Origin of the sequence: Staphylococcus sp. HMSC062H10 (genome assembly GCF_001836945.1) — a bacterium.
GTDB classification, from domain to species: Bacteria; Bacillota; Bacilli; order Staphylococcales; family Staphylococcaceae; genus Staphylococcus; species Staphylococcus aureus.
On the sequence record NZ_KV830972.1, the window covers coordinates 715,929 to 773,599 of the forward strand.

Annotated in this window: 49 protein-coding genes, 2 pseudogenes and 2 riboswitches (1 of these 53 only partly in view); of the genes and pseudogenes, 15 read left to right on the forward strand and 36 right to left on the reverse strand. The window is 32.6% G+C overall.

Going from position 1 to position 57,671, the window contains the following annotated elements; genetic code table 11:
- The 8 genes and pseudogenes from HMPREF2658_RS06130 to HMPREF2658_RS06165 form a co-directional block, all read right to left on the reverse strand.
- Positions 1-352, reverse strand: a pseudogene (locus HMPREF2658_RS06130) (YtxH domain-containing protein); the annotation flags it as partial.
- A gap of 73 nt (positions 353-425) precedes the next feature.
- Positions 426-917, reverse strand: coding sequence for a DUF948 domain-containing protein (locus tag HMPREF2658_RS06135; RefSeq protein ID WP_000383815.1), 492 nt, complete (start codon positions 915-917; stop codon positions 426-428).
- A gap of 73 nt (positions 918-990) precedes the next feature.
- The gene (gene murC, locus HMPREF2658_RS06140) at positions 991-2,304 is read right to left on the reverse strand and encodes a UDP-N-acetylmuramate--L-alanine ligase (RefSeq protein WP_070854253.1); all 1,314 of its coding nucleotides are present in this window, start codon (positions 2,302-2,304) and stop codon (positions 991-993) included.
- Positions 2,305-2,327: 23 nt separating this feature from the next.
- Complete coding sequence (locus HMPREF2658_RS06145) at positions 2,328-6,152, reverse strand: DNA translocase FtsK (protein ID WP_070854256.1); 3,825 nt, start codon at positions 6,150-6,152, stop codon at positions 2,328-2,330.
- A 20-nt stretch (positions 6,153-6,172) separates the two neighbouring features.
- Positions 6,173-6,769 carry a YtpR family tRNA-binding protein gene (gene ytpR, locus HMPREF2658_RS06150; protein WP_001048366.1) on the reverse strand — a complete coding sequence of 199 codons (597 nt, stop codon included), beginning with the start codon at positions 6,767-6,769 and terminating at the stop codon, positions 6,173-6,175.
- Between the two features lie 28 nt (positions 6,770-6,797).
- The gene (locus tag HMPREF2658_RS06155; protein WP_001091394.1) at positions 6,798-7,655 is read right to left on the reverse strand and encodes a DUF1444 domain-containing protein; all 858 of its coding nucleotides are present in this window, start codon (positions 7,653-7,655) and stop codon (positions 6,798-6,800) included.
- A gap of 99 nt (positions 7,656-7,754) precedes the next feature.
- Positions 7,755-8,066: a thioredoxin family protein gene (locus tag HMPREF2658_RS06160; protein WP_000811163.1), complete on the reverse strand. Its 312-nt coding sequence runs from the start codon at positions 8,064-8,066 to the stop codon at positions 7,755-7,757.
- 64 nt (positions 8,067-8,130) lie between these two features.
- On the reverse strand, positions 8,131-9,207 hold the full coding sequence (locus HMPREF2658_RS06165; RefSeq protein WP_001024573.1) for a M42 family metallopeptidase: 1,077 nt from the start codon (positions 9,205-9,207) through the stop codon (positions 8,131-8,133).
- Positions 9,208-9,293: 86 nt separating this feature from the next.
- Between HMPREF2658_RS06165 and HMPREF2658_RS06170 the strand changes: the two genes are divergently transcribed.
- Positions 9,294-9,605, forward strand: a complete 312-nt coding sequence (locus HMPREF2658_RS06170) for a PepSY domain-containing protein (protein ID WP_000163826.1) — start codon at positions 9,294-9,296, stop codon at positions 9,603-9,605.
- Between the two features lie 124 nt (positions 9,606-9,729).
- Here the strand turns inward: HMPREF2658_RS06170 and HMPREF2658_RS06175 are convergent, their stop codons facing one another.
- From HMPREF2658_RS06175 to HMPREF2658_RS06210, 8 genes are all read right to left on the reverse strand, one after another.
- Positions 9,730-10,572, reverse strand: a complete 843-nt coding sequence (locus HMPREF2658_RS06175) for a YtnP family quorum-quenching lactonase (RefSeq protein ID WP_001622208.1) — start codon at positions 10,570-10,572, stop codon at positions 9,730-9,732.
- 532 nt (positions 10,573-11,104) lie between these two features.
- Positions 11,105-11,749, reverse strand: coding sequence for a tRNA (guanosine(46)-N7)-methyltransferase TrmB (gene trmB, locus HMPREF2658_RS06180; protein ID WP_001266159.1), 645 nt, complete (start codon positions 11,747-11,749; stop codon positions 11,105-11,107).
- A 14-nt stretch (positions 11,750-11,763) separates the two neighbouring features.
- Positions 11,764-12,555: a phosphotransferase family protein gene (locus tag HMPREF2658_RS06185; RefSeq protein ID WP_000434765.1), complete on the reverse strand. Its 792-nt coding sequence runs from the start codon at positions 12,553-12,555 to the stop codon at positions 11,764-11,766.
- A gap of 550 nt (positions 12,556-13,105) precedes the next feature.
- Positions 13,106-13,954, reverse strand: coding sequence for a D-amino-acid transaminase (dat, locus tag HMPREF2658_RS06190; protein WP_000411087.1), 849 nt, complete (start codon positions 13,952-13,954; stop codon positions 13,106-13,108).
- Between the two features lie 3 nt (positions 13,955-13,957).
- Positions 13,958-15,367, reverse strand: coding sequence for an Mn(2+)-dependent dipeptidase Sapep (sapep, locus tag HMPREF2658_RS06195; protein WP_000265417.1), 1,410 nt, complete (start codon positions 15,365-15,367; stop codon positions 13,958-13,960).
- A 205-nt stretch (positions 15,368-15,572) separates the two neighbouring features.
- Complete coding sequence (locus tag HMPREF2658_RS06200; protein WP_001051862.1) at positions 15,573-15,995, reverse strand: YtxH domain-containing protein; 423 nt, start codon at positions 15,993-15,995, stop codon at positions 15,573-15,575.
- A 16-nt stretch (positions 15,996-16,011) separates the two neighbouring features.
- Complete coding sequence (locus HMPREF2658_RS06205; protein WP_001217114.1) at positions 16,012-16,707, reverse strand: pseudouridine synthase; 696 nt, start codon at positions 16,705-16,707, stop codon at positions 16,012-16,014.
- Positions 16,704-18,365: a putative polysaccharide biosynthesis protein gene (locus HMPREF2658_RS06210; protein WP_000004341.1), complete on the reverse strand. Its 1,662-nt coding sequence runs from the start codon at positions 18,363-18,365 to the stop codon at positions 16,704-16,706. Before HMPREF2658_RS06210 ends, HMPREF2658_RS06205 begins: the two co-directional genes overlap by 4 nt.
- A 406-nt stretch (positions 18,366-18,771) precedes the next feature.
- On the opposite strand from HMPREF2658_RS06210, the gene HMPREF2658_RS06215 reads away from it, so the two are divergent.
- Positions 18,772-20,040 carry a BaiN/RdsA family NAD(P)/FAD-dependent oxidoreductase gene (locus tag HMPREF2658_RS06215; protein ID WP_000284998.1) on the forward strand — a complete coding sequence of 423 codons (1,269 nt, stop codon included), beginning with the start codon at positions 18,772-18,774 and terminating at the stop codon, positions 20,038-20,040.
- 116 nt (positions 20,041-20,156) lie between these two features.
- Here the strand turns inward: HMPREF2658_RS06215 and sasC are convergent, their stop codons facing one another.
- The 4 genes from sasC to HMPREF2658_RS06235 all read right to left on the reverse strand — a co-directional run bounded on the left by sasC (position 20,157) and on the right by HMPREF2658_RS06235 (position 31,250).
- The gene (sasC, locus tag HMPREF2658_RS06220; protein ID WP_064135570.1) at positions 20,157-26,705 is read right to left on the reverse strand and encodes an LPXTG-anchored aggregation protein SasC; all 6,549 of its coding nucleotides are present in this window, start codon (positions 26,703-26,705) and stop codon (positions 20,157-20,159) included.
- A 324-nt stretch (positions 26,706-27,029) separates the two neighbouring features.
- Complete coding sequence (locus tag HMPREF2658_RS06225) at positions 27,030-27,341, reverse strand: rhodanese-like domain-containing protein (RefSeq protein WP_000836464.1); 312 nt, start codon at positions 27,339-27,341, stop codon at positions 27,030-27,032.
- 21 nt (positions 27,342-27,362) lie between these two features.
- Positions 27,363-29,780, reverse strand: coding sequence for a leucine--tRNA ligase (gene leuS / locus HMPREF2658_RS06230; protein WP_001622206.1), 2,418 nt, complete (start codon positions 29,778-29,780; stop codon positions 27,363-27,365).
- Between the two features lie 288 nt (positions 29,781-30,068).
- A complete protein-coding gene (locus tag HMPREF2658_RS06235) occupies positions 30,069-31,250 on the reverse strand; it encodes an MDR family MFS transporter (protein WP_001025064.1) in 1,182 nt (393 codons plus the stop codon).
- A gap of 108 nt (positions 31,251-31,358) precedes the next feature.
- Here HMPREF2658_RS06235 and HMPREF2658_RS06240 point away from each other — a divergent pair, with 108 nt between their 5' ends.
- Positions 31,359-32,312, forward strand: a complete 954-nt coding sequence (locus tag HMPREF2658_RS06240; RefSeq protein WP_000526542.1) for a tRNA modification radical SAM protein MnmL/YtqA — start codon at positions 31,359-31,361, stop codon at positions 32,310-32,312.
- Entirely contained in the window at positions 32,309-32,872 is a 564-nt protein-coding gene (locus HMPREF2658_RS06245) for a tRNA 5-(aminomethyl)-2-thiouridylate-methyltransferase MnmM (RefSeq protein WP_000764418.1), read from the forward strand. The genes HMPREF2658_RS06240 and HMPREF2658_RS06245 overlap by 4 nt, the downstream gene beginning before the upstream one ends.
- Positions 32,873-32,988: 116 nt before the next feature.
- Here the strand turns inward: HMPREF2658_RS06245 and HMPREF2658_RS06250 are convergent, their stop codons facing one another.
- The 3 genes from HMPREF2658_RS06250 to HMPREF2658_RS06260 form a co-directional block, all read right to left on the reverse strand.
- The gene (locus tag HMPREF2658_RS06250; RefSeq protein ID WP_000757543.1) at positions 32,989-33,390 is read right to left on the reverse strand and encodes a transcriptional regulator, SarA/Rot family; all 402 of its coding nucleotides are present in this window, start codon (positions 33,388-33,390) and stop codon (positions 32,989-32,991) included.
- 570 nt (positions 33,391-33,960) lie between these two features.
- Complete coding sequence (locus HMPREF2658_RS06255) at positions 33,961-34,788, reverse strand: alpha/beta fold hydrolase (protein ID WP_000266096.1); 828 nt, start codon at positions 34,786-34,788, stop codon at positions 33,961-33,963.
- 2 nt (positions 34,789-34,790) lie between these two features.
- Complete coding sequence (locus HMPREF2658_RS06260) at positions 34,791-34,910, reverse strand: hypothetical protein (RefSeq protein ID WP_014937042.1); 120 nt, start codon at positions 34,908-34,910, stop codon at positions 34,791-34,793.
- A 111-nt stretch (positions 34,911-35,021) separates the two neighbouring features.
- Between HMPREF2658_RS06260 and HMPREF2658_RS06265 the strand changes: the two are divergent.
- A pseudogene (locus HMPREF2658_RS06265) lies at positions 35,022-36,024 on the forward strand (proline dehydrogenase family protein).
- A gap of 121 nt (positions 36,025-36,145) precedes the next feature.
- Here HMPREF2658_RS06265 and ribE (HMPREF2658_RS06270) read toward each other — a convergent pair.
- From ribE (HMPREF2658_RS06270) to HMPREF2658_RS06290, 5 genes are all read right to left on the reverse strand, one after another.
- Entirely contained in the window at positions 36,146-36,610 is a 465-nt protein-coding gene (gene ribE / locus HMPREF2658_RS06270; RefSeq protein WP_001008551.1) for a 6,7-dimethyl-8-ribityllumazine synthase, read from the reverse strand.
- Positions 36,611-36,622: 12 nt separating this feature from the next.
- Positions 36,623-37,804 carry a bifunctional 3,4-dihydroxy-2-butanone-4-phosphate synthase/GTP cyclohydrolase II gene (locus HMPREF2658_RS06275; protein WP_001159030.1) on the reverse strand — a complete coding sequence of 394 codons (1,182 nt, stop codon included), beginning with the start codon at positions 37,802-37,804 and terminating at the stop codon, positions 36,623-36,625.
- Positions 37,805-37,814: 10 nt separating this feature from the next.
- Positions 37,815-38,447, reverse strand: a complete 633-nt coding sequence (gene ribE, locus HMPREF2658_RS06280; protein ID WP_000493880.1) for a riboflavin synthase — start codon at positions 38,445-38,447, stop codon at positions 37,815-37,817.
- A 6-nt stretch (positions 38,448-38,453) separates the two neighbouring features.
- A complete protein-coding gene (gene ribD, locus HMPREF2658_RS06285) occupies positions 38,454-39,497 on the reverse strand; it encodes a bifunctional diaminohydroxyphosphoribosylaminopyrimidine deaminase/5-amino-6-(5-phosphoribosylamino)uracil reductase RibD (RefSeq protein ID WP_000077348.1) in 1,044 nt (347 codons plus the stop codon).
- A gap of 127 nt (positions 39,498-39,624) precedes the next feature.
- Positions 39,625-39,760, reverse strand: a riboswitch (FMN riboswitch).
- Between the two features lie 218 nt (positions 39,761-39,978).
- Positions 39,979-41,481 carry an FAD/NAD(P)-binding protein gene (locus HMPREF2658_RS06290; protein ID WP_001261660.1) on the reverse strand — a complete coding sequence of 501 codons (1,503 nt, stop codon included), beginning with the start codon at positions 41,479-41,481 and terminating at the stop codon, positions 39,979-39,981.
- A gap of 642 nt (positions 41,482-42,123) precedes the next feature.
- On the opposite strand from HMPREF2658_RS06290, the gene HMPREF2658_RS06295 reads away from it, so the two are divergent.
- Together HMPREF2658_RS06295 and arsB are read left to right on the forward strand one after the other, a co-directional pair.
- Positions 42,124-42,438, forward strand: a complete 315-nt coding sequence (locus HMPREF2658_RS06295; RefSeq protein ID WP_000221174.1) for an ArsR/SmtB family transcription factor — start codon at positions 42,124-42,126, stop codon at positions 42,436-42,438.
- Complete coding sequence (gene arsB / locus HMPREF2658_RS06300) at positions 42,438-43,730, forward strand: arsenite efflux transporter membrane subunit ArsB (RefSeq protein ID WP_000989113.1); 1,293 nt, start codon at positions 42,438-42,440, stop codon at positions 43,728-43,730. Before HMPREF2658_RS06295 ends, arsB begins: the two co-directional genes overlap by 1 nt.
- An 86-nt stretch (positions 43,731-43,816) precedes the next feature.
- Here arsB and HMPREF2658_RS06305 read toward each other — a convergent pair whose 3' ends face one another.
- Together HMPREF2658_RS06305 and HMPREF2658_RS06310 are read right to left on the reverse strand one after the other, a co-directional pair.
- Positions 43,817-44,671 carry a peptidoglycan release complex glucosaminidase SagB gene (locus HMPREF2658_RS06305; protein ID WP_001032834.1) on the reverse strand — a complete coding sequence of 285 codons (855 nt, stop codon included), beginning with the start codon at positions 44,669-44,671 and terminating at the stop codon, positions 43,817-43,819.
- Positions 44,672-44,945: 274 nt separating this feature from the next.
- Complete coding sequence (locus HMPREF2658_RS06310; protein WP_000384171.1) at positions 44,946-45,170, reverse strand: hypothetical protein; 225 nt, start codon at positions 45,168-45,170, stop codon at positions 44,946-44,948.
- 198 nt (positions 45,171-45,368) lie between these two features.
- On the opposite strand from HMPREF2658_RS06310, the gene HMPREF2658_RS06315 reads away from it, so the two are divergent.
- A complete protein-coding gene (locus HMPREF2658_RS06315; RefSeq protein WP_000671060.1) occupies positions 45,369-45,839 on the forward strand; it encodes a sigma-70 family RNA polymerase sigma factor in 471 nt (156 codons plus the stop codon).
- A gap of 112 nt (positions 45,840-45,951) precedes the next feature.
- Entirely contained in the window at positions 45,952-46,395 is a 444-nt protein-coding gene (locus tag HMPREF2658_RS06320) for a competence protein ComK (RefSeq protein ID WP_001152694.1), read from the forward strand.
- Here the strand turns inward: HMPREF2658_RS06320 and HMPREF2658_RS06325 are convergent.
- The gene (locus HMPREF2658_RS06325; RefSeq protein ID WP_001030473.1) at positions 46,382-46,825 is read right to left on the reverse strand and encodes a hypothetical protein; all 444 of its coding nucleotides are present in this window, start codon (positions 46,823-46,825) and stop codon (positions 46,382-46,384) included. The two genes, HMPREF2658_RS06320 and HMPREF2658_RS06325, sit on opposite strands and share 14 nt — an antisense overlap.
- 296 nt (positions 46,826-47,121) lie before the next feature.
- Between HMPREF2658_RS06325 and HMPREF2658_RS06330 the strand changes: the two genes are divergently transcribed.
- Together HMPREF2658_RS06330 and HMPREF2658_RS06335 are read left to right on the forward strand one after the other, a co-directional pair.
- Entirely contained in the window at positions 47,122-47,757 is a 636-nt protein-coding gene (locus HMPREF2658_RS06330; protein WP_001168913.1) for a CPBP family intramembrane glutamic endopeptidase, read from the forward strand.
- A gap of 166 nt (positions 47,758-47,923) precedes the next feature.
- Positions 47,924-48,544, forward strand: coding sequence for a CPBP family intramembrane glutamic endopeptidase (locus tag HMPREF2658_RS06335; protein ID WP_000492904.1), 621 nt, complete (start codon positions 47,924-47,926; stop codon positions 48,542-48,544).
- A 499-nt stretch (positions 48,545-49,043) separates the two neighbouring features.
- Here HMPREF2658_RS06335 and HMPREF2658_RS06340 read toward each other — a convergent pair whose 3' ends face one another.
- Positions 49,044-49,757 carry a transaldolase gene (locus HMPREF2658_RS06340; RefSeq protein ID WP_001096494.1) on the reverse strand — a complete coding sequence of 238 codons (714 nt, stop codon included), beginning with the start codon at positions 49,755-49,757 and terminating at the stop codon, positions 49,044-49,046.
- A gap of 258 nt (positions 49,758-50,015) precedes the next feature.
- Between HMPREF2658_RS06340 and HMPREF2658_RS06345 the strand changes: the two genes are divergently transcribed.
- From HMPREF2658_RS06345 to HMPREF2658_RS06355, 3 genes are all read left to right on the forward strand, one after another.
- The gene (locus tag HMPREF2658_RS06345; protein ID WP_000091443.1) at positions 50,016-50,318 is read left to right on the forward strand and encodes a hypothetical protein; all 303 of its coding nucleotides are present in this window, start codon (positions 50,016-50,018) and stop codon (positions 50,316-50,318) included.
- A 255-nt stretch (positions 50,319-50,573) separates the two neighbouring features.
- Positions 50,574-50,939: a fluoride efflux transporter CrcB gene (gene crcB, locus HMPREF2658_RS06350; RefSeq protein ID WP_001200545.1), complete on the forward strand. Its 366-nt coding sequence runs from the start codon at positions 50,574-50,576 to the stop codon at positions 50,937-50,939.
- Positions 50,936-51,289: a fluoride efflux transporter FluC gene (locus HMPREF2658_RS06355; RefSeq protein ID WP_000623468.1), complete on the forward strand. Its 354-nt coding sequence runs from the start codon at positions 50,936-50,938 to the stop codon at positions 51,287-51,289. Before crcB ends, HMPREF2658_RS06355 begins: the two co-directional genes overlap by 4 nt.
- A gap of 249 nt (positions 51,290-51,538) precedes the next feature.
- On the opposite strand, the gene HMPREF2658_RS06360 is transcribed toward HMPREF2658_RS06355, so the two are convergent.
- The 3 genes from HMPREF2658_RS06360 to metK all read right to left on the reverse strand — a co-directional run bounded on the left by HMPREF2658_RS06360 (position 51,539) and on the right by metK (position 54,810).
- A complete protein-coding gene (locus HMPREF2658_RS06360) occupies positions 51,539-52,372 on the reverse strand; it encodes an aldo/keto reductase (protein WP_000453324.1) in 834 nt (277 codons plus the stop codon).
- A gap of 211 nt (positions 52,373-52,583) precedes the next feature.
- Complete coding sequence (locus tag HMPREF2658_RS06365; RefSeq protein WP_000366165.1) at positions 52,584-53,492, reverse strand: nuclease-related domain-containing protein; 909 nt, start codon at positions 53,490-53,492, stop codon at positions 52,584-52,586.
- Positions 53,493-53,616: 124 nt separating this feature from the next.
- On the reverse strand, positions 53,617-54,810 hold the full coding sequence (gene metK, locus HMPREF2658_RS06370) for a methionine adenosyltransferase (RefSeq protein ID WP_000933821.1): 1,194 nt from the start codon (positions 54,808-54,810) through the stop codon (positions 53,617-53,619).
- Positions 54,811-54,915: 105 nt separating this feature from the next.
- Positions 54,916-55,027: riboswitch (SAM riboswitch) on the reverse strand.
- 154 nt (positions 55,028-55,181) lie between these two features.
- On the opposite strand from metK, the gene pckA reads away from it, so the two are divergent.
- On the forward strand, positions 55,182-56,774 hold the full coding sequence (gene pckA / locus HMPREF2658_RS06375) for a phosphoenolpyruvate carboxykinase (ATP) (RefSeq protein ID WP_000109912.1): 1,593 nt from the start codon (positions 55,182-55,184) through the stop codon (positions 56,772-56,774).
- A 379-nt stretch (positions 56,775-57,153) separates the two neighbouring features.
- Here the strand turns inward: pckA and HMPREF2658_RS06380 are convergent, their stop codons facing one another.
- Positions 57,154-57,671: the 3' portion of an alpha/beta hydrolase family protein gene (locus tag HMPREF2658_RS06380; RefSeq protein WP_001827685.1), read on the reverse strand. The gene runs 229 nt beyond the window's last position; 518 of the gene's 747 nt are visible here — the last part of the coding sequence; its start codon lies off the right edge, out of view — the gene reads right to left on this strand; it ends in the stop codon at positions 57,154-57,156.

Consider the following 57,671-nt stretch of genomic DNA (forward strand, 5'->3'; position numbering starts at 1 on the left):
CACTTAAATTATTTGCACTTGCTTCTTCTTTTATTGCTGCTTGTTGTGCCTTCAATGCCGCTTGTTCATTTTTAGATTTGTTTAAAAATCCTTCAACACGTTCTTTTGTAAAGGCAACCGTTTCTTCAAGTTGCGTTTTTCTTTCTTCAAACTTTTGCGACAGTTCTTGTTCTTTGACTTTTAAATCATCTGCTTTTTGATAAACTTTATTTTTAAAATATAAGCCTAAAGCTGAACCAACAAGCGCGCCAGTTATAAAACTAACAACAAAATCTTTACGGTTTGGTAATGGTTCATTTTGATAAGTGTGTTTATTTTTTAATGTTCTTTTATTATTTTGTTGTTGCGTCATTTGTATATCCTCCTATAACAAATGCACTTAAATAAGTAACAACCTCATTTAAGTGCATTTGTTTAATTATTAATTATTTATCTACTCGAGAAGTATAGCTATGATTTGCATCAGTTGCTACATTATTAGCTTTGTAATTTGCACTTCCACGACGGTAGTGTCTATTTTGCCATTTGTCTGCAATTTCCATTGCAACATTTGACCATTGAACAACTTGTGAGATTTTATCTTCATTTTGAGAAATATTATGTGTAATTGAATTTGTTACACGATCTACAGAGCTGTTTAACGTTTGTACTGAGTCACCGATACCTTTAACAGCATCTACAACTGAGTTTAAACGATCTACTTTGCCTTGGATATCCTCAGTTAAACGGTTTACTTTATGAAGTAAATCTGTTGTTTCACGAGTAATACCTTGAACTTGACCTTCTACACCGTCAAGTGTTTTTGCAACATAATTTAAGTTTTTCTTAACAGAATTTAATACAGCTACGATACCGATACATAAAATTAAGAATGCAATCGCAGCGATAATTCCAGCAATTGGTAAAATCCAATCCATTAAAAACGCCTCCTAATTAACATGTAATAATGTCATTAATAATAAATACCCATACTACTCTATTATAAACATATTAAAACGCATTTTTCATGCCTAATTTATCTAAATATGCATTTTGTAATTTTTGAATATCACCTGCACCCATAAATAAAATAACAGCATTATCAAATTGTTCTAATACATTAATAGAATCTTCATTAATTAACGATGCACCTTCAATTTTATCAATTAAATCTTGTATCGTTAATGCGCCAGTATTTTCTCTAATCGATCCAAAAATTTCACATAAGAATACACGATCTGCTTTACTTAAACTTTCTGCAAATTCATTTAAAAATGCTTGTGTTCTAGAGAAAGTGTGCGGTTGAAATACTGCAACAACTTCTTTATGTGGATATTTCTTTCGTGCTGTTTCAATTGTAGCACTAATTTCTCTTGGATGGTGTGCATAATCATCTACAATAACTTGATTTGCAATTGTAGTTTCATTGAAACGACGTTTAACACCACCAAACGTTTCTAATGCTTCTTTAATATTTGTAACATCTAGCTTCTCTAAATAACTAATCGCAATTACAGCTAATGCATTTAAAACTGTATGGTCACCATATTGTGGAGACAGGAAGTAATCATAAAACTCACCATCCACATACACATCAAAAGCAGTACCTTTATCCGTAATTTGAATATTTTGAGCATAAATGTCATCCGAATCTTTAAATCCATAGTAATAAATTGGAACATCTGCTTCAATTTTACGTAGATGTTCATCATCACCCCAAGCAATAATACCTTTTTTAACATTATGTGCCATTTCTTGGAATGCATCAAAGACATCATTAATATCTTTAAAATAATCAGGATGATCGAAATCAATATTTGTCATTATTGCGTAATCAGGTTTATAACTTAAAAAGTGACGTCTATATTCACATGCCTCAAAAGCGAAATAATCACTTTCAGGCAATCCCATACCTGTGCCATCACCAATTAAAAATGAAGTCTTTTTATCACCATTCATAACATGTGATAATAAACCTGTTGTAGAAGTTTTACCATGTGCACCAGTTACAGCTACTGAAGTATATTGATCAATAATCTGTCCTAAAAAATCATTATAACTTACAACATCTAATTTAAATTGATGTGCACGTACTATTTCTTCATGGCTACTCGCGAATGCATTACCTTGTATAACTACCATATCTTCTTTTATGTTATTAGCATCAAATGGTAATATTTTTATCCCCTTATTTCTAAGAGCAACTTCTGTAAATACGTAGTTCTCAATATCCGATCCTTGAACTTCATGTCCTAAATCATGCATGATTTGTGCTAATGAACTCATGCCAGAACCTTTAATTCCGACAAAATGATAGTGTGTCATTATATAAAACTCCTTACTCATAATTATTCTTTATTTAAATCTGCTTCCGTAACATAAACATCCCTTGGTTTTGAACCATTAGCACTCGAAACATAACCGAGTTGCTCTAATTGATCGATAATTCTTGCTGCTCTATTATAGCCAATTTGGAAATGTCTTTGGATTAATGATGTTGAAATATGTCCTTCATTAACCATAAATGCACAAACATCATCAAATAATTCATCTTGTGATTGTGTTTGTGTTTTTTTCAACAATTCTTTTTCTTCAAATAGATAGTCCGGTTCTCTTTGTTGTTTGATAAATTCAACAACATCATCAATTTCGTCATCAGAAACAAATGTACCTTGAACTCTAATCGGTTTATTCATACCGCTACCAAGATATAACATATCACCATATCCTAACAAGCGTTCTGCTCCACCACTGTCTAATATCGTTCTCGAATCTACACTTGATGATACCATAAATGCAATTCTTGTTGGTATATTGGCTTTAATTAAACCTGTAATTACATTGACAGATGGTCTTTGCGTAGCTACTAACATATGAATACCACATGCTCTCGCTTTTTGAGCAATTCTAGCAATAGACTGCTCAACTTCTTGCGGAGCCATCATCATTAAATCAGCCAACTCATCAATTACAATGACAATTTTTGGCATTCTTTCATCATATGGTGCTTTTTTGTTAAATGCTGTTATATTACGTACATGGTAATGTGCAAATAACTTATAACGTCTTTCCATTTCTTCTACAGCCCATTTTAAACTCTGTGTAGCTGCTTTGACATCTGTAATTACCGGTGCAACTAAATGTGGCAAACCATTATAAGGAGCTAATTCAACCATTTTTGGATCGATAAGTAATAATCTTAATTCCTCAGGGTGATTTTTATATAGTAAAGACATCAAAATACTATTGATACAAACTGATTTCCCTGATCCAGTTGCACCTGCAATTAGTGCGTGTGGCGTTTTAGCAATATCCATAAGTAATGGTTCATTATTAATTCTATACCCCATTGCAACTGTTAATTTAGATTCAGCATTTTTAAAACTTGGAGATTCAATAATAGAACGTAAGTTGACCGTCGTTGGATTTTGGTTCGGAACTTCAATACCAACACGACTAGTTCCTGGAATTGGCGCTTCTATACGAATATCTTTCGCTGCCAATGCCATTTTAATGTCATCTTGTAATGCCGTAATTCTTGAAACTTTAACACCTTTTTCAACTGATAATTCAAATCTTGTAACACTTGGACCTTCAGTTACATCTTGTACTTCTGCAGGTACATTAAAGTAAAATAATGCGTCATTAAGTTCTTTCTTTTTATCTGTAATCCAGTCCTCGTCCGGCTCAATAACTTGTGGTTCTTCTAGTAATGAAACACTTGGCAATTTAATATTTGGGCCTTTACGAATCATCGGCTTAGATGTTTGTACAGCTTGATTTGTTCCAACATCTGGTTGGTTTGTCCGAGGTCTATTTTCATTAGCTGTATCTTCATTTTGGTTTGAAAATGAAGGCTGTAAATCTTTTTGTTGATCATCATTATCTTGTTGTTCACTAGTATTGTTTGTATGTGTTGTTTCTTCGCTTTCTTCAGTTATGTCGCTTACTTCTGAAACTGAAGACGAAGTTGATTGATCAACTTGCTCATTTTCCAATTGATTATCATCTTGACTTTCTTCAAATATTTCCGTTTGAGTTGAATCAACAGAAGGTTTCTGCTCTGAATATGGTTGTGCATTTTGATATTCATTTTCTGTTTCTGCATGACTAATAAGTTGATTGTTCTCAACATTGTTTGATGTTATATTATTTATTTTATATGCATTTGTATTTGACTCTTGTGATTCAGAGCTTGATGATGGTGTGGCTTCACTCGCAGTCTTGCTTTCACTCACAGCTTGCTTACTTTGTACAGGCTTTAATTCAGGCACATTGACTTTTGAATGCTTTTTACGATCCATCATACGCTTTTTATCAGAAGGCGTCATGACAACATTAAATGGCCTTTTACTTAAAGTTGAAACCTTTTCAGTCTGTTTCTTTAGATTTACGTTTTCAATAGTTTTCTCTTCGACATTTTGTTCACTTTCAGCTGCTTCGTTTTGCACACTTTCTGTAACTTCTGCGTTTTGCTTTTCTATTTCATTCATGTTTGAATCTTCAACAACATGACCATCATTCATATCATTCGTTTTCAATGAGTTGACACTTAAGTTTGTTTGGTCATCTTTTTTATGACGCGGCGCTAATTCAATTTCATTATCAACCGTTTTATCGATATTATTAACTTGAGATTCAGTTACTGCGTGCACTTGCGTTTTAGGAGCGTCTACATGCATTTCAGAGGCGTTTCTATTGGTATTATCTTCGCTATTTGAAGTAGTATCCTCATCTACTTCTGTATCATTTAATTCATAAAATTCTGCATCATCGATTTGACTTCCTGAATATTCTTCTTTATTCGTTGCTCCATCTTCTTCTGAATCAGCAATTAATCTGGATTGATTTTTTAGTTCATCTTGTTCATTTACTTCAACGTTATGTTGTAGTACTGATTGACGTTGAGACGTTACATCCGAAACCGTAACTTCATCATCTGACAATTGTTGTGTTGTCGATACTTGATTCAAACTAACTTCCTCATAATTGTATGGACTTTCATCTACATGAGCGTCATTAGTGTCTTCATTTTGTATCGACGCTTGTTTATTTTCATCAATTGATACAGCTTCATTCTCTATTCCATTTGTATGATGCTGACTAGCCTCTGTACTATTATCTGTTAAGTCACTATCATCATTTAATGAACTATCACCAACATAGCGTTCCGCTTGTTTAGCATACATTTCATCAATTGCACGTTGTATTGCATCTTGCTCTTCGTTTTTATGTTCTTCACGCTTTTGTTGCAACGCTTTTTTAAATCGACGCTTTTGAAGCACTTTACGTTCTCGTTCACGTCTAATTTCTTCAACAATTTGTGAAGCATAGATGTTTTCAATTTTGATAGTATTATCAACTTTTGAATAATTAGGCGTTGATTTTGTTGTTGATGATACATTTTCATCAGATGATTTAGATGCAGTTCCTTGTTTGACAACACTATCATCTTGTTTCTCGTGTTCTAATTGTTTATTTTGAGACGTTTGCGTCTTAGCTACATATTTATCATATTTTTGTTTATTTGACTCAACTTTTTCTGAAGGTTTACTTACAGGGATACGACCATTTTCTAACTTTTTAGGTTTCATTGTGCCAAAAATAGCTGACGGTACCTCTGAAGTCTTGAAACTTTCTTTGTGATAATCTGGAGTTGAATCTTTAGCACGATGATTTGTAGTATTAGAATACATATTGTGTGTTTTTGACTTGTGCGTTTCCTTCTCAATACCATTAATTGCAGAAACATATGTACCTGGCTTATTCGTATGGTAATGTGAATGATCTTTATATTTTATACTTTGCTGTGATATTTTAGAATTCCCACGTTGTTCACTATAATTTTGTTCTTCAGTTGTTTGATTTCTTCTACGGCGATGTCGTTTTTGTGAACGAGAATCGTGGCTTTGTTTGCGATAGTCTCGATGGTATTGTTCTTTTTCATCTGAAATAGTATCTGCAGATTGTTCAACATTTTCATTTTCATAAGCTACGCTCATAGGAAAACGGAATTTCCCCCTCGGACGACTATAAATATCATTATTTTGAGGCAGTAATGAGTCATGATCGTTATCTATATTTTGTGATTCTTGACGTCTTTTTTTCTTTCTATGAATCGAGTCATCATTTGAATCATTATCTTCGCCGAATAATTTATCAAACCAGCTCATATTTTCACTACCTTCCTTAATTATTCAAAAAATGCTTGTCCAATTTCATAGCTGTCATTTAATACCATAATACCTTTTTCTTCAGGTGCATTAGGTAAATTCAATTCTTTCATTGAACAAATCATACCGCTTGAGGCAACACCACGTAATTCAGCATCTTTAATTACCATACCGCTAGGCATCACTGCACCTACTTTAGCAACAACAACTTTCTGTCCAGCTTCAACGTTAGGCGCGCCACATACAATTTGTAATGTGTCATTTCCAACATTTACATTTAGTACACTTAATTTATCTGCATCAGGATGTTTGTCTTTAGTTTCAACGTAGCCAACTACAAATTTCGGTGATAGATCAGCATTTAATTTATAATCAAAACCAGCTTCTGAAATACGCTTTTGGAATACATTTACAAGCTCATCAGTTAATTTAATATGACCTATTTCTTCAATTGATATATCTTTTGAAATTTCAAAAATATTATAACCTACAACATTACCTTCATTAGTAATTTCAACAACATTACCTTTTTTATTGTAGTTTAATTCACCTTCAACTGGTTCAATTTGTAAAAATGCGACATCTCCTACATATTTAGGATTGTAAAATAAATTCATTATGACAAAACTCCTTATCCAATTATTTCTATTTATCTTTATTAAATTTACGACGATTTGCTTCTAAACGCTGAATCACGTTTGGATCTCTTTTTTGTTTATTATTTTTACCTAAAATAAATATCGGTTCAAGATGACCCTGTTTATATCCAAAGGATAATGATGTAATTGGAACTAGACCTTTAGTGAAAAATTCCATTGTTAAATGTGCCATCACATCATATCCTGTTTTATTGCGTATGTCTGCAATAATTAACACATCTTGGTGTGGCACTGCTACGAGCATTTCGCCTTGACATTGCGCCTCAATTTCATTTAAAAATGCAGTATTTAGTATCCTACTTGCATCATACCCGTCATTTGAGTTAATAAAGTAAAAAATATTACCTTTTACTTCATCAGTCGTATATGAATTAGACAATTTTCTAACATTAAACAGAGACATTTCTCTTATTTGTTGTTCAGTTAACTTCAAATCCACTAACATGCTTTCATCAATTAGACGATATGATTTTCCTAAATCGACTGCATAATAAACCGCTGTTTCTGCAGTATGCTCATCATAGATAAAAGGAACACCTTGTTTAGTTTTTTTATCAAAGCTAGTCGCTCTAATGACAGGCATAATTTGACTAGATGATATACTCTCAAGGGTTTTATCTGCCATTTGTGCAATAGCTTCATCAACGTAATAAACAATTTCATCTACAATTTTTTCTTTTTTATCTTCATATTTTGCGACTATAGCGTTAAGTTTAATCGTGATACCTTTGTTATTATCTGTTCGATAAATACGCAAAGTTTCTTCTTCACGATTAAATTTAAATTCAACGTCTAAATGGCTTAAACGTTCCTTTAATTTATCTCTCATTTGAAAGGTATTCATATGTAACACTCCTAATTTCGCACCTTATAATAGTTTACAATAAATCAACACATAGTAACAGAGAAAAACGAGTATTACCCCGTTTTTCTCTAGTCTAAATTACACGTATTGAGCTAAAAATGCATCTATCTGTTCAATTGATTTTCGTTCTTTTCCAATATAACTTCCAAGCAGTTCTCCATTTTTATATACTAGAAAACTTGGAATCCCCATAATACCATTTTCAATACAAATATCCATAAATTTATCACGGTCTACTGATACGAAGTCAAACATAGGATATCTCGCTTCTAATTCCGGTAAATCTGGTTCTATCACTCTACAATCTGGACACCAGCCTGCAGTGAATTCAAATACTGTAGCACCTTGTTTTAAAGATTCAAATTGTTGTTCTGATTCAAGTTGTTTCATTTTTATGTCTCCTTAATTAATGATTATATATAACTATTTAGGGATAATAATTGTTATTACCCGATTATTTATATTGTAATGTTTCTATTTGATTATTATCTAAATTACAAATGGCTTCTGAAAGTAAAGATCTAGCTGCAAAATAGTCTCTTATATCAAATACTGAGTCTGTACTATGAATATATCGTGCACATACACCAATAACTGCAGTCGGAATACCAATATTAGCTTTATGAATTTCTCCACCATCTGTTCCACCTGGTGACATATAGTATTGATGTTCAATGTCATGTGCTTCTACTAACTTTAATAAATAGTCTCTAAATGCAGGCTTTAAAATCATTGTACCGTCTTTTATGCGAATTAACGTACCTTTACCAAGTTCACCGGATAATGGTTGGTTTCCTTTAACGTCATTGGCAGGTGAACAATCAATTACAAATGCAACGTCTGGGTCTATCATCTCTGCAGATGCTTTCGCACCTCGTAATCCAACCTCTTCTTGAACATTTGCGCCAACATACAAGTCTACATCTAATTCTATATCTTTTAATAATTCTAGTATTTCAATTGCCAAGACACAACCATAACGATTATCCCATGCTTTAGCACTATATCGATGTTCAGATAACTGTGTGAATGGCGTGTGAGGTACAATTGTATCTCCTATATCTATTCCGCGCTCACGCACCTCATCTTCATTTTGAGCACCTATATCTAATGTTAAATCTTTAATTTCCGGTGCACCTTCACTACCAGTACGAAAATGTTTAGGTATATTAGAAACAACACCGATAATTTTATCGCCATTTCTATTTTTAATTACTAAGCGTTGTCCTTGCCAAATATCATTTGCAACACCACCTAAATTTGTGAATTGAATCATTCCATTTTTAGTGATGTTTGTAATCATAAATCCAATTTCATCCATATGTGCTGCAATCATTACACGTTTTGCATTTGGATTTTTAGATTTTTTCACACCAAAAAAACCACCCATACGATTTTCAATAAATTCATCTACGTACGGCGCCATTTGCTGAGTCATATAATTTTTTACTTCTTCTTCAAAACCTGGTGCCCCATGAAGCTCAGTTAAAGTTTGAATTCGTTGTAATGTTACTTTTTTATTTATGTTCATAAAAGTTCTCACTCCTTATAAGTTATTATATCATCTTCAATATGGTAAACTAATGATATGAATTTGAAATCAAGGGAGCATAAATGATGACTAAACTGAAATATATAATTCCAACAATAATTGCAGTAGCTATTGTAATTATTTCTACCATTTCAATCATCCAATTTATTAATCGTAAACGCTATAATCCCGTTAAAGTACTTAATGAAGTAAAATCATATTTTATGAATGTCAAAGGCTCATATATCGTTTATGAACCATTCGTTCATCCTGAAACTGATAAATACCGTTTAGTTTATCAAGGTGGAATTACAACTATTAAAAATGGTCAAAATATTCATTATGATTTTTATGCAGATGCATATACTGGTGAAGTCATTAACATTGTAGAGCGTTAATACGAATTTTATCCATATTTGATTTGGATCGTAAAACTTAAAAATGAGCCACGCCCTAATTAGTAAGATAGGATGTGGCTCAATTTTTTATTTTTGAAAATTTGTTTAGTAATACTTCTTTATTTTAGTGATTATCAACTAATGTTTCACGTAAAATATATGCATCTATGTTTTCACCATCATCGCTGTATTTTACAGCAAAGTAGTTTTCATCATGATAAAACAAGAACCAATATTGTTGCTGAATAAAATATGGTATCATGCGTTCCTTTTCACGAATCGATTGCATAGGATAATCATCATATGCCGTTACCCATAGAGGATTTTTATGTGCAGTAGTCGGGAATATATCACCCATATGAACTGCTTTATCTCCTTGACTTCCAATCGTAATGATCGTGTGGCCAAAGCTATGACCTCCACTATGTTGCATCTTGATACCCGGAACCGGTTCAAAATGTTTTTCGAATAAAATCAACTTGTTACTATAATCGCCTTTATTCTTATCCCAGTAAGTTGATTTACTTCTTATATTAGGTGCAATAAACTCATGCCACTCATCTTGTTGCACAACATGAATCGCATTTTCAAAAATTGCATGTCCCGCTTGATCAGTCAAACCGGCAGCATGATCAAAATGCATATGTGTCATTAGCACATAATCAATATCCTTTGGCGTTAAATTATAATTTGCCAAATCAGCAATTATATGACTTTCTTCATCTACACCAAAATTACGTAATTGCTTTTCAGATAATTTACCATTACCAATACCCGCATCTATAATCAAATTATATTGAGCCGTTTGAATCAAAATTGGATGTGTCGGTAAATTGATTTGATTTCGTTCATTTGCATTGTATTGCTTTGACCACAACGGCTTCGGAACAACACCAAACATTGCACCGCCATCCATTTTTGTATTTCCGCCATTTAGATAATGAATAGATATATCCCCGATTTTCATAACATCACCTATTCTTTCTGTATTCGTTATTACAATTAGCATGTGTTTATTACATCATATCACTATTCATAAATGCGAACAAAAACGAAACGCCCCACACTAATACACTTCCAACTACTTATAAAGATTAATGCAATCATATTATAAGTAAATGCATCATAACCATCGGACTGTAATTTTAAATTAATAATTAAAATTTCCAAGTAAAATGCAAGCTTTATTCTTTTAAATCAAAGGTATTTAGTATAGCATTGTTCATAGGCGCAATTTTCTCCTTTAGTTTAGGTTTGGTCACTTTAAATTATAGAGGCAATAGCGCTTTTTTGTATTAAAAAAACAGGAAGTTCCACCTTTCCACCATATAAGATGAAGAACCTTTTTTATATTCAAAATCAAAAAAATCGACCAGATGAAAAGTAAAAAAATTTTTTCATCGTCCGATTTATTATAGAACCAATATGCTTTATCTATAGAACCATTATAGTACGAAAAAACACTTATGATTGTATGTGTACATACCCTCATAAGTGCTTTATTTTTGTGAATGGAATTTCGCTTCCATACGATAAATACGTGACCCTTTATCCGAAAATTTCTTTTCATATTCTGTTAAAATATTACTGCCATCGTCTTCTTGATGTAAATTTAGATTTATTTTTGTAAAATACATTCCAAATTGAGACATACTTTCTAAACTGTAAGCAAATAGTCCTCTGTTATCAGTTTTAAAATGTAAATCTCCTTCATCATTTAAGATTTGTTGATACAACGCTAAAAACGTATGATACGTTAAACGTCGTTTTGCATGACGATTTTTTGGCCATGGATCTGAAAAGTTCAAGTAAATACGCGAAACTTCGCCGTCTCTAAAATATTCATTTAATTCAATGGCATCATTACAAATAATCTTTAAATTTGTTAAACCCATCTCTTTAACTTTATCCAATACTTTATAAACGATACTTTTCTCACGTTCCATTGAAATATAGTTAATATGAGGATTTTGAGCAGCTAATGTTGTAATAAACTGCCCCATACCCGAACCAATTTCAATGTGTATCGGTTGCGTTTTATCAAACCATTCAGTCATTTTCCCTGCATGTTGGCCGTCCATGTCAACCAATTCAGGATGATCTTTTAAATAATCTTCAGCCCATGGTTTGTATCGAACTCTCATATTTTATTCTCCTCTTAAATAAACATGTTACTATTCATAACTTCATTTAGGAATTTAAGCCAAGTGTTCATATCCTTATATCTTTTTTGCTCTTCATACCATTGAACAAGACCTATAGATTGAATTACCGTATACCATTTCATACGTTTATTTAAATTCAAGCTCTCTTGAACTCCATATGTCTCAAGCCATTCAGACCATTGTTGTTGTGGAACATAGTTGTAAAGCAGCATTCCGATATCAATTGCCGGGTCTGCAATCATTGCACCTTCCCAATCGACTAAAAATAGTTCATCTCGATCGGATAATAACCAATTATTATGATTCACATCACCATGTACAACAGTGAAAAAACGCGAATCTAAACTCGGTATATGCTCTTCTAAATAGGTTAATGATTTTCTCACAATATGATGTGTTAAAACTTCTCTTGATAAAGAGGCATTAATTTTATTAAGCATAATCTCAGGAGTAATAGGTTCCATTTCCATACGCTTTAACATACTTAATAAAGGTCTAGAATTGTGTATCTTCTTTAATAAATGTGCAACTCTTGTTTGCTTCATTTCGTTTGAAGATAGTTCACGTCCATTTTTCCAATGTTGTGCTGTAACAACCTCGCCTGTTTCTATGCGTTTCGTCCATACTAATTTGGGCACAATACCTTCTGCTGATAATGCCGCAATAAATGGATTTGAATTTCGTTTTAAAAACAACTTTTGTCCATCTTGTTCAGCCATATATGCTTCACCAGATGCACCACCTGCAGAATCAAGTGTCCACCCTAATTGATAAAACTGCTCCAACTCGTCCACCTCACTTTCAATTAGAAAATGGCTCTAGAAATAGGTTTTTCAAGAGCCATATATTCTAATTTATAACACCATACTGGTACAAATTTTATGTCCAGATAATTATTTTAAATCCTCAACCAATGTCTACATTACACGACTAAATTTAAATCGTAATGTCTGTCATTGACACCATACATTCTATAGTCACTTACTTGACATAAAATGTTTCCGTGTCTAAAACTACATGTTTTTGTAACTTTTGTAGGCGATAAACTCTAGTTTTCAAAATAATTGCTATCCCATTTTCATGGTTAGCATAAATTTATAAACTGTAACATTTACGTACTTAGTAAAATATGATGCACATCATATTTGTAACTCATAGAAAATTTTATAATTTTTATCATTATATTTCAACTGAAAATGAGAAACAAAATGGCACTTTTTACTAATATGTGTTTTCTAAACAACACTTTTAAGCTTCGTTTTAAATTATAACATAATTCACTTACGAAAGTTGATAAATTTAAGTAATTTAATCTAAAAATATGATGAAAGAATTTTAAATACTGTGTGACTCTATATACTTTTCAAATCCTTCTTGTAGTTGACGTGTAATTGGGCCAACTTTACCATCATTAACTGGTTCACCATCTAATTTAATAACAGGTGTAACCTCAGCTGAAGTACTTGAAACAATAACTTCATCTGCGTTTCTCAAGAAATCTACAGTAAACGTTTCTTCTTTAAATGGGATGTTATAGTCTTCGGCAATTTTTTTAATTACAATTCGTGTAATACCATTAAGAATATAGTTGTTAATCGGATGTGTATAAATCACACCGTCTTTAATTGCATAAGCATTACTTGAAGATCCTTCAGTGACAGTTTCGCCTCGATGTTGGATTGCTTCAACTGCATTATATTTCACAGCATATTCTTTTGCTAATACATTTCCTAATAAGTTCAAGCTTTTAATGTCACAACGTAACCATCGGATATCTTCAACGGTAACACCATTCACACCATTTTCTAAATGATCATAAGGACGATCATAACTCTTTGTATAAGCAACAATTGCTGGTTCTACTTCAGGTGTCGGGAAGCTATGATTTCTTTCAGCTACACCACGCGTTGCTTGAATATAAATTGCCCCAGTTTCAATTTGATTCATATCAACTAATTTACGAGATAGTTCAATTAATTCTTCTACAGAATAATTTAAATCTAAACCAATCTCATTGGCACTACGTAAAAATCTTTCATAATGTTCCGTTACTGTAAATAACTTACCATTATATACGCGAATGTATTCATAAATACCATCGCCAAATACGTATCCTCTGTCGTTGTATGAAACCTTTGCTTCACTTGGACTTACAAACTCACCATTTAAAAAAATTTTTTCCATATATTATTCCTCCACACATAATGAATAAATTGCTTCTAAATAAATACTAGTTGCATTAAATAACTGTTTTTTAGTGATATATTCATTCTTCTGATGCATTAAATCTTCAGAATCACTAAACATTGCGCCAAATGCTACACCCTTGTCTAAGTTTCTCGCATAAGTACCGCCACCTATAGTATAAGGTTCAGTCATATCATTTGTTTGATTTCTATATGCAGTAACTAACTTTTGTACAAAAGGATCATTTTTATCAACATAATGTGGTGGTTGGACTTTACCTAATTTCACTTCAAAGCCATATTGTTGAATCTCATTTGCAAAACGATCCATAGCTTTTTCAAATTCAAATCCTTCTGGGTAGCGCAAGTTGATACCGAAAAGACCCGCATTTTCATTATCATATGTAATAACACCAATGTTAGTTGTCACATCACCCATGACATCTGTATGGAATTTCATTCCCATCTTTTCACCAAAATCTGAATTAAATAAGTAGCGATTACTAAATGCTACAAACGCTTGTGCATTATTATCAAGATTTAATGATGCTAAGAATTTTAGTAAGTAAAGACCCGCATTCACACCGATAGATGGATCCATACCATGAACCGCTTTACCTTCAACTGTTAAAACTAGAATGCCACTATCAACAGTACTATCACCTTGTAAATGATTTTGTTCTAAAAAGTACTCAAAGTCTTGAATAACATCTGTCATATTTTCTTTAACAAGCACTCTTGCTTCTGCATGATCAGGTACCATGTTGTAACGTTCACCAGATTTAAAAGTTATTAATTCATAATCAGGTTCATCTTGATCTTCAGTAAGCTTATTTTGAACTAAGTCAAATGTTGTAATGCCTTTTTCACCATGAATACACGGAAATTCTGCATCTGGTGCAAAACCTAATGTTGGCATTTCTTCTGTTTTAAAATAGCGATCAGTACATTTCCAATCAGATTCTTCATCCGTACCAATAATCATATGAATACGTTTCTTCCAGTCCACATTCATATCTTCTAATATCTTAATTGCATAATAAGCAGCAATTGTTGGACCTTTGTCATCAAGTGTACCTCTAGCTATGATAGCATCTTCTGTTACAACCGGCTCAAACGGATTACTATCCCATCCATCACCAGCAGGAACAACGTCAACATGACATAAGATACCTAATACGTCATTTCCTTTACCTGCCTCAATTCTTCCTGCAATATGATCCACATCATGTGTTGTAAATCCATCTCTATGTGCAATTTCATACATGTAGTCTAATGCCTTACGAGGACCTGGACCAACTGGTGCGTCTTCTGATGCTTTTGCATCATCTCTCACACTTTCAATTGCTAATAATCCTTTTAAGTCATTAATGATTTGATCTTCGTATTGTTGAACTTTTTCTTTCCACATTCGAAATCGACTTCCTTTTTTCTATAAGTTAAATTCTATTTTACATGAAATGATATAAAAACTACAATAAGATGTCAGAAAATAATAAAAAGGAACAAAACGATGTTATCGAATTGACATAAAATCAACGATAACCGCTTCATTCCTCTATATTTTTATTAAATTTTCTCTAGTCTTTTCATAAATCTAATAAGAAGTTAACTTTTTATTTTTTATCAGACAACGCGTTCTTATTCTTTTTTAAATCTTCTTCTGTAACTACACGCAAATTATTGTTTGGTGCAGCGCCGCCTTCATCATCAAATTTCCCCTCTTCAATACTGTCTTCAGTTTTATTATCCAAAACTGTAAATTTAGATTTTTCTTCTTCAAAAAATGCTTTTGGATCGTTCTTCAATCTAGCAGCATAATCTTTAGGGTTATTTTTAACTTCTTGGATTGTTTCATTTGCAATTGTTCCTAATTGCGTCGCTTTATCCTTAGCATTATCTTTATAGCTTTGAGGATCTTGTTTATATTTATTATATTCTGCTTTCAGCTTGTCACGACTATCTTTACGTGTAACAAGTACAGCTGCTACAGCGCCACCTATACCTAAAATTGCTTTAAATAAATTTCCTTTTGCCATATCAATCGTCTCCCTTTTATTTATAATTTAATTTGTGAAAATCATTTTCTGTTAATAAACGATAATTACCTGACTCTAAATTGCTATCTAGTTCTAAGTCAGCAATTTTTATACGTTTTAAATGTATTACCTCATTTTGAATACTGTGAAACATTCGTTTAACTTGATGATATTTTCCTTCATAAATTGTTACGTGTGACGTTTGATTATCAATATAAGTTAATATTGCAGGCTTAACCTTGCCATCAGACAGTGTTACACCCTCTTTAAAAGCTTGAATGTCTTCTTCAGTGATAGGATTTGCTGAAATAACTTCATATTTTTTAGAAACATGTTTGTTTGGACTCATTAATTCATGATTAAAATCACCATCATTCGTTATCAATAATAGCCCTTCTGTATCTTTATCAAGACGACCAACCGGAAAAATATTTAGATGTTGGTATTCAGGTATTAAATCAATAACGGTTTTTGAATGATGATCTTCAGTTGCCGATATATAACCTTTTGGCTTATTTAACATAATATAGACATTTTCAACGTATTCTATTAATTCTCCACGAACAGATATCTTATCGTTTTTTGGTTCAATATGTGCTTTTGGTGATTTAATTACTTGTTCGTTGACATTTACAAGGCCTTTTTTAAGTAACTGTTTGACCTCATTACGTGTACCGACGCCCATATTTGCTAAAAATTTATCTATTCTCATCGTAAAAACCTAACTCTACGTCTTAATTTTTCAGGGATTTCACCTAAAAATTCATCTGCAAGGCGCGTTTTAATCGTAATTGTACCGTAAATTAGAATACCAACTGTTACGCCTAAAATGATAATAATTAAATATCCAAGTTTTGTTGGCTCTAAGAATAGGTTCGCAATGAAGAATACTGCTTCTACACCTAACATCATAATAAATGAGTATAAGAATATTTTTGCGAAATGAATCCAGCTATAGCTAAATTTAAATTTCGCGTATTTTTTAAGAATATAGAAATTACATCCAATTGCAAATAATAATGCAATACTAGTACTTAAAATAGCACCAGGCGTATGGAATAACATAATTAATGGGTAGTTTAATGCTAACTTGATAACTACAGAAGCTAAAATAACATAAACTGTTAATTTCTGTTTATCTATACCTTGTAACATTGACGCCGTTACACTTAATAGTGAAATTAGTATTGCTACAGGCGCATAGTAGAATAATAAGCGACTACCATCATGGTTAGGGTCATGACCTAAAACAATTGGATCGTAACCATAGAAAACTGTGAATAATGGTTGTGCCAAGGCCATAATTCCAATACTAGCTGGAACAGTTATAAACATTAATACACCAATAGATGTTCTAATTTGATGATGCATTTCATGTAAGCGACCTTCTGCAAATGTTTTTGTAATATAAGGAATTAAACTTACTGCAAATCCAGCACTTAATGATGTCGGAATCATTACAATTTTATTAGTTGACATATTTAGCATATTAAAGAATATATCTTGTAACTGTGAAGGTATACCAACTAAAGATAAAGCACCGTTATGTGTAAATTGATCTACTAAGTTAAATAATGGATAATTCAAACTTACAATAACGAATGGAATACTATAAGCAATAATTTCTTTATACATCTTGCCATATGACACATCTATATCTGTGTAATCAGATTCGACCATACGATCAATATTATGCTTACGCTTTCTCCAGTAATACCAGAGTGTGAATATACCAATAATCGCACCAACTGCTGCTGCAAAAGTAGCAATACCATTGGCTAATAAAATAGAACCATCAAAGACATTTAGTACTAAATAACTTCCGATTAATATGAAAATCACGCGTGCAATTTGCTCAGTTACTTCTGACACTGCTGTTGGCCCCATAGATTTATAACCTTGGAATATACCCCTCCATGTCGCTAATACAGGTATAAAGATAACAACCATACTAATGATTCTAATAATCCATGTAATGTCATCAACTGACCAACCATTTTTATCGTGAACATTTCTAGCTAAAGTTAATTCAGAAATATATGGTGCTAGGAAATAAAGTACTAAGAAACCTAAAACACCGGTAATACTCATGACAATAAAACTAGATTTATAAAATTTCTGACTGACTTTATATGCACCAATCGCATTATACTTCGCTACATATTTAGAAGCAGCTAATGGTACACCTGCTGTCGCAACTGCAATTGCAATATTATATGGTGCATAAGCGTATGTGAACGGCGCCATATTTTCTTGTCCACCAATTAAATAGTTGAATGGAATGATAAAAAGTACGCCTAACACCTTTGTAATCAAAATACTAATTGTAATTAAAAAGGTCCCACGCACCATTTCTTTACTTTCACTCATTACGAATCTCCCTATCTCATGTTTATTAAAGTTTTGTAAACTAAAAGCTATTTCTCTGTAAAATCAATTTTCATTATTATGAATATATCACAAAACTTAATTTCATTGTCGTATATTCAATGAATTATCATAACAAAATTATCAACGCATTGTCATTGAATACTCGAATTTGATTAAAATATTACGAAATTTCATATGAAAATTATACTACTATTTGAGATGAACATCGCATAACAGTTGAAAATTCATTCTTATTATAAACATACATCTTCATTTTTTATGAAGTTCACATTATAAATATATTCAACATAATTGTCATCTCATCACACTAGAGATATAGCAAAGTTTAAAAAAGTACTATAAAATAGCAATTGAATGTCCAGTAACAAATTTGGAGGAAGCGTATATGTATCAAACAATTATTATCGGAGGCGGACCTAGCGGCTTAATGGCGGCAGTAGCTGCAAGCGAACAAAGTAGCAATGTGTTACTCATTGAAAAAAAGAAAGGTCTAGGTCGTAAACTCAAAATATCTGGTGGCGGTAGATGTAACGTAACTAATCGATTACCATATGCTGAAATTATTAAGAACATTCCTGGAAATGGGAAATTTTTATATAGTCCCTTTTCAATTTTTGATAATGAATCCATCATAGATTTTTTTGAGTCTAGGGGTGTTAAATTAAAAGAAGAAGATCACGGGCGGATGTTTCCAGCTTCCAACAAGGCACAAGACGTCGTTGATACTTTAGTGACAACTATAGAAAAACAACATGTAACAGTTAAGGAAGAAGAGGCAGTGAGTCGCATCGAAGTAAAAGAAGATCAAACCTTTACAGTACACACTCAAATTAATAGTTATGACAGCCATTCGCTAGTAATCGCAACTGGTGGAACAAGTGTCCCTCAAACTGGTTCAACAGGTGATGGTTATAAATTCGCTCAAGATTTAGGTCATACCATCACTGAATTATTCCCTACTGAGGTACCTATTACATCAGCTGAACCTTTCATCAAATCCAATCGTCTAAAAGGTTTAAGTTTAAAAGATGTTGAATTGTCAGTACTTAAGAAAAATGGTAAAAAACGCATTAGTCATCAAATGGATATGTTATTTACTCATTTTGGTATCAGTGGTCCAGCTGCATTAAGATGTAGTCAGTTTGTTTATAAAGAACAAAAAAATCAAAAAACACAATATGTTTCCATGGCAATTGATGCATTTCCTGAATTAAACCATGAACAATTAAAACAACACATCACCTCATTATTATCCGACACACCAGATAAAATCATTAAAAACAGCTTGCATGGACTAATTGAGGAACGCTACTTACTGTTCATGTTAGAACAAGCTGGCGTTGATGAAAATATCACTGCACACCACTTATCAAATCAACAATTGAACGACTTAGTAAATATGTTTAAAGGGTTTGTATTTAAGGTAAACGGGACGTTACCTATAGATAAGGCATTTGTCACAGGTGGTGGTGTATCACTTAAAGAAATCCAACCTAAAACAATGATGTCTAAATTAGTTCCTGGATTATTTTTATGTGGTGAAGTATTAGATATACATGGTTATACTGGTGGTTATAATATTACAAGCGCACTCGTAACAGGACATGTCGCTGGATTATATGCCGGTCATTACGCACATGCATCAATGGAATAATAGTATAAAATTTGGTTTAATTCTCTTTAGTAGATCAACTTTTTCATTCAATTAAAAATGACCTTAATATAACTGAGTCACTAAAAAGTGTTGTTATATTAAGGTCATTTCGTTAATTATGATTCTTTTTCATTTTTAGTACGTCTTCTAGCTAATAATGCTGCGCCTGTAATTAGTGCTAATTCTTTTAATGGTAAATCCATTTCTTCAGAACCAGTATTTGGAAGTTCTTTTTCAACTTTGCGCACTTCTTGTTTATCTTCTTTTTTAATAGGCGTACAAACTTTTGGAGCAGGTTGCCCCACTTTTGGTGACGCTTTTATCACTTCAGCAGGTAATTTAATTGCTAAAATTTCATCAATAATGAATTGCGTATGTTGTTTGATGTCATTTAATGTCGCATCTTCATCGATCATTCTATTACCATCTGCAACATATTGATCTATTAACGCTTTCACTTTAGCCAATTGTTCTGGTGTTGCAATCGCTTTGAATTTCGCATAGGTTTGTTGCGCAATATTTTCAATGCGCATTAAGCTATGTTCTTTTTCAGTAATTACTGCTTCTATATCGCCTAATGCAACATTAAATCGTTTTAAAACCGCATCAACATCAGCATTAGTGCGTGCTGTTTTTAATTCTTCATCCATTTGTAATTTTAATGCAGTTATAGCTTTTAATGCATCTGCCTTATTACGATCACTTACTTTTCGATAATTTTGTACTAAATGCGTAACACGTGCAATATCTTGGTTGATTGTTTTTTCGGCCTCCGGTTTTTTAACAGGATGCACATCTAAACCTTGTATTGTTTGAAGATTAAATGATGCTGTTTTATCCACTTGTGCATTGCTACGGTCATGATCAAGTTGTCCGATTGCTGCGTCATAAATATTTTGTAACTGTGCTAAAACACTATTTCTTTCTTCTACCGTTGCTTGAACATTCGCTTCAATTGCTTGTTTTTTATCATTGAGCAATGTTGTCAATTGTTCTCGAGCAGACGCCTTTCTGTTAATAACAGGTTCGATTTCACGAATTTCGTTTTTCCCATCATGCAATAAATATGCCACATCAGCATTAGTCACTGCACTAGCAATGTGTTGTTTCGCTTTTATTAATGCTTGTTCTACTTGTGCTATTGCAGCATTTTGTTCTTCATCTGTCGCTTCATTATTTGATTTGATTAAATTAATTTTATGAGTAGCGATATTTTGAATTTGTTGTAACGCTGTTGTTTTAACTGTTGTTGCTGGTTTAATTTTTGAAATAATATTTTGAGCATCGATACTATTTTGATTAACTTGCGCAGTCTTATCTGCATGATTGATCTGATCAATAGCCTGATTAAGTGCTTGTTCTACTAAATGTTTAGCAGCTAATCTTTCTTCTTCGGTAGATAAATCACTTTGATCAATAAGTGCATTTTGAGCTTCAGCTTTTGCGCTGACAGATTGACGCGCTGCTGGTTTAACTTGAACTTTAGGTAAAATCACTTTGATGTTGTTGTTACCATCAGCCTCAGTTTGATCCACTTCTGCATTCGTTTTGTTTTGTGCAATATCATTTTTAATTGCATTAACAATTTTATTTAACGCAGCAATAGCAACATTTCGTTCATCTTGCGTTGTATCTAGCGTATTTCGTATTGCAGCGAGTTGATTATTATTACTTTCATCAATGTTATCCAACGCTGCACGTTTGCGTCTAACTTTCGGTTTAATTTGTTCGATTGCCTTAATCGTTTGATTTCTAACATCATTGACAGCTGCATCTTGTGTCGTATTATCTATATTTTGTTGACCTTGTTTAAGTGTGTCGTTAATTTGTTGGTTTGCTTCATCTAATTCATCAGTCGTAGCATGTGGTGTATCTTTTATAGATTCTACTTGGTTATCTGCGCTCGCTTTTATGGCTTCTTGAGCTTCAGGTTTAACCACAATGTGCGGTTCTACGCCTTTTAACGTAGCAATACCATTTGATTCAACACGTTTCACATCATTATTCGCTATTGCTTGATCGATGTTTTGTAATGCACGTTTTTCATTATTCGCTAATTGATTTAAAGCAACTTGTTTTTCTTCATCAGTCGCATGTTCCGCTTGCTCAATTTCGTGCTTTTTAACCTCATATTGTTGCTTTACTGCATCTCTAGCAGTTGCTCTAACAATATGGTCAGGCGTCACTAATGCAATGTCGTCAAGCGCTTGATTTGTTGAGTCATTAACTTGCTGATTTGTTCTATCATTTGTGATATTTGTCATAGCTTTAGCAACTAAATCATTGATTTTATCTAACGCCGCTTGTCTTTCTTCTGCTGTCGCTTCTTTATCTTGATTAATTTGCGCACGTAATTCATTCGCTTTTTGATTGATTTTTTCACGTGCTGCTGGTTTAACTTTTGTTTCAGGTTGAATCATTTTTATCGCAGTTATACCATCTGTTGCTGCTTGATTCACCTGACTATTCGTTTGAGCTTGGTCAATAGCTGCAAGTGCTTTTTCTTTTTCTTTAGCTAATGCTTGTAAAGCAACTTCTTTCTCATTATCTGTTGAATCAAGACTATTATCAATTTGCTGTTGCTTTTCTTTAACAGCTTTTTCAATATCTGCAATTGCCTTTGGTTTAATTACTACTTCAGCTTCAACATTATCTATAGCATTAATCGCTTGATTTGTAGTTGCGTCTACCTGATCATTTGTTTGGTTTTGATTAATTTGATTAAATGCTTGATCTTTAAGTTGATTGATTTGATTAACTGCAGCCTGCTTTTCTTCGTCAGTTGCATTAGGTGTTTGTTTAACCGCTTCAATACGCTTCGCCACTTCAGCAGTGATTTTATCTCGCGCTGCTTGTTTTTTTACTACGTCAACTTGAACAGCATCGATATTATTCTCTGCCACTGTCGCAGCTTGGTCTACTTCTGCATTTGTATTAGCTAGTTTAATACTTTCAATAGCTTGTTGTCTGTCTTGATTTAAAATGTTGATTGCAGCATTCTTCTCATCATCTGTTGCATCTGGTGTAGCATTGATTTCAGCTAATTTAGCATTATAATGCTGATTGATTTGTGCTAATACTGCAGGTTTTTTAACAATATTTGGCTGAATCGCATTCATTGCTTGTTTACCTGCTTGTAATGCTTGATCTACTTCTGCATTTGTATCAGCTTGATTTATATTATTAATTGCCGTTGCTAAATCTTGATCTACTTGATTTAATGCTACTTGCTTTTCTTCATCAGTTGCATTTGTGTTTTGATTAATTTCTTGCTTTTTAGCAGTTGCTAAGTCCGTTAATACACCTGTGGCTGATTGTTTCTTCGTTACATGCGGTTGAACTGTACCGATTTGATTGACTGCATCGTCTCTAATACTATTGACCATCGCAGTAGTAGACGTCACACCAATATCAGTTAATGCTCTATTTTTAAGTGTATTGACACGATCTATTGCTTCTTGTTTCTCTTCTCGAGTCGCGCCAGGTGTAGCATTGATATTTGATATCGCCTCACGTGCTTTTTCATTTACAGTATTACGAGCATCCGTTTTAACTTGTGTCGCCGGTTGAATCGCAAGTATATTTTGTGTGCCCTGATCTTTTGCTTGTGCAACTTCTTGATTCGTATCTGCTGCATTAATATTTTGCTTCGCTGTGGCTACAGCTTGATCAAGCAATTGTTGTGCTGCTTGTTGCTCTTCTAAGGTCGCATCATTATTATTAAATATCGCATTATGTTGCGTTTCTGCACTTTGATCAATAGCGTTTTTAGCATCTGTTTTAACCTTTGTAGCTGGCTCAATGGCCTGTATTCCTTGAATCGCATTTGTCTTCACTTGCTCAACATCAGCATTGCTATTAGCATTTAAAATATTAGTATTCGCAGCAGCTACAGCAGCATTTACTTTCTCAATTGCTGCTTGTCTTTCTTCTTGAGTTGCATCAGGATTAGCATTGATCTCTGCGATATGCTGTTGTGCATCATGTGATACGGCATCTCTTGCAGCTTGCTTAACAACAGTTACAGGAGCAATTGGATTAATGACATTTAGACCATCACCTTTGGCAGTATCTACATCATCATTGGTTGTCGCTTGATTGATTTGTTCTAATGCGTGGTTTGTGGCTTGCGTTAATTCATTCAATGCTGCATTTTTCTCTTCTTGTGTTGCTTCTCTATTGCTATTTATTTGTTGTCGTTTCGTTGCTGTCGCTTGGTTAATTGCATCTCTTGCTGCTTGTTTGTGTGTCACTTGTGGCACAACTGCACCAATTGTATTAATACCATTATTTTTAGCTGTTTCAACATCAGCATTGGTAGTAGCATTCGTAACATTATCAATAGCATCTGTTTCATCCGTTGTTAATTGATTTAATGCATCTTGAATTTCGTCTTGAGTAGCATCTGGTGTGTTATTGATAATTTCTCTTTGTTTCGCTGCTTTATCACGTATAGCTTGTTTAGCATTTGGTTTAACAACCGGTGTTGCAGTATCACCACTTAAGGTCTGTATACCTTGATCCTTAATTCTAGTAACGCCATCATCAGTCGTTTGGTCACCAATATTCCCAATAATTTCATTTTTATGTTCCTCGATAACTTGAATCGCTGCTTGTTTTTCTTCATCTGTCAGTTCATCATTTTGGTTAACTAAATCTTCCATGTCATCAACTTTTCTATTAACGGCATTTTCAGCGTCAACACTACGAATTAACGTATGTTGCATCTGATTTGCTAATGAATCGATATCTGCTTGAGAAACTCTTTTGTTTAAAGGTACATTGTTACGGTTTTCATCTAAAATTGTTTGTGCGCGTCTTTTAAGATCATTAAAAATATCTAATGATGCAAATGTATAATCCGCCTGTTGAATTCGTCTATCGACTTCAGCTTGTAATGCGTCTTTATTCATGATGATATCAATTGTATATGGATTTGTACTTACAGTATGACTTTCAGCAGGTGAATTAATAAAATCTTGTGAAAATGTTTTATACGTTAATGTATCGTTAAATGTTACTGTTCTTGGTGTTGGCACATTGTTCACACGTAGCTTATACTTCAAATCCAATATTTTATCAGGCATAAGTCGTGCCGGTGAATTCCCTGAACCTCCACCAGTACTTTTAATTGTTATCACACGATTTGTTGCGTCATACGTCACATTCATATCATTCATATCAACACCTGAATTACCGCTAGGAAAATCTTTAGTCAATGAATTATTAACATATTCTACCCCTTCAGGTAATTGTATTTTATACACAAAATCATCTGTATTAAATGAAGCACCGAAGTTACCATTATTCTTTAATGACGTTGTTACAGTAAACTCTTTATTATTCGTTGCTGTTGGCTCCATTATTCGTCTTTCAACATAAAGATGCGAACCAGAATGTAGACCGATTGAGTCTACAAAGTCATAATATTTATATCCATCTCGTAATTGATAAATACCACGTACATCTGTTATTGCGTCATTTTTAGGAGAAAATTGTATTTTTAAATGACTAACATTTTCTGGTACTTTAAATAAACGCCAAATCGGACCATAAGCGACTACTTTCTCACCTAAAATCGCATCATTATCAGCATTTTTAATAACTAAATTTGTCATACCTTGATAGTTTTTAGTAGTCATAGTATTAAATTCAAAGATTAATTCAGAATTCGGATTTACTGTTAATGTTTTCTCAATACCATTAAAATCGCCATGGTCATTCGTATCATTTCCTTTAATACGACCTAACGCAATTACATTGCCTTGCGCTTGATAGTTCTTAGCATCTCCTGAATCAAACATGCTCGTTCTTACCATTGCATGACTAAACACCCCTACTTTACCACCATTAATCAGTGTGTAGCCTGGTAAATTATCAACAACGGTTACTGTAGGCACAGACCGGTTCGTACTTGGTCTAATGTTGTTATCATCAAATGAAAGCACTTCGTTAGGTGCATTTTGTCCTATATTATTGGCATTGGGATCTGTTGTTGGCGTGTAAGGCGCTGTAATTGCAACTGGTGCACCACCGTTTCCTGCCGCTGGGTCTGCTGGTGTTGCATTAGGATCTGCTGGCGCGGCACGTCTACTTCTTTTTTTCGGTCTATTAGATGCTTCTTCAGCAATCGCAACTAACTCTGGCTTATCTGAAGAATGACGGACATCTTCTTGAATTTCTTTTAATGTTAAATGACGCTCTGAATCGTTGTCATTTATATTATTAGGTACGTTTAATGTACTATTATTCGCCGCTAAATGATGATTTGTATTCGACGCTGTCTCCGTAACTGTTGCATGTGCATCAGAGTGATTATTGTTTAGCTCAGACAACGAATTAGGCTGCACTGGCGTTGGCGCGACTTGATTTGCCACACCAACGTTTTGATGATTAGTCAATGCTTGATTTGTTGATGTATTGTCTGTTGCATCTGCATTAGGTGTATTTTGCGAACCATTAACTATGTTTCGATTAGTATCGGCATTTGTATTTTGTGAGTTGCCAGGTAATGCTTGATTTGAACCACCTTGGACATTATGATCCGTAGTTAAAGCTTGTGCACCATTTGGGTTTGAAAGTAATAAAACTGTCCCGATTAAAGTAGAGAATATCCCTACTTTATATTTTCTAATACTATATTTATTTTTCTTTAACAAATTCATTTCGATTTCCTCCTGGTTGTCTGTTCTCTGCTGTGTTGTTTAGAATTATGCTAGAAATATAAGTTCTCCCGATTGTGTTTATAGCCATATTATTTTGCACAATATTTTAAGTTCACTCAATTTTATCATCATCATTTTATAAAATAAAGTTTTATTTTATTACAATTTAGTTTCCGTTTTGTAATTAATCACTTAAAAAATCATAACAAGAACGCTTTAGATTGTTTTGTAACAGAAAGCAATTCATACCAAAAAACACCAAGCAACCGAAACGTTACTTGGTGTCATTACAAATGTAATATTATTTTAAATTATGTCACTACTTTAAATACTTTTTATTTCCAAACCTTCATCGCCCCAAGCGTGCATGCCGCCTTCGACATTTACGGCATCAATGCCATTTGCCTCTAAATATTCTACAACTTTAGCGCTTCGAACTCCACCAGCACATACAATATAGTATGTCTCTTTTTTGTTAAATGCATTTAAATTGTCTGGAATCGTATCCATTGGAATTAACTTTGCATTAGGTATATATCCCATTGCTGTTTCTTCGTCAGTACGAACATCAACAATTTGAACTGGTTTAGATTCTAAAAGTTTGTTTTTTAATTCATCTGTAGTAATTGACTTCATTTTAAAGTCCTCCTTAAAACATTATTTAGCTACAATATTGACTAATTTTTGAGGAACAGCGATGACTTTCATGATGTCTTTACCTTCAATACTCGCTTTAACATTGTCATTAGATAAGGCAATTTCTTGCATTTCTTCTTTTGATGTATCTTTAGCAATTTTAATTTTAGCTCTTAATTTACCATTCACTTGAACAACGATTTCTACTTCATCATCTACAAGTAGTGCTTCGTCATAAGTTGGCCAAGGTTGGTACGTAATAGACTCTTCATGTCCTAATTTTGACCATAATTCTTCACCGATATGTGGTGCAATAGGTGCTAACATTTTAACAAAGCCTTCAATATACGGTTTATAAACTTCATCAACTTTATAACACTCATTAATAAATACCATTAATTGACTAATAGCAGTATTAAATCCTAATGTTTCAAAGTCTTCTGTTACCTTTTTAACAGTTTGGTTATAAACTTTATCTAAAGATTTATTATTTGATGTTACAATTTTTGAACTTAATGTACCATCTTCATTTACCATTAAACGCCATACACGATCTAAGAATCGACGAGACCCATCTAATCCTTTTTCACTCCATGCAATTGCAGCATCTAAAGGTCCCATAAACATTTCGTAAAGACGTAAAGTATCTGCACCATGAGACTGTACTATTTCATCAGGATTGATTACATTTCCTTTAGATTTACTCATCTTCTCATTACCTTCTCCTAAAATCATACCTTGGTTAAATAATTTTTGGAAAGGCTCTTTCGTAGGTACGATACCTAAATCATAAAGTACTTTATGCCAAAATCTTGCATACAATAAGTGAAGAACTGCATGTTCTACGCCACCGATATATAAATCAACAGGTAACCAATGTTTTAATTTTTCAGGATCTGCTAACATATTTTCATTTTTAGGATCGATGTAACGTAAATAATACCAACAACTACCTGCCCATTGTGGCATCGTATTTGTTTCACGACGTCCTTTCATACCTGTTTTTTCATCTACAACATTTACAAATGAATCAATATTAGCTAGTGGAGACTCACCAGTCCCTGATGGCTTGATTTCATCTGTTTCAGGTAACAATAGTGGTAGCTCTTCTTCAGGAACAGTTGTCATTGTTCCATCTTCCCAATGAATGACAGGAATTGGTTCTCCCCAATAACGCTGACGACTGAATAACCAATCTCTTAATTTGTAATTAACTTTCTTTTCGCCAGCACCTTTTTGCTCTAATAATTGAATAGCTTTAGTAATTGCCGCTTCATTTTCTAAACCATTAAGTTCACCTGAATTAATATGTTTACCTTCACCAGTGTATGCCGCTTCTTCAACATTTCCACCTTCAATGACTTCAATGATTGGCAAATCAAACTTTTTAGCAAATTCATAGTCTCTGTCATCATGAGCTGGAACTGCCATTATTGCCCCTGTGCCGTAAGTAGATAATACATAATCAGCAATCCAAATTTGTACTTTTTCACCAGATAAAGGATTAATTGCATATGCACCAGTGAATACACCTGATTTATCTTTTGCTAAATCTGTACGTTCTAAATCAGACTTTTTAGAAGCTTCTGTTTGATACGCTTTCACTTGATCTTTATATTCATCAGTTGTAATTGAATCAACTAATGCATGCTCAGGACTTAAGACTAAGAATGATGCACCATAGATTGTATCTGGTCTAGTCGTAAATACTTCTACTTTTCCTTCCGCATTATCTACATCAAATGAAACTTTGGCCCCTTCAGAACGTCCAATCCAATTACGCTGCATATCTTTTAAAGACTCAGGCCAATCTAAATCATCTAAATCTGCTAATAATTGATCTGCATATTCTGTAATTTTGAGTACCCATTGTTTCATTGGTTTACGATAAACTGGGTGACCGCCACGTTCAGAGACACCGTCAATCACTTCTTCGTTAGATAAGACAGTACCTAATGCAGGACACCAGTTAACTGCAACTTCGTCAACGTATGCTAAACCTTTGTTATATAACTGTATGAAAATCCACTGTGTCCATTTATAGTATTCTGGATCTGTTGTATTAACTTCACGATCCCAATCATAACTGAACCCTAATTCTTTAATTTGTCGTTTAAAAGTTTGGATATTTTTCTTTGTAAATTCACGTGGGTCGTTACCAGTGTCTAAAGCATATTGCTCTGCTGGTAATCCGAATGCATCCCACCCCATCGGATGTAACACATTATATCCTTGCATTCTCTTATATCTTGAAATGATATCTGTTGCTGTATAGCCCTCAGGATGTCCAACATGTAAACCAGCACCTGATGGGTATGGAAACATGTCTAACGCATAAAATTTCTTTTGACCTAAGTTATCATTTGTTTTAAATGTTTTATTTTCGTCCCAATAGTCTTGCCATTTCTTTTCAATTTGATTGTGGTTGTAATTCAACACATTTCCTCCTATTCAATAAAAAAAGACACCTCTAACTATTCTATTTACATAGGGACGACATTTGCCGCGTTACCACCCTATTTCACAAAAATTGTGCACTCATTTTAATAGTAAGAGATGTCATTCATTCAATTTAAAATTAATACGATTTACATTTAGTCCTTAACACTAGCTCTCAGCATCACTAGCTTTCTGTAGAAAAGCTCCAAACGAAATTAAATTATACAAATTAATATTATGTTATAACGACATTTATTTCAAGTCTATAACGTTAATTCTATTTACTCATTATGCATCTATTTTTTTAGGTTGCGTATTATTCTCCTTGAAAACCATTAATAATATTAATGCAAATACAAGTAGTACCATCATACCGATAAACATCATGCGCATATTAAATGCATCAACTAATACACCACCAAGAAATGGACCGAATGCTTTTCCTACTGTAGCAGCTGAATTCACAAAACCTTGGTACTGTCCTTGCTTACCATCTGGCGCTAACTGATTGGCTATAGTTGGAACTGCAGGCCATACAAACATTTCTCCAAAAGTTAAAATAATCATACCGACAACAAATATTGTAAAGTTTTCGGCAAAACTCGTGACAAAGAACGACAACATAAAAATGATGATGCCGACAAACATTTGCTTCTTTAAGTTTCCTTTTAACAGATAGAGAATCGGTTTAATTAATGGTTGTGCTACTAAAATCATTATTCCGTTAATTGTCCATAAAACACTATATTGTGCCATTGAAATATTAATCGATTGTGTAAATGATGCGATTGTAGACTCCCATTGAATATACGCAACCCAACAAATTGCAAACATTGCACAAATTAGTACTAATGAAATAAATCTTGCTTTATTCTTTTTACCAGTAATATCTAAATGAGTTGGATATTTAACTTTCGCATTAATTTCAATATTAAATTGCGTTACCGCGACAAGTGCAAACACAACATACATAATAAGATTGGCTAAAAAGATATAGTTAAAGCTAAATTCTGCGACAAAGCCGCCCATTGCAGCGCCGACAGCAACACCAATATTTTGCGCTAAGTATATCGCATTAAACGTTTGTCTACCGCCATTCGGCCACACTGCTCCAGCCATTGCGTATATCGCAGGAATAATCATTCCGCCACCAAAGCCTAACATTACAAGCCATACAGCATACCAAGGCCACCCGTGAAAGAAATTAAGTAGCGTTGTACTACAAAGACAAGTGAAAGTTCCAATTAAAATCGTCTTGTATCCACCTAATTTATCAAATAGTGAACCACCTAATAAGTTTCCAATAACCATGCCAAATGAATTTATCATTAGCACTAAACCAGCAACAGTTAAACTTTTTCCAAGTTCTTGTTTCATATAAATTGTATTTAAAGGCCACAAAAAACTGGAACCAGTAATATTTAACGCCATGCCAATTACTAGCCACCAGACTGATTTAGGTATATTCATATTTCATAGTTCCTCTCTCTTTTTTGTCAAACTATAATAAACACTATAACATTAAAATATGTTAAAATCTGTACTTAGAACTCTTTTTTATAGAAAGGAAAATGACTTATGGGCAATCATTTCCAATACGCTTTTGAAAACAAACGTTATCACACATGGAATTACCATTTAAAAAATAAATTTGGACAAAAAATATTTAAAGTTGCATTGGATGGCGGGTTTGACTGTCCTAACCGCGATGGCACTGTAGCACATGGTGGATGTACATTTTGTTCTGCTGCAGGTAGCGGAGACTTTGCAGGTAATCGTGCAGATTCAATCGCAGTACAATTTAAAGAAATTAAGGAAAAGATGCATGAGAAATGGCACGAAGGTAAATATATAGCTTATTTTCAAGCATTTACAAATACACATGCACCAGTTGAAGTGTTAAAAGAAAAATTCGAACCTGTACTTAAAGAACCGGGTGTTGTGGGATTATCTATTGGTACGCGTCCTGACTGTCTACCAGATGATGTTGTTGAATATTTGGCGGAATTGAATCAACGAACATACTTATGGGTTGAATTAGGACTACAAACAATCCATCAATCAACATCTGATTTAATCAATCGTGCCCATGATATGAAAACTTATTATGATGGTGTGGCAAAATTACGTAAACACAATATCAATGTATGTACACACATCATTAATGGCTTACCTGGCGAAGACTATGACATGATGATGGCTACTGCCAAAGAAGTTGCACAAATGGATGTACAAGGTATTAAAATTCATTTACTTCATTTGTTAAAAGGTACACCGATGGTAAAACAATACGATAAAGGTTTATTAACTTTTATGACTCAAGAAGAATACACAAACCTAGTTGTGGACCAATTAGAAGTGATTCCCCCTGAAATGATCGTTCATCGAATTACCGGTGATGGTCCAATAGATATCATGGTCGGTCCAATGTGGAGTGTTAATAAATGGGAAGTATTAAATGGCATCGATGCTGAATTAGCACGTAGAAATTCTTATCAAGGCTTGCGTTACAAGTCTAAGGTGAAGCAATGAAATTAGAACGTATACTCCCTTTTTCAAAAACACTCATTAAACAACATATAACACCAGAAAGTATTGTTGTAGACGCAACTTGCGGTAACGGCAATGACACTTTATTTTTAGCCGAACAAGTACCAGAAGGACATGTTTATGGTTTCGACATTCAAGATTTAGCTTTGGAAAATACACGTGATAAAGTTAAGGATTTCAATCATGTTTCTTTAATAAAAGATGGACATGAAAATATTGAACATCATATAAATGATGCACATAAAGGTCATATTGATGCAGCCATCTTTAACCTAGGTTATTTGCCTAAAGGTGATAAATCTATTGTGACAAAGCCTGACACGACAATCCAAGCTATTAATTCATTGCTATCATTAATGTCAATTGAAGGTATTATTGTACTTGTTATATATCATGGTCATAACGAAGGACAAATTGAGAAGCATGCATTGCTTGATTATTTGAGTACTTTGGATCAAAAGCATGCGCAAGTTTTGAAATATCAATTTTTAAACCAACGTAATCATGCTCCATTCATTTGTGCCATAGAAAAAATTTCTTAAGCATTTGCTGCGCTATACTATTTATAATTTAGGATTGAGTAGTCAACATTTGAAAAAATATCAACGACAAAAAGAGGTTTTCAACTTAATGAAAACCTCTTTTTATGCTATTAAACTTACACAGCAATAATTGCGTTTAAACTATTTTGCATTGCTGTTGCTCTACTTGCAATCGCATCACTGATGAAATTCAACAACTCTACTTTCTCTTGTTGTAACTTTTCATTGAAATGAATAATAACTGTTCTTTCATCGTCAACAGGACGCTCTTTGTAAATCCATTCTAATTCAACTAAATTATTATACGTTCTAGTACGCTTATACGGTTTGACTTCAACAAATCTGTCCATTTCTTTAAGCGTCATAGAACCTTTTTGCCATAAAGTTAGTAAAATTAAAATTTCTTCTCTAGACATTTTGTACTCGCTTTCAATCTCGCTGAAAATTGAGTTAATGTCACCCAAAAGTGTTTCTAATTGCAAAATCCCAAATACAGTATCGTTATTTACTTTTTTCATGCTAAACATCTCCCAATTAATGATCACATATTTAGACACCACACAAGTATTAACAAACATCCCAACAATCCCAAAACTTGTATGTGCTAACTTATGCTTAAAACTACAAGTGTAAATAAACTTGCTTTCTATTCACTTGTCAAAGTTGAATAAAATTAAATAAGTATAAAAACCAATAATCAACAGAGTTAATATTTAGAAATAAGATTATAGTACATAAAACAAATCACTCTATTACATATTAATTTTATAATTTATATACAAAGAAAATATATCAATATTACCATTAAATTGCAACAATTCTACATATATTTCTTCAAAAAAGATACACATTGAATTTTTATTACATATAACTCTCATGAAAATTGATTAAACTAAATTAATTAGTTAGCCTTAAATTTAACAAATTAAATCAAACCGAATGAGGCTAAATTGGTTATTTTTCAAGATATGATTTGTATAAATCAAAACATTTCTTACAAATCAAATGTGTATAAAATTTGATATACATTCTCAACCTTAAAAAAGTTAAAAAAAGATGAGCATCTACTGTCTCATCTTTTTAGAATATTAAATTTCTACAATTTCGTCATCTTCAACAATAAAGCCCATTGTATTGACGCTGTTATTTAAGAAAGTCAGAATATAACGCATTACTTCATCGCGTTCTGGCTCGTTGTGAACCTCGTGATAAAAACCTTGCCAAGCTTTAAAATATAATTCAGGTGTTTGATATTTTTCTTTAAACTCATCAATTGCCCTAGTATCAACAATTAAATCCTTCGTTCCATACATTAATAGTGTTGGCATTGGTTGAATGTCATGAATATGAGCCATCGTATCTTTCATCGTCTCATTAATTGTGTTATACCAATGATACGTTGCTTTTTTTAACATTAAACCATCGTTAACTGTTTCTTCAACAATTTCTAAATTACGTGTTAAATCTTTTGGTTCTACACCAACATTAAAACGTGTGTCTTTTGAAATTTTACCTATATTTGAAACAAGTTTATCTTTACGATTTTTTCCATTTTTTTGAAGTTCTAGCATAGGAGAAATTAACATCATCCCCTCGATTGGCAATTCTACTTTTTCAAGTAAATTTAATAAAATCAAACCGCCAAGTCCTACCCCTAATACATAAGTAGGAATTTTATATTCATTAGCTATCTTTAACCAGTCTAGCAAACTTTCGTGATACGTTTGAAAGTTTTCAATTTGTCCTTTATTAGCTCTTGAAGTTTGACCTTGACCAGGCAAATCTCCCATAATCACATGATAGCCATTTCTTCTTAACATCGTAATAACATATGCATATCTTCCCGTATGTTCTAATATATTATGAGCAATAACAACGACGCCTTTTGCATCATTTTCAGCTTCCCACTTCCACATTATTATACTGCCCCTTTTTCATTAATCTTCAATAACATAATTATAGCAAATTCACTATGTAGATTTCTATTTATAGTATTATTGTTGTCCATATTATTATATACAAATGAAATCAACATCAATAATAGTGTAATTATACATAATTATTTTTGATTGTTTTTGATGAAAACGCTTTCTCGAATATTTTTTTCATGCTAAACTTATTGTAAACACAAGGGTTTGGAGGAGTAGCAATGGCACTATTAAAGAATTTTTTTATCGGATTATCTAATAATAGTTTTTTAAACAACGCAGCAAAAAAAAGTGGGCCCACGTTTGGGTGCCAATAAAGTCGTTGCCGGAAATACAATTCCAGAGTTAATTAATACAATCGAATACTTAAATGACAAGAATATCGCTGTTACGGTAGACAATTTAGGGGAATTTGTCGGTACAGTTGAAGAAAGTAATCATGCTAAAGAACAAATTTTAACAATTATGGACGCGCTTCATCAACATGGCGTAAAGGCACATATGTCTGTTAAATTGAGTCAGTTAGGTGCAGAATTCGACTTAGAATTAGCTTACCAAAATTTAAGAGAGATTTTACTTAAAGCAAATACTTACAACAATATGCATATAAATATTGATACTGAAAAATACGCTAGCCTGCAACAAATTGTTCAAGTTTTAGATCGATTAAAAGGCGAATTTAGAAATGTTGGTACTGTAATTCAAGCATATTTATACGATAGCCATGAATTAGTTGATAAGTACCAAGATTTACGATTACGTTTGGTTAAAGGTGCATATAAAGAAAACGAATCAATTGCATTTCAATCTAAGGAAGACGTAGATGCAAATTACATCAAGATAATTGAACAACGTTTGTTAAACGCACGCAATTTCACTTCAATTGCAACACATGACCATCGCATCATTAATCATGTAAAAAAATTTATGAAAGAAAATCACATTGAAAAAGATCGTATGGAATTCCAAATGCTCTATGGTTTTAGATCAGAGTTAGCAGAAGAAATTGCAAATGAAGGCTATAATTTCACTATTTATGTACCTTATGGCGATGATTGGTTTGCGTATTTTATGAGAAGATTAGCAGAACGCCCACAAAACCTTTCTCTTGCTGTAAAAGAATTTGTGAAACCTGCTGGATTAAAACGTGTTGGCATAATTGCAGCTTTAGGAGCTACAGTTATGTTAGGTTTAAGTACAATTAAAAAATTATGCCGTAAATAGAGCTTGGCATAAACAATAATTTAGGAGTCTGGAACATTAATCAATGTTCTAGGCTCCTAAATGTTATATTGGCAGTTCTGAATCATTTATAAATCTTTGATTATGAACTCACAACAGCGCTCTATGCTTTTATAGATTTTAATAAATTAGCCATTTCAATTGCACTTACTGCTGCTTCGGCACCTTTATTGCCGGCTTTCGTACCCGCTCTTTCAACAGCTTGTTCAATACTTTCAGTCGTTAAAATACCAAATATGACTGGTACATTAGTTTGATCATTTACTTTAGAAACACCTTTCGCGACTTCATTACAAACATAATCATAATGAGACGTAGCACCGCGAATTACGCATCCTAATGTAATTACTGCATCATAATTTCCTGATGAGGCTAATTTTTTAGCTACTAAAGGAATTTCAAACGCACCCGGAACAAATGCTACATCAATATTGTCTTCATTAACATCATGTCGAATCAAAGTATCTTTTGCACCTTCAAGTAATCTTCCAGTGATAAAATCATTAAATCGACTAACTACGATTGCAACTTTCAAATCTTTTCCAATTAATTTACCTTCAAAATTCATGTTAAAGTCCTCCTATATTAAATGACCCATTTTTATTTTTTTCGTTTCCATATAATCATGATTATGTACCGTTTCTGGTACGATAACTTCAATTCTTTCTGCAATATCAATGCCATATTGTTTTAATCCTTCAAATTTACTTGGATTATTACTTAATAAATTGATATGTTCGATGTTAAAATATTTTAAAATCTGTGCAGCAATATGATAATCTCGCAAATCTTCATCAAAACCTAATGCTAAATTTGCAGTTACTGTATCATATCCTTGCTCAATTAATTCATATGCGCGTAATTTGTTTAACAATCCTATGCCACGACCTTCTTGAGGTAGATAAATAATCATGCCACCATGTTCATTGATATACTTCATAGACGATTCAAGTTGAGCACCACAATCACAACGTTGACTATGGAAAATATCGCCTGTAAGGCACGCAGAATGTAAGCGTACATTTTCATGTTGTCGAATTGCACCTTTTGTCAGTACAACTATCTCTTCATCTGTATAAGTCGCTTTAAAACCATACATATCAAATGTTCCGAAATCTGTAGGCATTTTCACTTTTGCCTTAAATTCAATTTCTGGTTCTAATTTTTTACGATATTCAATTAAATCATCAATCGTAATTATCTTTAATTGATGTTTTTCTTTAAACTTTTGTAAATCTTGTCCTTTCGCCATCGTGCCGTCATCATTCATAATCTCACAAATGACACCAGCGGGCTTGGCACCAGTAAGTTTAGCTAAATCAACAGCCGCTTCTGTGTGTCCATTTCTAGCTAATACGCCTTTATCTTGTGCTACTAATGGAAATAAATGACCAGGACGATTAAAATCTTTAGCTTCACTACTAAGATCAATGAGCTTTTTGGCAGTCAATGTACGTTCATAAGCGCTAATTCCTGTTGTTGTATCTACATGATCAATACTCACTGTAAATTGCGTACCAAAGATGTCTGAGTTATCATCAACCATTTGTACCAAATCCAAACGTTGTGCAATATCTTTAGACACTGGTGCGCATATTAATCCCCTTGCTTCTTTCGCCATAAAATTAATGGTATTATCGTTCATCCATTCAGTGACCGCTACTAAATCACCTTCATTTTCACGATTCTCATCATCTACTACAATAATTGTTTCTCCATTTTTTAAAGCCATTAAAGCACTGTCAATATTATCGAATTGCATGCTACCCCTCCTAAAAACCAAATGCTCTTAATTTATCTACAGATAATGGGTCTTTATCTTTATTTAAAATATTTTCAACATATTTAAACAAAACGTCTGTTTCTAGATGTACTTTATCTCCTAATTTTTTGGATGATAAAATCGTTGAACGCCTCGTTTCTGGAATAAGATGAATGTCAAAACTGTTATCATGTTTCTCAAATACCGTTAGACTTACACCATCCACAGTGATAGACCCTTGTTTCACTAACTGCTTATTAATATGTTGGCTACATTGAATAGTAATAATTTTGGCATTGGCTGTTTCATTTATTTTTGAAACTGTTCCTAGTTCATCTACATGACCGAGGACAAAATGTCCACCAAACCTACCGTTACCACTCATGGCACGCTCTAAATTTACTTCTGATTGTCGCTTAACATCTGCTAAATAGGTTTTATTTTCAGTGCCTTTAATTACTTGTACAGTAAAAGATGTCTGATTAAAATCAATCACTGTTAAACATGCACCATTAACACTGATGGAATCACCAATATGCATATCTGCCGTAATTTTATGTGCTTCAATTTCAATCGTCCTGACTGATTTACGAATTTGAACACTTTTAACAACACCTATTTCTTCAACGATGCCAGTAAACATGCATCATCACTTCTTTCGTAAAGTTAATTTGACATTTTGATTTAATAACTCGGAATGAACAATTTCAAATTGGTTCGCATCTGGTATCTCAATCACATCATTTGTTTGATAAAATTGATAATTTCCAGATCCGCCAATTAATTTCGGGGCATAATAGAGAATAAATTCATCTATATAATTAGATTGGAGAAATTCTGAAGTAGTGGTTGGACCTGCCTCGACTAGCAAAGTTCCAACTCCTCTTTTATATAAATTGTGAAGAATTGTTGTTAAATCACAAGACTTCAAGTAAATAATTTCAATATGTGTTTGATTGGTTGTTAAATTTGGATTTTCAGTATATATCCAAATTGGTGTTGATTCATCTTGATAAATTTGCTGATTAAAATGAATATTCCCAGACTTAGACAATATTACTTTTATAGGATTTTTTCCATCTTGAATACGTGTAGTATATTGTGGATCATCTAACTCAACTGTACGTCTTCCAGTTAACACTGCGTCGTGTCGATGTCTTAACTTATAGACATCTTGTTTAACCTCTTTGTTAGTAATCCATTGACTTTGTCCATTATCATTCGCTTGTTTACCATCTAAACTTGCAGATACTTTCACTGTAATTTGTGGCAGTTGCTTTGCTTTTGCTTTAAAAAAGTCTTGGTATAATTGTGATGCACGTTCATCATCAACGCATTCAACCTCAATACCGTGATCCCGTAACGTCTCATCACCATGTGTATTTAACGAATTGTCTTTTGTTGCGTAAACTACTTTAGCTATCTTACAATCAATAATTTTGTTAACACAGGGTGGTGTTGAACCAAAATGACTACATGGCTCTAACGTAATATAAATCGTCGCACCTTCAGCATTTTGTTGTGCCATATCAAGTGCTTGAACCTCCGCATGCTTGTCACCTTTTCTCAAGTGTGCACCAATACCAACAATCCTACCTTCTTTAACTACAACAGCGCCAACGGGTGGATTAACACCTGTTTGACCTTGTACCATATTTGCAAGTTGAATCGCATAATCCATAAATTGACTCAAATGATCACCTCTATAAACAAAAATCCTCACATCATGAATTAAGATGCAAGGAGAAAAATTTATCGTTAAATAAGCCTATTTGTACACATTTTTTACAAATACGCTACATTATCTTTGTCGATAATTAACATTCTTTCTCCCATCCAGACTTTAACTGTCGGCTCTAGAATCTCACTAGATCAGCCACTAATATGAAACATATTAGCAGGTCGCAGGCTTTATTTACTGCCGGTTGGGAATTTCACCCTGCCCCGAAAGAATTATATATGAAATTGTTATAGATTATTTGAGTACGTAGTATGTCAACTACATTTAAAATGATACTATATGTTTTCTGAAAAAACAATTAATGACGGTTTTAATTTAATATAATTTGAGTACTATAGGCATCTCATTGATATGATTCTTACTAACAGACATTAAAATCAAACCTTCAATTCGTCTCTATAGAGCGTTCTCTTTATTATCTTCTAGTTACAAATTATTGATTGTCACTGCGCTGTTGTTGCTCATTCGATTCTAAAGCATCATATAATTGAGATACTGTATGCGCAACTTGTTCTACTATCATTTTCACACCATTTCGTAGTTTATTAACACCGTTTGTCATTTGACCTATCGCAATCATATTTGTTAATGTTCCAAACCTTGGACTAATAACTTGATTGGTTTCCGGTATGATTTGTATGCCTCCCATTGGATGTGCTTGTACAATTTGTCTATTTTCAAGATTTTTAATTAATTGATCATCTTGATCTAATTCATTTAAATGACTTTTTGCACCTGTCGCGTTAATGACAACATTATATATGTCTACTGATTCTTGGTTTTTGTATGAAAAATAATACAACTTGCCATCATGTTTCACATCTTCTAAATCTTTTTTCAAAATTAAAGACTTATTTTCTATTAATTCAATAATTAGTTCAGCAGTTCTTGGAGGCATTGGATTTGAATTTAATTGAATCATTTTTGAGTATTTTTGATTAAATTGATGTTGGTCTTCAATACTTAAGCTATTCCATATCCAATTTAAATTCTCTTTCAAATGTTCAATCATACTTTGGAAAATGCCCATTTCTGTTGGACGCGCTAAATCATACTTCAAATCTGCAATATGATTTCCTGTACGTCTATGTACTAATTTTTTAAAATCAATGTCATATTCAGCACATTCTTTTAAAAATAAAGAAACTAAAGTATCAAGCGGTGCATTGCCGAAATGATGTTTTTTAATGTCATTTAATTTGTCTTTAGTTAAGTACTTGAATGACACGTCAATCATTGTACCTCTTACACTTGGTAAATTTGCAGAACGACTCGTCATAGTAATTGGTAATTTCGGATGATGAGCAGCAACATAACGAACAACATCTAAACTGGCAAGGCCTGTACCAATAATCGCAATATCGTCCTGTTCATTTACTTCGTCTAACGTATTATATGTTGGATAAGGCGTAGCGATATATCCTTTTTTACCCTTTAAGTTATATGGATCATGGTAGGCAAATGTACCACATGTTAAAAATACATAATCGTACGCTTGCCATGATTGTTCTGAATTTGTAGTACATATGTAATAAGTTAAATTCGTTTCATCAATATTAGAATTTGTATAAATCTCTTGAACTTTATTATAAATAGTTGATATATTTGGATATTTTTTCGTGAACATAGATAAATAAGATTTCATATAATGTCCGAATACAAATCTCGGTAAATATGCAGGTTCATCAAAATTAAAATCAGTTTGCTGTTTATACCACTTCCAAAATTCAGTCTCATCATCTAAATTTAAACTCATCTTTTTCGAAGGCATATTAATTAGCAGCTCAGAACTATCATTTTGAAATGGTACGCCCTGTCCCATATTTACTTTATCATCGTATAAATCTATATCTAATTGATTAAATTTTGGGTGCTTAACTAACTCTCTCAATACACTTACACCAGCAGTTCCCATGCCTATTATTGCTACACGCATATATCATCCATCCTTTTGTAATTCAAAATATTATATTTATACTATTACCTATAATTATAGCAATTTGGTATTTTTAATAAAATTTATTAAGGTAAGCTATTATTTCACTTTTACAACCACTAAACCATTTAAAACTTTTCATTTAATATCAAATCTAGTGTTTGTGTTAAAATATTTTTAACAATTTGCCATATTTTATGAATTCACCATTGTCATACTTCATTACTTCATCATAATTATGATTCGTTTTAAAGATGTTCATTCAATATCGACAACAGCTTATGTGTTAAAATATTTTTAACGAGGTGAATTAAATTGAAATTTATAGCAAAGATATTAATCTCATTAGTAATTCTATTTATGATTTTTAGTCGTAAAAATAAAGCTTCTTAATCAATACCCTTGATTACAAAATAAATTCAACTAAGGTGATTGACCATACACTCAAGATATGGCTAATCACCTTTTTCAATGCAAAACAAATTGTATATCTTGCAAAATCAATATCTATAATTTATCTTTAATACCCTTTTAATACTTAAACCAAATTTAGATTACATAGTCATATCGTGTAATATACCAAAGAAACATAGACATTCATCTATATAGATGATAATCTATTTAACGTCTAGGAGGTATGTTATGACGTATAAAGAACTAGCAACATTTTTAAAAGTTTTATCCGATCCAAGCAGATTAGAAATACTAGATTTACTTTCTTGTGGAGAGTTATGCGCTTGTGATTTGTTAGAACATTTTCAATTCTCTCAACCTACACTTAGCTATCATATGAAAGCATTAGTAAAAACCAACTTTGTTACGACACGAAAAATCGGAAATACACATTTATACCAACTTAATCATAATATTTTTGAGTCCGTAATTAATAACTTGTCTAAGGTTCATACCTCTAACCAACGATGTATTTGTCATAACCTTAAGACTGGTGAATGCTAATGATGACAACTTTAGCGACACTCATTTTTCTAGTAACTTTATTATTTGTATTATGGCAACCTAAAGGCCTAGATATTGGCATTACCGCATTAACTGGTGCCTTTATTGCTGTTATTACTGGTGTTGTAAGTTTTTCCGATGTTTTCGAAGTAACAGGTATAGTCTGGAATGCCACTTTAACTTTTGTCTCAGTCATACTTATTTCATTAATATTAGATAAAATTGGATTTTTTGAATGGTCAGCGATCCATATGTTACATGCTTCAAAAGGTAGTGGCCTAAAAATGTTCGTTTATATCATATTATTGGGTGCCGTGGTTGCTGCATTTTTCGCAAATGATGGCGCAGCTTTAATCTTAACGCCCATTGTATTAGCAATGGTAAAAAATATAGGTTTTAGTAAGCGGGCCATATTTCCATTTATTATTGCGAGTGGTTTTATTGCTGATACAACGTCTTTACCTTTAATCGTGAGCAATTTGGTCAATATCATTTCTGCAGATTACTTTAACATTAGTTTCTCTCAATATCTTAGTAGAATGATTATCCCTAATTTATTCTCGTTATTAGCTAGCCTTCTAGTTTTGTGGTTATATTTTAGAAAAGCGATTCCTAAAACTTTTGAAGATAATAAAATAAAGCGTCCTATAGATGCCATTAATGATTTAAAGCTATTTAAAATTTCATGGATTGTTCTAGTTATATTACTTTTCGGCTATCTAATCAGTGAATTTACTAAAATTCCGGTATCAATTTTCACCGGAATCATTGCTTTTATATTTCTAATATTGGCTCGTAAATCAAATGCTGTAAATATTAAGCAAGTCATTAAGGGCGCACCTTGGAATATAGTATTATTTTCAATTGGTATGTATATCGTCGTATTCGGCTTAAGAAATGCTGGCATTACTTTAATATTGGCTAAAATATTAGAATATATTTCCAATTACGGTCTATTTAGCACCATTTTGGGAATGGGCTTCATTTCAGCATTTTTATCATCAATAATGAATAATATGCCTACAGTTTTAATAGATGCGATTGCTATTGGTCAATCAAATATCCATGGCTTATTAAAAGAAGGCCTAATTTATGCGAATGTTATCGGTTCTGATTTAGGTCCAAAAATTACACCGATAGGCTCTTTAGCTACATTACTGTGGTTACACGTCTTAACACAAAAAGATGTTAAGATTTCTTGGGGCACATACTTTAAAAATGGTATCATCATTACAATTCCAGTACTATTTTTCACACTTTTAGGATTATATCTAACACTTATACTATTTTAAGAAATAAAAAGACGCTTTCTATTTATTGCGATAGAAAGCGTCTTTTTGTACTTGAGCAAGTCATATCATAACTTAACTCTAACAATTTACTTATTCAAATGTTTACTGTCATCTTTATACACAAAGTATTTGAAGTATTTTCCTTCAGTCTTCATATTCTTATAAAAGTCAGCGATAATTGTTGCATTACTTTCTGCCCACTTAATATCAGTAGCATATTGATGTTCTCCTGGATTTTTTGGATTCCATCTCATACTATACAATGTATTTTGATCTGTGCTTGATAAGAAGTGCTTATGAATGAAATCAGCACCGCCTGAAATAGCTTTTTCAGGTGTATCCCAACCATGCTTTTTAGCATATTCTGCACCTGTTTTAATTGGGTCTTTATCAAGGGCTCCTACTCCATAGAAATTGTAGTATTTTTTGCCATTAATTTCGACTCCATTAGCTAATTCACTTTTAACTGCGCCAGTTTCTAATAATGCATGTGAAATTAAATAAACTTCGTTAACGTGCTTATCTTTAGCAGCTTTTAAGAAATCATCCGTATGCTTCAATAATGTTGGTCTATCTACTAACATACGTTTAATTCTATTTTTATCAATCCCTTGATACTTTGATAAATCTAAAAATTGATATTTTTGCTTTTCATTATCGATAAAAGTACCGCTATCCATTGCACTTTTAATTTCAGTTGCAGATGCATCTCTCCATGCATCATTCTTTTTATTTGATACCTGTTGACTCGTATAATTATTTATTTGTTTCTTTGCTGCATCGTTTAATGTAACATTTAACTTTTCAATCTTAATGTCGGATTTAACATGTTTGAAAAATATCTGATCGGATATCATTGAGAAAAATAAAAATGAGACAACAGCAAATATGACAACAAGTCCTATTATTCCAAAAATAGAACCTTTCTTGTGTTTATTCATATCCACACCTCTTAGGTCATTGTTGTTATACATTCAGTTTGACTACGATAATAAAGTTTAACATTATTAAAACCGTTTAACAATTTTATCTATGCATTGTTACATATTCATAAATAAACGGTAATGTAAATGAAACGTTTTAAACGATTTATCAACATTACTATACTTTGATTCACGAATCATAAATGTTTTACCTTTTTGTATAACCTTTGAAAACCTTTATATCAATAATCTTATTATTCACGTATTAAAAAACAAAAATTCTCTTGTTCGTTTACTTAGTTTCTTTTTTATAATCCATCATAATAAAACTTGCTGCATTTGATCTATTTTTATAATAGTACTGATTTAAATCAATCGTACCTTCAATTTGACCATCACGATACATCATTTCATTAGTGAAGTTATTTATCATCACGAAATCAGCGCGATCTCTTATAACATCTAAATCGTCGTTTCGTGCAAAAAAATGTTCTAAATTTAAATGTGCGTAATCCATTGTTACCTCCCGATTACAAATTTTGTTCTATCTACTATTTAGCAAAGTAATAATACATCATATCACATTAAATTAATTACTTATGTCTTATATTTAACACTTAATTTAGCGATTACGCAAATGAATGATTTTTCTAAATATTTTATTCTAATTTTATCCGGAAATATTTGTTATACGTATAACTTGGAGAATGACTACTTGAAATTTAATGACGTATACAACAAACACCACAAAATCATACACCATCTTTTAAAAAAATATAATATTAGCTATAATTATGATGAGTATTATCAACTACTCTTGATAAAAATGTGGCAATTGAGTCAGATATATAAACCCTCAAGCAATCAATCTTTATCCTCTTTTTTATTCATGCGACTAAACTTTTACCTTATCGATCTATTCAGACAACAAAAACGTTTAAATGATATCATTTTATGTGAAAATCATTCACCAATACTTACTGAACAGCCAACATACTTTAATGAATATGACCTTCGTTTACAAGATGTTTGTGCCCTACTAAACCACAGGGAACGACAGTGGCTTATGCTTTATCTTGAAGGCTATAAGCAATATGAAATTGCTGATAGTATGTCATTATCAACTTCAACAATTAAATTAATAAAGGCATCAGTTAAGCGTAAATGCCAACGGTTTTTTGAATAGATGCGACGCGTCGTGTTGATTAAAATGATTAATACTCTTGGAACGCTCAATAATATGCACTTCATTTATGCGAACCATTTTATTATTAACTGATTGAAAAGGAGCACTATATTTGCAAGACATTTCTACAAAACACCTACTTTATATCCAAACCGCAACTTCGAACCATCTTGAGACAAAATGTGTCTTTCTGTACCATGAATACAATCTCGAATTCCCTATTACTAAAGCCATTCCTTATTATGCTAAATTGCATTTTACATCAGCATCAATTTTAATCGATGCGGCAAAAAGCATACTCAACATTAACAAGCTGGTGCCTATTTACCTTAATCCAAAAACGATTCTTTTCCCAATAAAACAAAAGCGTGCACCGATACAAACATATATCAATGCACACTATATAATTGGTATGACGGAAATGGGCAATTCGACTATGCTCCATTTCAAAAATGGTAAAACATTAGAAGTCGATGAACCCATGTCTCTTATTTCCAAAAAATGCTATGAAAGTTTAGCATTGAAGCATTTCATTGAAAATACTAATGACCATTAAATTTATGTTCTAACAGTTTCTTTGTAAAATATGATGTTGTGATTTTTATTAAATAGATACTAACTAACATTAATAAAATCGCCCCAATGATTGTTAAAATAACAACCGTTGTCGACAATTCTACTTTAGGGTTAACGAAAAATTGCACACCAGATAGACTTGTAATTAATCCAAATAAAAACAAACCTAATAAAGCAACGTATGCAAACATCATCACTACTAATGTTACAAAGACGCTATAACTTTTAGTTTCTTTACTACGAAATACATTTTCTCTTAAGTAACCATTAGCAAAGGTGATTGGCTTATTAAAGTTCACATTGTCCTTGTCAGTAATACTAGACAACCGTTGATCTAATGCCTGTTTTTCCTTTTTGTTCAAAAACCATAATTGCTTTTTAACCTTTTTATCGAACGATGCTTTATTCATAATTAAGGATTTCTCTCCTTTTTCATATTGACGCTATTTTATACATGATTGCCAATGAACATTGTATTTTATATATTTTACAGAAATACATGCATCAAATCTACAAAATTAACTTTGCAATTTTATTTTTAGTAATTTGACACGGTATAATTAACACCGTTTATATTGCAAACAAATGGTTTTAGTTATGTGTAATGATGCGCCTTTAATCATGTCTAAGTTTCTCATATAATGAAAATGAACATACCAATGAAATGCTTTAATATTTATTTTAAAGATGATAGAAAGGACTAAATATGCAGAAATTCAAGGATTTGTTTTACGATGATTTATCAGTTGCACGTGGAAATTATTTTCTAACTTTATTATCCGCATTCTTTATTACTATTATTCTACTAATTGGCTTCGTTGTCAGTGATACACACATACTTTATGGCGTGTTTATAGTGCTCATCGGTATCGTGTTATTACGGTTATTCAAAATTAATTTACTCTCATTTAAAAAATTAACATTGTCACAAGTGATTTATATCATCGGTGGTGCATTGCTAATTTATGGGTTAGATTATCTTTATTTACATTTTCATGACGTACCGACAAATGAACAAGAATTAGATCGAGAATTACAACATACGCCTTTGTATATGTCTATTGTCACAATTGCTATTATCCCTGCCATTGTAGAAGAAATCGTTTTTCGAGGCATGATAATAAGAGTTGTATTTAGAAAGCATTTATTTATTGGATTAGTTGTGTCTAGTCTAGTGTTTGCATCATTGCATGAATCGGATACTTGGATTGGGTACTTACCTTATTTATATTCTGGAGTGATTTTTGGCCTAATATATTTAAAAACAAAGCGATTAGAAGTCGTTATTTTAATCCACTTTATAAATAACCTATCCTCATTACTCATTCTGATATGGGGATAATACTAGTTGATATAATTCACAATGATTACCCCTCAACATGTTATTCACAAAACGATATGCACTACAAATTAATGATATACAAGCTTTTAAAGCAATAAAAAATCTTGTATAATTAACTTAATTTTCATAAAAATTAAACGTCAAACTTTATTTTAGGAGAATTAATATGTTTTCGAGGAATAACAATATTTTTGTTGATGATTTGTCTGTAACAAAGGACAATTATTTAATTGCAGTTTTAAAAATGTTGGTCATTTTTTTAGTAATTAATTATGGAACAGACGTCAGTTATGACCATGAGTATGTTGGGCTATTTATTATATTACTAGGTGTTGTACTTCTTAAAGTTTTAAATATCAATTTATTATCTTTCAAAAAATTAAAATTCACTCATATGCTTTATATTATATTTGGATTTTTGTTGATGTATGGATTAGATTACTTATATGATATGTTCGCACCGCCTACATTAAATGAAATATTGATAGATGAAGAGTCTGAAGATGCACCTTACCACTTAGCTCTGCTTAGTAATGCTATCATTCCACCAATTACAGAAGAAATCATCTGTCGTGGATTGATTATACGAATTTTATTTAGAAATCATCTTTTCTTAGGTTTTATTGTTTCAACTGTATTCTTCACGCTAATACATGAATCAGACACGCTGATTGGTTATCTTCCGTATTTTTATTCAGGTTTAATTTTTGGCTATACTTACTTAAAAACAAAACGATTAGAGGTACCGATTTTAATACATTTTATCAATAACCTCTTAGCCATGTAACAATAAAATCATTAATTATTTTGATATTTACATGATGACACCAAAGCTTTTACAAAGTATTAATAGGTGACTTTCTAAATGTTATTGCATATTTACGTTCTGTAATTATATCAAAACAACAAAATATATTAAGTTTAGCTATGAAAAAATCTATCGTCATAGATTTTTTCATAGCTATTTTTTATAGTTATCGAGCCTATCCCAGACTCTCTATACTGTTATATTAACAGTCATTGACTGAATGATAATAAGCTTTTCAATTATAGGGGCCCCAACACAGAGAATTTCGACAAGAAATTCTACAAGCAATGCGCGTTGGGGTACGGGCCCCAACATAGGAAAGATTAACTCACAATAATGTGCAAGATGGCGGTGCCCAACATAGAGAAATTGTATTTCAATTTCTACAGGCAATGAAATACATATTAATTTAAAATTGACTCCAATATTTAAACCCCCATAAGCACAATGCCTATGAGGGTTTAAATATATTTATATATTATAAAATAGAAAGACCTGAAGATTGAATATCTTTCGCAAAGCCTTTAACTGTATCTACTGATAATTCGTTAATATCGCGACCTAAGTTTGTATTCACTTTTTTCACAACATCTGCTGGGCATGTAATAATATCTGCACCAATTTCATCAGCTTGAATCACATTGAATAATTCGCGGCAACTTGCCCATAATAATTTAACGCCGTCTTTACTATGCGTAACTTTTACAGCCTCTTTCATTAATGGTAATGGATCTACGCCTGTATCTGCAATACGTCCTGCAAATACTGAAACATATGTTGGCACACCTTCAGTTACTGCTTCAGTTATTTCTTTAACTTGTTCAATTGTATAAACAGCCGTAACGTTTAATCTCACATTGTCAGCTGAAAGTTTTTTAATTAAAGGAATCGTTGATTCACCTTTTGTATTTACAATAGGAATTTTAACAAATACATTTTCGCCATATTGTTTTAAAATTGCTGCTTCTTTTTCCATAGTTTCTAAATCGTCTGCAAATACTTCAAATGAAATTGAAGCATCTGGAATTTCTTTCACAGCTTCTTCAGCAAAAGCTTTGTAATCTGTTACGCCCGCTTTCGCCATTAAACTAGGATTTGTTGTAAAACCATCCACTTGTTTGTTTTTATAAGCTGCTTTCATTTCTTCAATATCTGCACCATCCGCAAATACTTCTACATTTAGTTTAGCCATATAATATAGCCTCCTTGATTCTTATTAAAATTTTAACAACATCTGCATGTCTTTTTCTTACAACCATTTGTAAAAAATGATTTTTATTTCTTTGTTATATAAAACATTTATATCACGCTTTTATAATATATAGCTAATTTTTTGCCTATATTTCTTAAAAATGACTTTAGCAACATTGTGTCAACAAGGTAATTAAACTATTGTTTTATGATTGTTTATGATACGATATGTAAATGATAACCATCCAGGAGGTCTAGCATGTCTCGTTCAAAAAAATACTTTTACTTATCTAGCTTAATGATTATTTTAAGCTTTTTCTTTAATACAAATAACGTTTTCCTAAGTGGGCTTTTTAATTCTTTTATTAAATTAATACTTTTCTGCAGTGTTATTAACTCAATTATACTAATATTGTCTATAATTTTTGCAGATCGTTCAATTAAATCACTAAAGCCTGATGCAGATTGGATTAGAATTGCGAGTAAAAGTTTGCCTTGGATTATTCTAATCGTTATTTTAGTACATATCTTTTCGATTGTTCACACATTCGGTTTTATTTAAAAAAGATAAAATGTCAATGTAGCCTTAATACAAAACAATACAATGTATCATACTAAAATGAGTAAATCCATTTGATGACGTTGTTGCGTATAAAAAATATTAGATTTTCGAAATCATAACTATGCATCTAATCGCTATAGTTATACAACAAGATATAACATATAATGAGGTTTGATAATGCATCGACAATTTTTGTCGTCGCGTTGCCAAAACCTCTTTTTTAAATTCAAACTATTTCTTTTCGAGGTGAACCAAATGCAATATGTATATATTTTTATCGGTGGTGCTTTAGGCGCTTTATTACGTTACCTCATTTCTTTTCTGAATACTGACGGAGGTTTTCCAATCGGAACACTGATAGCAAATTTGACTGGTGCCTTTGTAATGGGATTGCTAACAGCCTTAACAATTGAATTTTTTTCAAACCATCCAACCCTAAAAAAAGCTATTACGACTGGTTTTCTTGGTGCTTTAACGACTTTTTCAACATTTCAATTAGAATTAATACACATGTTTGATCATCAACAATTTATAACTTTACTACTATATGCTGTAACAAGTTATGTCTTTGGTATTTTGTTATGTTACGTCGGTATAAAACTAGGTGGTGGTTTATCATGATATCAATCATTTTAGTCATAATTGGCGGCGGTTTGGGTGCAATAGCTAGAAGTGCCGTTACTGATTATTTTAATCATATATTTACTTCCAAGTTACCTATCGCAACATTGATAGTAAATCTTGTTGGTAGTTTTTTAATTGGATTAACTATAGGCTTATCAATTTCAATCTCATGGTTCCCTGCGTTCTTTGTTACCGGTTTTTTAGGTGGCTTAACAACTTTCTCAACGTTAGCCAAGGAACTTACATTAATGATGACACCAAAATTTAATATTAACCTTTTTCTCAATTATTCACTTTTACAATTCATCATTGGATTTATAGCTTGTTATATTGGCTATCATATTTAAAAATAAAATGCTTCATTCAGCAAATAGGTAAATAATGACACCTTCCTGAACGAAGCATTTTTTAATTTTCATGCAAATTTTTTAACACCATATAATGCCTATCAAAATAAAACAATCTTTGTTGCCGTTTAAATAATGTGAATGTCAATAAATTCCCCAAACTAGTCGAAAATAAAACGTTAAGCAATATGTCTATTACCTAACGTTGACAATTTATCTGACCATATCAAAAATTCACCGATTTGTTTCCTAGCCTTCAAAAGTTTTTGGATCAGGTCCAATTCTCTTATCTTGATTTAAACCATCAATTCGCGTCATTTGTTCATCTGATAATTCGAAATCAAATATTCGGAAGTTTTCAGAGATTCTGTTTGGTGTCACCGATTTAGGGATTGTAACCACTCCATGCTGCACATTCCATCTTAAAACAACTTGGGCAGGTGACTTTCCTAATTCTTGAGCAATGTCTTTAATTGTCTCATCATTTAAAATTTGTGCATTCATCAATGGTGACCAAGATTCCATCACGATATGTTGTGCTGCCAAATATAATTTCAATTTATGTTGCGTTAAATATGGATGATATTCAACCTGATTAATTACAGGTTTAATTGACACTTGTGCCAACAAAGCTTCCAAATGTTCAGGTTCAAAATTGCTGACACCTATATTTTTAACTTTATTATTTTTATATAAATCTTCCATACCTTTCCATGTATCAACCATTACGGCTTCGTTCGTACCTGGCCAATGTACTAGATACAAATCTAAGTATTTTAAACCTAATCTAGATAAACTAGCTTCGTAAGCAGCTGCTACATTTTCACGACCAAAATCCTCAAAATATAATTTTGAAGTAATAAATAAGTCTTCTCTAGCAATACCAGTTGATTCCAATCCGGCACGAATACCAGTACCAACTTGTTCTTCATTCCCATAAACTTTTGCGGTATCAATACTACGATATCCTTGTTCAATGGCATACTTAACACTTTCCATGCAATTTTCATCATTTTCCACACGAAATGTCCCTAAACCAATTTGTGGCATCGTGTTTCCATTATAAAATGTTTTAACCTCCATAAATATCGCCTCACCTTTTTGATGTATTATACCCTGTTATCATAACAAATCTGAGTTGAATACATGATAAAAAACACTTACAGCAATCAACCACTAAAATGCTAGTAATATCTTTCAAATATTAATCAAAATGTTAAAGAAATTCTGTTTAATTTATGACAAACTAAAAAAGCCGAAGTAACAACATATAGTCATCACTTCAGCCTAACATTTAATTGAATGATTCAATTTTATCCATCATTTGTTGTAAGTCTTCCACGTTGTATTGAATACGACCATGGAATACAAATTTGTTAAAGAATTCGTCTAATTGTTCAGCGCCCACAAGTACTTTGACTGCACTATTTTGATTGTAATTTGAAATCGTTACATCGCCTTCATTTTTAGGATTAAAGTATAAAATTGAAGTCGGTGTATATTTAGCACCTAAATGTTTTTGTAAGTCTTCAGCCAATTGTTTAATCGCCTCAATTTGATCTGAATAATTTACAAATGATAATGAACGTTTGTCATCATTTTGATCCATCACAATAGTTTGCGGTCTAGATTTATCTAAATCTAATGTATCAAATACTTGTTCCATTGGTGGTAAATCTTTAAATTGACCGCCACTAATACCATTATAAACATGACCTTTTAACAATTGAGAATCAATAATATAAAGACCAGTTCTTGTTAATACTAAATGACTAATACGTTCAATATTATTAAAGCCATCCTTTGGTAAAAAGATATTTGCCATAATGTGCATATCTTCTGGTCGAATTCGTTTTTCTTTAACTAATCTTTCACGAATACCAATTAATCTCATGTCCGTTACATATTCACTATGATTTTTCGAGAACAATTTTAATGCGTCAATCTCACGATCTTTTGTACTAACCATGTGATTATAATCTTCTTGTTGTTTTGTAATTGTCTTTTTATTTTGAATACGCTCTTTCTCTAAAGCTTCTTCATGAGACTTTTTAATGTTTTGTTCTTGTTGTTCATACTTTTCTTCTGTTTGTCGCTTAACTTTTTTCTTACTACCTAAGGCAACTAAGAAAAGGACAAAAAAGATTAATGCAATGACTACTGCAATAATGAGTCCAATGACTACCGGTGAAGATAAATCCATCACAACAACGCTCCTTTTTAATATATGAATAACTTTAATTATAATAGAAAAGCTAAAGATTTTCGATACATATTATCATTTATATACCGAAAATCTTTTATTTAGCTATATTCAATTCATCTTATTATTTTACTGCGTCTTTTAATTCTTCCACTTTGTCTAATTTTTCCCATGGGAATAAGACATCTGTACGTCCAAAATGACCATAAGCAGCAGTTTGTTTGTAAATCGGTTGTTTCAAATCAAGCATTTTAATAATACCTGCAGGTCTTAGGTCAAAGTGTTTTCTAACTGCTTCGACAAGTTGCCCTTCAGAAACTTTACCTGTTCCAAATGTATCAATTGCAATTGACACTGGTTCTGCAACACCAATCGCATATGCCAATTGTACTTCACATTGATCTGCTAAACCTGCTGCAACAATATTTTTAGCCACATAACGTGCAGCATATGCAGCTGAACGGTCTACTTTTGTAGGATCCTTACCACTGAAGCATCCGCCACCATGACGTGCATAGCCACCGTACGTATCAACAATGATTTTACGTCCTGTTAATCCTGCATCACCTTGAGGTCCACCGATTACAAAGCGTCCTGTAGGATTGATGTAAAATTTAGTTTGGTCATTAATCAAGTTTTCAGGAACAGTTGGATAAATGACATGCGCTTTAATGTCTTCTTGAATTTGTTCAAGTGTCACATCCTCAGCATGTTGTGTTGATACGACAATCGTATCAATACGTACAGGGTTATCATTTTCATCATATTCAACAGTGACCTGAACTTTACCGTCTGGTCGTAAATAATTTAACGTACCATCTTTACGCACATCTGATAAACGTTTTGCCAATTGATGTGATAAATAAATTGCTAGAGGCATATACGTCTCTGTTTCATTCGTTGCGTAACCAAACATTAAACCTTGGTCACCTGCACCTGTTGCTTCAATTTCTTCTTCGCTATCTTTATCACGATACTCTAATGCTTTATCCACGCCTTGTGCAATGTCAGGTGATTGTTCATCAATCGCAGTTAAAATTGCCATTGTTTCATAATCATAGCCATATTTTGCTCTTGTGTATCCAATTTCTTTGATTGTTTCTCTTACAACTTTCGGAATATCAACATATGTTGTTGTAGAAATTTCGCCGGCGATCAATGCCATACCTGTTGTAACAGTTGTTTCACAAGCTACACGAGCATTTGGATCGTCTTTTAAAATAGCATCTAATATTGCATCTGACACTTGGTCAGCGATTTTATCTGGGTGTCCTTCTGTAACAGACTCTGAAGTAAATAATCGTTTGTTATTTAACATAGTTTGCTCCTTTAAATTTATATTACGAAAATTCTCTCTCTGTGAGCTAAATAAAAAAGACCTTCTAACTATTAATATAGAGAGAAGGCCTAATACGTCCATTCGCTCTTATCGTTCAGACCTATTTGTCTGCAAACGGTTTGGCACCTTTCTTTTATAAAAAAAGAGGTTGCTGGGTTTCATTGGGTCCATGTCCCTCCACCACTCAGGATAAGAGAATCCGTTAAAAATAATAGTACCTAATTAATGAATTAATGTCAATTTTTCATAAATAAATTTCCAGTAAAATATTGTAGATTAATTATGTTAATGTGTTATACTAATTAAATGTAAAGGCTTACATTTAAATTATCGCTTTGGAGGGATTTAGGATGTCAGTAGACACATACACTGAAACAACTAAAATTGACAAATTACTGAAAAAACCAACGTCACATTTTCAACTTTCGACGACACAACTTTATAATAAAATCTTAGACAATAACGAAGGGGTATTAACAGAACTTGGTGCTGTTAATGCAAGTACTGGAAAATATACTGGTCGTTCGCCTAAAGACAAATTTTTTGTCTCTGAACCTTCATATAGAGATAACATTGACTGGGGAGAAATTAATCAACCTATCGATGAAGAAACTTTCTTGAAGTTATACCATAAAGTACTAGACTATTTAGATAAAAAAGATGAATTATACGTATTTAAAGGCTACGCTGGTAGCGATAAAGATACAATGTTAAAACTTACAGTCATCAATGAATTAGCATGGCATAATTTATTTGCTAAAAATATGTTTATTAGACCTGAATCAAAAGAAGAAGCTACAAAGATTAAACCTAACTTCACTATCGTTTCTGCCCCACATTTTAAAGCAGATCCAGAAGTTGATGGTACTAAATCTGAAACCTTTGTCATTATTTCATTTAAACACAAAGTCATTTTAATCGGCGGTACTGAATACGCTGGTGAAATGAAAAAAGGTATCTTCTCTGTAATGAATTATCTATTACCGATGCAAGATATTATGAGCATGCATTGCTCTGCAAACGTTGGTGAAAAAGGCGATGTCGCATTATTCTTTGGTCTATCTGGCACAGGTAAAACAACCTTATCGGCTGACCCACACCGTAAACTAATCGGTGATGATGAACACGGCTGGAATAAAAACGGGGTCTTCAATATCGAAGGTGGCTGCTATGCGAAAGCAATCAATCTTTCCAAAGAAAAAGAACCACAAATCTTTGACGCAATCAAATATGGTGCAATCCTAGAAAACACGGTTGTTTCAGAAGATGGTTCAGTGGACTTTGAAGACAATCGTTATACAGAAAACACGCGTGCCGCTTATCCAATTAATCACATTGACAATATTGTAGTACCATCAAAAGCAGCACATCCAAATACAATTATTTTCTTAACTGCGGATGCATTTGGTGTTATTCCACCGATTTCAAAGTTAAATAAAGACCAAGCAATGTATCATTTCTTGAGTGGTTTCACTTCTAAATTAGCTGGTACGGAGCGTGGTGTGACAGAACCTGAACCATCATTCTCAACATGTTTCGGAGCACCTTTCTTCCCGTTACACCCTACTGTTTACGCTGATTTATTAGGTGAACTTATCGATTTACATGATGTTGATGTTTATCTTGTTAATACTGGATGGACTGGCGGAAAATATGGTGTAGGACGAAGAATCAGCTTACATTACACACGTCAAATGGTAAACCAAGCGATTTCTGGTAAATTGAAAAATGCAGAATATACAAAAGATAGTACGTTTGGTTTAAGCATTCCTGTAGAAATTGAAGATGTACCGAAAACTATTTTAAATCCAATTAATGCTTGGAGCGACAAAGAGAAATATAAAGCACAAGCAGAAGATTTAATTCAACGTTTTGAAAAGAACTTCGAAAAATTTGGTGAAAAAGTTGAACATATTGCTGAAAAAGGTAGTTTCAACAAATAAATTTGCATACTAATTAAAGAGCCAACCGTTGTTATAGTCTAACAATGGTTGGCTCCTCTTATTTTATATGGTAAAAATTTATAGGCAATTTTATTACAACAATCACATTTAAGGTGACCTTCATGCCAAACTCACATCACTCATTCAATGGAAGCACCACGTCTTCACATAAAGTACCGATCCTTTACGCTATGCATGTTGCCCCGCTTTGCATAAAGTACTTATCGTTAACTCAACGCAAGTTGTTCCTATTCACAAAAAGCACATACAGTTATCTGCATGGAGCACATTTTCATTGAAAGCGCGTACCGCTCATTCAACGCATGTAGCACCACATCTTCAAAGATTGATAGTTCCCATGCGCACACCAAATTTTATACTAGCTATGCAACTCAACTTGGTTCATAAATTCTTTAATATAAGTCAATGTTTCAACCATCGCTGGTGGTCTTGGCACATGTCCTTCTGCCATTTGATAAAATCTTTCATGCGTGGCACCTTTTAACTCTAGTTGGTCCGCTAAATAATACGCATGATGAATACCAACTTGTTGGTCTTTCCCTCCATGTACAATTAATATCGGCGGACTGTTTTCATTAATGTTTGGAATCGCTTGGCGTGCCTCATATGCCGCTCGATCTTTTTTCGGATGACCAATCATTCTTCGTAGCATGCCTCTTAAATCGACACGTTCTTCATACATTAAATCAATATCTGAGACACCACCCCAGATTGTATAACTTGTTACTGGTAAGTCTTGAAATGTCAACAATCCTTGTAGTCCACCTCTTGAGAAACCAACCATATGAATAAAAGCTTGCGGATATTTATCATGTAGCAACCTTAATAATTCAGTCACATCATTTAAATCGCCACGATAAAATTCATCTTTACCTT

Coding starts and splice junctions, on each gene's coding strand:
- HMPREF2658_RS06135 (WP_000383815.1), bottom strand. CDS start 917: ATGGATTGGATTTTACCAATTGCTGGAATTATCGCTGCGATTGCATTC.
- murC (WP_070854253.1), bottom strand. CDS start 2,304: ATGACACACTATCATTTTGTCGGAATTAAAGGTTCTGGCATGAGTTCA.
- HMPREF2658_RS06145 (WP_070854256.1), bottom strand. CDS start 6,152: ATGAGCTGGTTTGATAAATTATTCGGCGAAGATAATGATTCAAATGAT.
- ytpR (WP_001048366.1), bottom strand. CDS start 6,769: ATGAATTTATTTTACAATCCTAAATATGTAGGAGATGTCGCATTTTTA.
- HMPREF2658_RS06155 (WP_001091394.1), bottom strand. CDS start 7,655: ATGAATACCTTTCAAATGAGAGATAAATTAAAGGAACGTTTAAGCCAT.
- HMPREF2658_RS06160 (WP_000811163.1), bottom strand. CDS start 8,066: ATGAAACAACTTGAATCAGAACAACAATTTGAATCTTTAAAACAAGGT.
- HMPREF2658_RS06165 (WP_001024573.1), bottom strand. CDS start 9,207: ATGAACATAAATAAAAAAGTAACATTACAACGAATTCAAACTTTAACT.
- HMPREF2658_RS06170 (WP_000163826.1), top strand. CDS start 9,294: ATGACTAAACTGAAATATATAATTCCAACAATAATTGCAGTAGCTATT.
- HMPREF2658_RS06175 (WP_001622208.1), bottom strand. CDS start 10,572: ATGAAAATCGGGGATATATCTATTCATTATCTAAATGGCGGAAATACA.
- trmB (WP_001266159.1), bottom strand. CDS start 11,749: ATGAGAGTTCGATACAAACCATGGGCTGAAGATTATTTAAAAGATCAT.
- dat (WP_000411087.1), bottom strand. CDS start 13,954: ATGGAAAAAATTTTTTTAAATGGTGAGTTTGTAAGTCCAAGTGAAGCA.
- sapep (WP_000265417.1), bottom strand. CDS start 15,367: ATGTGGAAAGAAAAAGTTCAACAATACGAAGATCAAATCATTAATGAC.
- HMPREF2658_RS06200 (WP_001051862.1), bottom strand. CDS start 15,995: ATGGCAAAAGGAAATTTATTTAAAGCAATTTTAGGTATAGGTGGCGCT.
- HMPREF2658_RS06205 (WP_001217114.1), bottom strand. CDS start 16,707: ATGAGAATAGATAAATTTTTAGCAAATATGGGCGTCGGTACACGTAAT.
- HMPREF2658_RS06210 (WP_000004341.1), bottom strand. CDS start 18,365: ATGAGTGAAAGTAAAGAAATGGTGCGTGGGACCTTTTTAATTACAATT.
- HMPREF2658_RS06215 (WP_000284998.1), top strand. CDS start 18,772: ATGTATCAAACAATTATTATCGGAGGCGGACCTAGCGGCTTAATGGCG.
- sasC (WP_064135570.1), bottom strand. CDS start 26,705: ATGAATTTGTTAAAGAAAAATAAATATAGTATTAGAAAATATAAAGTA.
- HMPREF2658_RS06225 (WP_000836464.1), bottom strand. CDS start 27,341: ATGAAGTCAATTACTACAGATGAATTAAAAAACAAACTTTTAGAATCT.
- HMPREF2658_RS06235 (WP_001025064.1), bottom strand. CDS start 31,250: ATGAATATACCTAAATCAGTCTGGTGGCTAGTAATTGGCATGGCGTTA.
- HMPREF2658_RS06240 (WP_000526542.1), top strand. CDS start 31,359: ATGGGCAATCATTTCCAATACGCTTTTGAAAACAAACGTTATCACACA.
- HMPREF2658_RS06245 (WP_000764418.1), top strand. CDS start 32,309: ATGAAATTAGAACGTATACTCCCTTTTTCAAAAACACTCATTAAACAA.
- HMPREF2658_RS06250 (WP_000757543.1), bottom strand. CDS start 33,390: ATGAAAAAAGTAAATAACGATACTGTATTTGGGATTTTGCAATTAGAA.
- HMPREF2658_RS06255 (WP_000266096.1), bottom strand. CDS start 34,788: ATGTGGAAGTGGGAAGCTGAAAATGATGCAAAAGGCGTCGTTGTTATT.
- ribE (WP_001008551.1), bottom strand. CDS start 36,610: ATGAATTTTGAAGGTAAATTAATTGGAAAAGATTTGAAAGTTGCAATC.
- HMPREF2658_RS06275 (WP_001159030.1), bottom strand. CDS start 37,804: ATGCAATTCGATAATATTGACAGTGCTTTAATGGCTTTAAAAAATGGA.
- ribE (WP_000493880.1), bottom strand. CDS start 38,447: ATGTTTACTGGCATCGTTGAAGAAATAGGTGTTGTTAAAAGTGTTCAA.
- HMPREF2658_RS06290 (WP_001261660.1), bottom strand. CDS start 41,481: ATGCGTGTAGCAATAATAGGCATGGGAACTGCTGGTGTAAGTGTATTG.
- HMPREF2658_RS06295 (WP_000221174.1), top strand. CDS start 42,124: ATGACGTATAAAGAACTAGCAACATTTTTAAAAGTTTTATCCGATCCA.
- arsB (WP_000989113.1), top strand. CDS start 42,438: ATGATGACAACTTTAGCGACACTCATTTTTCTAGTAACTTTATTATTT.
- HMPREF2658_RS06305 (WP_001032834.1), bottom strand. CDS start 44,671: ATGAATAAACACAAGAAAGGTTCTATTTTTGGAATAATAGGACTTGTT.
- HMPREF2658_RS06310 (WP_000384171.1), bottom strand. CDS start 45,170: ATGGATTACGCACATTTAAATTTAGAACATTTTTTTGCACGAAACGAC.
- HMPREF2658_RS06325 (WP_001030473.1), bottom strand. CDS start 46,825: ATGAATAAAGCATCGTTCGATAAAAAGGTTAAAAAGCAATTATGGTTT.
- HMPREF2658_RS06330 (WP_001168913.1), top strand. CDS start 47,122: ATGCAGAAATTCAAGGATTTGTTTTACGATGATTTATCAGTTGCACGT.
- HMPREF2658_RS06335 (WP_000492904.1), top strand. CDS start 47,924: ATGTTTTCGAGGAATAACAATATTTTTGTTGATGATTTGTCTGTAACA.
- HMPREF2658_RS06340 (WP_001096494.1), bottom strand. CDS start 49,757: ATGGCTAAACTAAATGTAGAAGTATTTGCGGATGGTGCAGATATTGAA.
- HMPREF2658_RS06345 (WP_000091443.1), top strand. CDS start 50,016: ATGTCTCGTTCAAAAAAATACTTTTACTTATCTAGCTTAATGATTATT.
- crcB (WP_001200545.1), top strand. CDS start 50,574: ATGCAATATGTATATATTTTTATCGGTGGTGCTTTAGGCGCTTTATTA.
- HMPREF2658_RS06355 (WP_000623468.1), top strand. CDS start 50,936: ATGATATCAATCATTTTAGTCATAATTGGCGGCGGTTTGGGTGCAATA.
- HMPREF2658_RS06360 (WP_000453324.1), bottom strand. CDS start 52,372: ATGGAGGTTAAAACATTTTATAATGGAAACACGATGCCACAAATTGGT.
- HMPREF2658_RS06365 (WP_000366165.1), bottom strand. CDS start 53,492: ATGGATTTATCTTCACCGGTAGTCATTGGACTCATTATTGCAGTAGTC.
- metK (WP_000933821.1), bottom strand. CDS start 54,810: ATGTTAAATAACAAACGATTATTTACTTCAGAGTCTGTTACAGAAGGA.
- pckA (WP_000109912.1), top strand. CDS start 55,182: ATGTCAGTAGACACATACACTGAAACAACTAAAATTGACAAATTACTG.